General features: G+C 38.9%; 40 protein-coding genes and 1 tRNA gene (1 of these 41 running past the window's edge). 36 read left to right on the top strand and 5 right to left on the bottom strand.

The genetic code is table 11. From position 1 onward, the window contains the following. Nucleotides 1-69 precede the first annotated feature (69 nt). The 17 genes from I1J71_RS03140 to I1J71_RS03060 all read left to right on the top strand — a co-directional run bounded on the left by I1J71_RS03140 (nt 70) and on the right by I1J71_RS03060 (nt 18,794). Nucleotides 70-2,028, top strand: a complete 1,959-nt coding sequence (locus I1J71_RS03140) for a peptide ABC transporter substrate-binding protein (RefSeq protein WP_195183685.1) — start codon at nt 70-72, stop codon at nt 2,026-2,028. A 142-nt stretch (nt 2,029-2,170) separates the two neighbouring features. Beyond that, nucleotides 2,171-3,265 carry a cystathionine gamma-synthase gene (locus I1J71_RS03135; protein WP_195183684.1) on the top strand — a complete coding sequence of 365 codons (1,095 nt, stop codon included), beginning with the start codon at nt 2,171-2,173 and terminating at the stop codon, nt 3,263-3,265. A gap of 4 nt (nt 3,266-3,269) precedes the next feature. Next, nucleotides 3,270-4,436: a MalY/PatB family protein gene (locus I1J71_RS03130; RefSeq protein ID WP_195183683.1), complete on the top strand. Its 1,167-nt coding sequence runs from the start codon at nt 3,270-3,272 to the stop codon at nt 4,434-4,436. Between the two features lie 92 nt (nt 4,437-4,528). After that, nucleotides 4,529-7,627 (top strand): DEAD/DEAH box helicase, encoded by a 3,099-nt coding sequence (locus tag I1J71_RS03125; protein ID WP_195183682.1) that lies wholly within the window; start codon nt 4,529-4,531, stop codon nt 7,625-7,627. Nucleotides 7,628-7,673: 46 nt separating this feature from the next. After that, nucleotides 7,674-8,267: a cystathionine gamma-synthase gene (locus I1J71_RS03120; protein ID WP_195183681.1), complete on the top strand. Its 594-nt coding sequence runs from the start codon at nt 7,674-7,676 to the stop codon at nt 8,265-8,267. Nucleotides 8,268-8,278: 11 nt separating this feature from the next. Beyond that, the gene (gene murC / locus I1J71_RS03115) at nt 8,279-9,613 is read left to right on the top strand and encodes a UDP-N-acetylmuramate--L-alanine ligase (protein WP_195183680.1); all 1,335 of its coding nucleotides are present in this window, start codon (nt 8,279-8,281) and stop codon (nt 9,611-9,613) included. 8 nt (nt 9,614-9,621) lie between these two features. Beyond that, the gene (locus I1J71_RS03110) at nt 9,622-10,137 is read left to right on the top strand and encodes a GNAT family N-acetyltransferase (RefSeq protein WP_195183679.1); all 516 of its coding nucleotides are present in this window, start codon (nt 9,622-9,624) and stop codon (nt 10,135-10,137) included. Next, nucleotides 10,134-10,628: a GNAT family N-acetyltransferase gene (locus I1J71_RS03105; protein ID WP_195183678.1), complete on the top strand. Its 495-nt coding sequence runs from the start codon at nt 10,134-10,136 to the stop codon at nt 10,626-10,628. Before I1J71_RS03110 ends, I1J71_RS03105 begins: the two co-directional genes overlap by 4 nt. 82 nt (nt 10,629-10,710) lie before the next feature. Continuing rightward, nucleotides 10,711-12,357 (top strand): endolytic transglycosylase MltG, encoded by a 1,647-nt coding sequence (gene mltG / locus I1J71_RS03100; protein ID WP_195183677.1) that lies wholly within the window; start codon nt 10,711-10,713, stop codon nt 12,355-12,357. A 74-nt stretch (nt 12,358-12,431) separates the two neighbouring features. Beyond that, nucleotides 12,432-12,914, top strand: coding sequence for a transcription elongation factor GreA (greA, locus tag I1J71_RS03095; protein ID WP_195183676.1), 483 nt, complete (start codon nt 12,432-12,434; stop codon nt 12,912-12,914). Between the two features lie 83 nt (nt 12,915-12,997). Next, nucleotides 12,998-14,371, top strand: coding sequence for an amino acid permease (locus I1J71_RS03090; protein ID WP_195183675.1), 1,374 nt, complete (start codon nt 12,998-13,000; stop codon nt 14,369-14,371). 98 nt (nt 14,372-14,469) lie between these two features. Beyond that, nucleotides 14,470-14,880, top strand: coding sequence for a GNAT family N-acetyltransferase (locus tag I1J71_RS03085; RefSeq protein WP_195183674.1), 411 nt, complete (start codon nt 14,470-14,472; stop codon nt 14,878-14,880). Between the two features lie 149 nt (nt 14,881-15,029). Beyond that, entirely contained in the window at nt 15,030-15,239 is a 210-nt protein-coding gene (locus I1J71_RS03080) for a helix-turn-helix transcriptional regulator (protein WP_001107501.1), read from the top strand. Then, nucleotides 15,229-15,717, top strand: a complete 489-nt coding sequence (locus tag I1J71_RS03075) for a DUF6773 family protein (protein WP_195183673.1) — start codon at nt 15,229-15,231, stop codon at nt 15,715-15,717. Before I1J71_RS03080 ends, I1J71_RS03075 begins: the two co-directional genes overlap by 11 nt. Nucleotides 15,718-15,824: 107 nt before the next feature. Beyond that, entirely contained in the window at nt 15,825-17,285 is a 1,461-nt protein-coding gene (locus tag I1J71_RS03070) for a nicotinate phosphoribosyltransferase (RefSeq protein WP_195183672.1), read from the top strand. After that, nucleotides 17,282-18,106, top strand: a complete 825-nt coding sequence (gene nadE, locus I1J71_RS03065) for an ammonia-dependent NAD(+) synthetase (RefSeq protein WP_195183671.1) — start codon at nt 17,282-17,284, stop codon at nt 18,104-18,106. The genes I1J71_RS03070 and nadE overlap by 4 nt, the downstream gene beginning before the upstream one ends. A gap of 145 nt (nt 18,107-18,251) precedes the next feature. After that, nucleotides 18,252-18,794 (top strand): GNAT family N-acetyltransferase, encoded by a 543-nt coding sequence (locus I1J71_RS03060; RefSeq protein ID WP_070677932.1) that lies wholly within the window; start codon nt 18,252-18,254, stop codon nt 18,792-18,794. A 46-nt stretch (nt 18,795-18,840) separates the two neighbouring features. On the opposite strand, the gene I1J71_RS03055 is transcribed toward I1J71_RS03060, so the two are convergent. The 4 genes from I1J71_RS03055 to I1J71_RS03040 all read right to left on the bottom strand — a co-directional run bounded on the left by I1J71_RS03055 (nt 18,841) and on the right by I1J71_RS03040 (nt 23,578). Next, the gene (locus tag I1J71_RS03055) at nt 18,841-19,923 is read right to left on the bottom strand and encodes a M24 family metallopeptidase (protein WP_195183670.1); all 1,083 of its coding nucleotides are present in this window, start codon (nt 19,921-19,923) and stop codon (nt 18,841-18,843) included. Between the two features lie 115 nt (nt 19,924-20,038). Beyond that, on the bottom strand, nt 20,039-20,821 hold the full coding sequence (gene gatD / locus I1J71_RS03050; protein ID WP_195183669.1) for a lipid II isoglutaminyl synthase subunit GatD: 783 nt from the start codon (nt 20,819-20,821) through the stop codon (nt 20,039-20,041). Further along, nucleotides 20,821-22,164 carry a lipid II isoglutaminyl synthase subunit MurT gene (gene murT, locus I1J71_RS03045; RefSeq protein WP_195183668.1) on the bottom strand — a complete coding sequence of 448 codons (1,344 nt, stop codon included), beginning with the start codon at nt 22,162-22,164 and terminating at the stop codon, nt 20,821-20,823. The genes gatD and murT overlap by 1 nt, the downstream gene beginning before the upstream one ends. 97 nt (nt 22,165-22,261) lie before the next feature. Beyond that, nucleotides 22,262-23,578, bottom strand: coding sequence for an FAD-containing oxidoreductase (locus I1J71_RS03040; protein WP_195183667.1), 1,317 nt, complete (start codon nt 23,576-23,578; stop codon nt 22,262-22,264). Nucleotides 23,579-23,920: 342 nt separating this feature from the next. Between I1J71_RS03040 and I1J71_RS03035 the strand changes: the two genes are divergently transcribed. The 19 genes from I1J71_RS03035 (at nt 23,921) to I1J71_RS02945 (ending at nt 40,434) form a co-directional block, all read left to right on the top strand. Continuing rightward, nucleotides 23,921-25,495: a DEAD/DEAH box helicase gene (locus I1J71_RS03035; protein ID WP_074324622.1), complete on the top strand. Its 1,575-nt coding sequence runs from the start codon at nt 23,921-23,923 to the stop codon at nt 25,493-25,495. Between the two features lie 272 nt (nt 25,496-25,767). Then, a complete protein-coding gene (gene codY / locus I1J71_RS03030; RefSeq protein ID WP_195183666.1) occupies nt 25,768-26,556 on the top strand; it encodes a GTP-sensing pleiotropic transcriptional regulator CodY in 789 nt (262 codons plus the stop codon). Continuing rightward, entirely contained in the window at nt 26,556-27,131 is a 576-nt protein-coding gene (locus I1J71_RS03025; protein ID WP_075566978.1) for a cysteine hydrolase family protein, read from the top strand. The genes codY and I1J71_RS03025 overlap by 1 nt, the downstream gene beginning before the upstream one ends. Before the next feature lie 77 nt (nt 27,132-27,208). Continuing rightward, nucleotides 27,209-27,294 (top strand) — tRNA-Leu (locus tag I1J71_RS03020). Nucleotides 27,295-27,428: 134 nt separating this feature from the next. Then, entirely contained in the window at nt 27,429-28,706 is a 1,278-nt protein-coding gene (locus tag I1J71_RS03015; RefSeq protein ID WP_075566980.1) for an ABC transporter permease, read from the top strand. Between the two features lie 13 nt (nt 28,707-28,719). Beyond that, a complete protein-coding gene (vex2, locus tag I1J71_RS03010) occupies nt 28,720-29,352 on the top strand; it encodes an ABC transporter ATP-binding subunit Vex2 (protein ID WP_195183665.1) in 633 nt (210 codons plus the stop codon). 258 nt (nt 29,353-29,610) lie between these two features. Next, nucleotides 29,611-30,990 carry an ABC transporter permease subunit Vex3 gene (gene vex3, locus I1J71_RS03005; protein WP_195183664.1) on the top strand — a complete coding sequence of 460 codons (1,380 nt, stop codon included), beginning with the start codon at nt 29,611-29,613 and terminating at the stop codon, nt 30,988-30,990. A gap of 70 nt (nt 30,991-31,060) precedes the next feature. After that, nucleotides 31,061-31,717: a response regulator transcription factor gene (locus tag I1J71_RS03000; protein ID WP_195183663.1), complete on the top strand. Its 657-nt coding sequence runs from the start codon at nt 31,061-31,063 to the stop codon at nt 31,715-31,717. Continuing rightward, the gene (gene vncS, locus I1J71_RS02995) at nt 31,714-33,045 is read left to right on the top strand and encodes a sensor histidine kinase VncS (protein WP_195183662.1); all 1,332 of its coding nucleotides are present in this window, start codon (nt 31,714-31,716) and stop codon (nt 33,043-33,045) included. Before I1J71_RS03000 ends, vncS begins: the two co-directional genes overlap by 4 nt. Before the next feature lie 135 nt (nt 33,046-33,180). Then, nucleotides 33,181-34,062, top strand: coding sequence for a class II fructose-bisphosphate aldolase (locus I1J71_RS02990; RefSeq protein WP_001019005.1), 882 nt, complete (start codon nt 33,181-33,183; stop codon nt 34,060-34,062). Between the two features lie 131 nt (nt 34,063-34,193). After that, on the top strand, nt 34,194-35,123 hold the full coding sequence (locus I1J71_RS02985) for an alpha/beta fold hydrolase (RefSeq protein WP_195183661.1): 930 nt from the start codon (nt 34,194-34,196) through the stop codon (nt 35,121-35,123). A 55-nt stretch (nt 35,124-35,178) separates the two neighbouring features. Then, nucleotides 35,179-35,733: a histidine phosphatase family protein gene (locus I1J71_RS02980; protein WP_006150570.1), complete on the top strand. Its 555-nt coding sequence runs from the start codon at nt 35,179-35,181 to the stop codon at nt 35,731-35,733. A gap of 66 nt (nt 35,734-35,799) precedes the next feature. Beyond that, a complete protein-coding gene (locus tag I1J71_RS02975; protein WP_195183660.1) occupies nt 35,800-36,147 on the top strand; it encodes a hypothetical protein in 348 nt (115 codons plus the stop codon). Between the two features lie 37 nt (nt 36,148-36,184). Further along, nucleotides 36,185-36,583 (top strand): hypothetical protein, encoded by a 399-nt coding sequence (locus I1J71_RS02970; protein ID WP_195183659.1) that lies wholly within the window; start codon nt 36,185-36,187, stop codon nt 36,581-36,583. Between the two features lie 53 nt (nt 36,584-36,636). Beyond that, nucleotides 36,637-37,044 carry a hypothetical protein gene (locus tag I1J71_RS02965; protein ID WP_195183658.1) on the top strand — a complete coding sequence of 136 codons (408 nt, stop codon included), beginning with the start codon at nt 36,637-36,639 and terminating at the stop codon, nt 37,042-37,044. Nucleotides 37,045-37,337: 293 nt separating this feature from the next. Further along, nucleotides 37,338-38,330: an ABC transporter ATP-binding protein gene (locus tag I1J71_RS02960; RefSeq protein ID WP_195183657.1), complete on the top strand. Its 993-nt coding sequence runs from the start codon at nt 37,338-37,340 to the stop codon at nt 38,328-38,330. A gap of 1 nt (nt 38,331) precedes the next feature. Further along, nucleotides 38,332-39,150, top strand: a complete 819-nt coding sequence (locus I1J71_RS02955; RefSeq protein WP_195183656.1) for an ABC transporter permease — start codon at nt 38,332-38,334, stop codon at nt 39,148-39,150. Nucleotide 39,151: 1 nt separating this feature from the next. After that, nucleotides 39,152-39,937, top strand: coding sequence for an ABC transporter permease (locus tag I1J71_RS02950; RefSeq protein ID WP_195183655.1), 786 nt, complete (start codon nt 39,152-39,154; stop codon nt 39,935-39,937). Between the two features lie 182 nt (nt 39,938-40,119). After that, a complete protein-coding gene (locus I1J71_RS02945) occupies nt 40,120-40,434 on the top strand; it encodes a hypothetical protein (RefSeq protein ID WP_195183654.1) in 315 nt (104 codons plus the stop codon). A gap of 36 nt (nt 40,435-40,470) precedes the next feature. On the opposite strand, the gene I1J71_RS02940 is transcribed toward I1J71_RS02945, so the two are convergent. Continuing rightward, nucleotides 40,471-40,648, bottom strand: the end of a protein-coding gene (locus I1J71_RS02940) for an N-acetylmuramoyl-L-alanine amidase (protein WP_195183653.1). 1,505 nt of this gene lie beyond the right edge of the window; 178 of the gene's 1,683 nt are visible here — the last part of the coding sequence; its start codon lies beyond the right edge, outside the window; it ends in the stop codon at nt 40,471-40,473.

The following is a 40,648-nucleotide window of genomic DNA, read 5'->3' as shown; positions in this document are numbered from 1 at the left end:
CATAAGACTTGACTAAAAAAAACAATAGCTGTATAATGATACAAAAATTTAAATTTGGAGGTTCTGTTTATGAAAAAGTCTAAGGCAAAATATCTGACGCTAGCAGGCGTTGCCCTAAGTGCCGGTCTGCTATTGGTGGCTTGTAGCAACTCAGCTAGTTCTACAAAGACATATAATTATGTATATGGTAATGATCCCTCAAGTCTTAACTATCTCCTAGAAAACCGTGCAACAACAGGTGATGTTGTGACAAACTTGGTTGATGGTTTGATGGAAAATGATCAATACGGGAACTACATTCCTTCATTGGCAGAAGATTGGACTGTTTCCAAAGATGGTTTGACTTATACTTACAAACTTCGTAAGGACGCCAAATGGTATACAGCAGATGGTGAAGAGTATGCACCTGTAACAGCACAAGATTTTGTGACAGGATTGAAGTATGCTGCGGATAAAAATTCAGAAGCCTTGTATTTAGTGCAAGATTCTGTTGCTGGTCTGGCTGACTACGTTAGCGGGAAAACAACAGATTTTTCAACAGTTGGAGTTAAGGCTATTGATGACCAGACTGTTCAATATACTTTGACTCAACCAGAACCTTATTGGAATTCAAAAACAACTGCAACTATTCTGTTCCCTGTAAATGCAGACTTCTTGAACTCAAAAGGGGATGATTTTGGTAAGGTGGATCCAGCAAATATCTTGTATAATGGTCCATTCATCCTCAAATCATTCACATCTAAATCTGTACTTGAATACAAGAAAAATCCAAACTATTGGGATGCAAAAAATGTATTTGTAGATGATGTCAAGTTGGCTTACTATGATGGAAGCGACCAAGATGCGCTTGTTCGTAACTTTAGCGAAGGTGTCTATAGTTTTGCCCGTCTCTATCCAAATAGTTCAAGTTTTGCAGGTGTGCAAGAGAAATACAAGGATAATATTATCTACAGTATGCAAACTGCGACTTCTTTCTACTTTAACTTTAACTTAGATAGAAAATCTTATAACCACACATCAAAAACGACAGACGCTGAAAAGACAGCTCAACAAGAAGCAGTTTTAAACAAATCATTCCGTCAAGCCATTAACTTTGCCTATGACCGTAAAGCTTATGGGGCTCAGTCACAAGGGGAAGAGGGAGCAACTAAGATTATCAGAAACTTGCTCGTTCCACCTTCATTTGTAACTCTTGATGGTAAAGATTTTGGTGATGTTGTCGCTTCTAAGATGGTTAACTACGGCCAAGTATGGCAAAATGTGAACTTTGCGGATGCACAAGATGCCTATTATAATGCTGATAAGGCCAAAGAAGCTTTTGCACAAGCCAAGAAAGAATTGGAAGCTAAAGGCGTACAATTCCCTATTCATCTAGACTTGCCAGTAGACCAATCATATAAGAAGGGTGTCCAAGAGGCAAGTTCCTTCAAACAATCTATCGAGTCTGTCTTGGGTGCAGATAATGTCGTCATCGATATTCAAATGCTGACTACAGAAGAAATGGATAGCATTGGTTATCTTGCTAACACAGCTGCCCAAAAAGATTATGACCTCTACAATGGTGGTTGGAGCCCTGACTACCAGGATCCATCAACTTATCTTGATACACTTAACCTAACAAATGGTGGTTCATTGCAAAACCTTGGCTTAGAACCTGGTGAAAGTAATGCTAAAGCAACTGCGGTTGGCTTGGATACCTACACTAAGATGCTAGAAGAAGCCAATGCTGAACAAGATTTGACAAAACGTTATGACAAATACGCTGAAGCACAAGCTTGGTTGGTGGATAGCTCTCTCACGCTTCCAAACGTATCTCTTGGTGGAACACCAGGAATCAGAAAAACAGTTCCATTCTCTGCTGCCTTCTCTCAAGCTGGTAATAAGGGTGTTGAATCCTACAAATACGTTAAACTGCAAGATAAGATTGTGACTACATCTGAATATGAAGAAGCTAGACAAAAATGGCTAAAAGAAAAAGAAGAATCTAACAAGAAAGCTCAAGAAGAATTAGCTAAACACGTTAAATAATGACTCTAAATTTAAAAACGGTAACCTTTGATGAGGTTATCGTTTTTCATATAGTTTTAAACTATAACTAGCTCTTGAAAACAAGAAAACGAAGGATCCAAAATAAGTGGTACAATAGTTACTATAGATTTGGAGGTAAAGTATGAGCAAATTATTTCATATCAACACAATTTTAGCCCAAGCAGGGATCAAGTCAGATAAAGCGACAGGTGCTTTGGTAACACCAATTCACTTTTCAACGACTTATCAGCATCCAGAATTTGGTCAATCAACTGGATTTGACTACACCCGCACCAAAAACCCAACTCGTAGCAAGGCAGAGGAAGTTTTGGCAGCTATTGAATCAGCCAAGTATGCTTTGGCGACTAGTTCAGGTATGTCTGCGATTGTGTTAGCCTTTAGCGTTTTTCCAGTAGGAAGCAAGATTTTGGCTGTCCGTGACCTTTACGGTGGTTCTTTCCGCTGGTTCAATCAAGTGGAGCAGGAAGGACGATTCCACTTTACCTATGCAAACACAGAAGAAGAGCTAATTGCCGAGCTAGAAAAGGATGTGGATGTACTTTATATCGAAACACCAACCAACCCTTTGATGTTGGAATTTGATATTGAAAAATTGTCAAAATTAGCTCATGCTAAGGGTGCTAAAGTTGTCGTCGACAATACCTTCTATAGCCCGATTTACCAACGTCCAATTGAAGATGGAGCAGATATTGTCCTTCATTCAGCGACAAAATACCTTGCAGGCCATAATGATGTTCTAGCTGGTGTAGTTGTGACAGATAATGCTGATTTGTACGAAAAACTCTTTTACAATCTCAACACGACAGGGGCTGTTTTGTCACCATTTGATAGTTATCAATTGATTCGTGGTCTTAAAACATTGTCACTTCGTATGGAGCGCTCAACAGCTAATGCTCAAGAAATCGTAGCCTTTTTGGAACAATCACCTGCAGTCAAAGAAGTTTTGTATACAGGTCGTGGGGGAATGATTTCCTTTAAAGTGGCAGATGAAAAACGTATCCCTCATATCTTAAATACTTTGAAAGTATTCTCTTTTGCTGAAAGTCTGGGTGGTGTTGAAAGTCTAATTACCTACCCAACCACTCAAACGCATGCAGACATTCCTGCAGAGGTTCGTCATTCTTATGGACTGACCGATGACCTTTTACGCTTGTCTATTGGTATTGAGGATGCTAGAGACTTGATTGAAGATTTGCGTCAAGCTTTGGAAGGATAAGACTATGGGGAAATATGATTTTACGACTTTGCCCAATCGTTTTGGACATCATACCTACAAATGGAAAGAAGCAGAGACTGACCGTCAAGTATTGCCGGCCTGGATTGCTGACATGGACTTTGAAGTCTTACCTGAGATTCGTCAGACTGTCCATGACTATGCTGAGCAATTAGTCTATGGCTATACCTATGCTAGTGATGGCTTGATTGAAGCTGTTCAAAATTGGGAGGAAAAACATCATGGATATCGCTTTGATAAGGATGCTCTAGTCTTTATCGAAGGAGTAGTACCTGCCATTTCAACAGCTATTCAAGCCTTCACCAAGGAAGGTGAAGCAGTCCTCATTAACACACCGGTTTATCCTCCTTTTGCTCGCAGTATTAAGCTCAATAATCGTAGACTAATCACCAACTCTCTAGTAGAAAAAGACGGACTTTTTGAGATTGACTTTGAACAATTAGAGAAAGATTTTGTCGAAGAGGAAGTGAAACTCTATGTTCTCTGCAACCCTCATAATCCTGGTGGACGTGTTTGGGAGAAGGAAGTCTTAGAGAAGATTGGACAACTTTGTCAACAACATGGAGTCTTGCTAGTTTCAGATGAGATTCACCAAGACTTGGCCTTGTTTGGAAACAAGCATCAGTCATTCAATACGGTAAATGAAGATTTTAAAGAATTTTCACTAATTTTAAGCAGTGCTACCAAGACCTTTAACATTGCGGGAACGAAAAACTCTTACGCTATCATCGAGAATCCTAAGTTGAGACTTGCTTTCCAAAAATGCCAGCTTGCTAATAATCAACATGAAATTTCAGGATTAGGATACTTAGCAACAGAAGCTGCCTATCGCTATGGGGAAGATTGGTTGACAGAACTCAAAGAACTAATCGAGAAGCACATCAATTATGTAGTGGATGTATTTGGCAAAGAAACCAAAATCAAGGTCATGAAACCTCAAGGGACCTATCTCATTTGGCTAGATTTTTCTGCCTATGATATTAGCGATGAAGAGTTAAGAAAGCTTTTACGTGACGAAGCCAAAGTTATCCTGAATAGGGGCTTGGACTTTGGTGAAGAAGGAGCCCTCCACGCTCGTCTCAATGTAGCCATGCCGACATCTGTCTTGGAAGAAGTTTGTCAACGAATCATTGCCACTTTTTCAAATTATTAAAAACCTAGCCTTTTAGGAGAAAAGTACTCCTAGAAGGCTATTTTCATAGACAGAAATGTGGTATAATTAAGAGATAAAGTAAAGGGGACACTATGGCTAAATTGATTCCAGGAAAGCTTCGAATGGAGGGAGTAGAACTCTACGAAACTGGTCAGATTGAAATCATTAAAGAACAGGACCATCGCATTTATGCGCGTGTAGCGGAGGAAGAAATCCGTTATAGCTTAGATGATGATTTGATTTTTTGTACCTGTGATTTTTTCAAAAAAAGAGGCTACTGTGTTCATTTGGCAGCTCTAGAATATTACTTAAAGAATGATCAGCTAGGACAGGAAATCTTACTCAATTTGGAGGCTAATCAGGAAGAGAAGGAGACTGTTGAGACACAGGTGACTTTCGGAGGAGAATTCTTGAAGTCTATCCAAGTTCCGCGGCAATCCAACATCTATCGGCTTTCTGCTCAAGGTCAGGTGGAAGCAGGAACCAATCGCATTATCTGGACTTTAAGAATTGGCCTTGCTCAGCAAGACAAGTTTTATGTGATTAGGGATATCCCTCTTTTCTTAAAAATCATAGAGTTTGCCAAACCCTACATGATAGGAAAATATTACGAGTCTTCATTAAGACTTGAACAGTTTGATAAAGCCAGTCAAGAAGTTTTGAATTTTTTACTTGGATTAGTTGAGGAGAAAACAGACAATTCTATTTTTTTCCCAAATCAAGGACGACATCTCTATTTCCCTAAAACCTTTTTTGAGCAGGGGGCTAGTCTGTTGATGGGATTAGATGTCTTTCAGTTTGACCATCAACTTTCGAGTTATCATCATCTTCTCTTCCAAGACTTTGATGGCCAAGCAAGTTTGTTTTTATTTAGAATTGAAGAAAAATCCAACTATTTTGAAATGGAAATTTTCGAACAGACAGGGCTTAATTTCTTTTACAGGGGACAAGTATTATTCTACAAGGGGAATTTTTTCCTGATGACGAAAAAACAGGCTAGTTTATTAGATGCGCTTAGAAAAGTTCCTTTAGACAATGGTGGCAGAAAGATCTTACAGTTTGATACTCGTGATCGAGATCTTTTAGCTTCGACCTTGTCACAGTTTAAATGCATAGGAAAAGTAGAGGCTCCTGATTCACTACAAATCCAATCCTTCCGTCCGTCTTTTTATATGGAACGAGAAGAGGATGGTTCTATTCGATTAGATATGCAATTTCAATATGAAACTTGCCTAGTAACCAATCGTAATGAACTAGAGAAACTTCCTTTTGCTAGTGACATTCAACTAGAGAAACAGATTTTTCAGTTGGCCTTATCTGCTGGGTTTGAAGCGGATTTTCGTTCGTGGCGTCAAAGCTTGAAAACTGAAGCTGTCCATTCTTTCTTTCAGGAAGTTTTACCAGCCTTTGCAGCACTTGGAGAATTAAAGATTTCAGAGAGCATGCAAGACCTTTATCAGATTCAAAAACCTCAAGTTCAGATATCATCAAAGGGAAGTCTTTTAGAAATTCAATTTGATTTTCAGGATATTGATCAAGAAGAAATCAATCGAGCAATGAAAGCTCTCGTTGCCAAGCAGGACTATTATATTTCTTCCTCTAGCCAGGTTTATTATTTTGATGAACAGACAAAACGTATTCGTCAGGATCTAGAGGATTTGGGAATTGAAGAGATAGAGAGTGACTCTTTTCACGCTCGCAAGTCTTTAGCGTATACCTTATCTCATCTGTTTAAGGATCAGGATCAAGTTACTTTTACTGATGAATTTCGTCATTTGTCGCATCATTTAACGCATCCTGAGGATTTTCCGATGAAGTCCCTAGATATTCGAGCCCAACTCAGGGATTATCAGAAAAAAGGGATTCAATGGCTTCAGATGTTGGACCATTATGGATTTGGTGGGATTTTAGCTGATGATATGGGACTTGGAAAAACCTTACAAGCCATCGCCTTTTTAAGTAGCCAACTTCAGGAGAATAGCCGTGTCTTGATTCTTGCTCCATCTGGTCTCATCTATAATTGGGCTGATGAATTTAAAAAATTTGCACCGAATTTGGATGTGGCTGTCGTACATGGATTGAAACCTTATCGCGAGACTATATTAGCAGAAAAACATCAGGTCTATGTGACCAGTTATGCCACTTTCCGTCAGGATAGTGAAATCTATCGAAATTTATCTTTTGATTTTCTATTTCTAGATGAAGCCCAAGTGATGAAAAATGCCCAAACCAAAATTGCTAAGATTTTGAGAAAGTTTGTGGTTCCATCAGTCTTTGCTCTTTCCGGAACACCAATTGAAAATAATCTAGGGGAATTATGGTCTATCTTTCAGATTGTATTGCCAGGACTTTTGCCAGCAAAAAAAGACTTTATGAAATTGCCTGCTGAGAGAGTGGCACAGTTTATCAAACCATTTGTCATGCGTCGAAAAAAAGAGGATGTTCTTACAGAGTTACCTGATCTAATAGAAGTCGTTTATAAAAATGAACTGGAGGACCAGCAAAAAGCTATCTATCTAGCTCAACTTCAACAGATGCAAGAGCGTTTGGGACAAGTGACCGATGCAGAATTTCAACGAAATCGTGTCGAAATTTTAGCAGGGCTCATGCGTCTCCGCCAGATTTGTGACACTCCTGACTTATTTATGGAGGATTACAAGGGAGATAGCGGGAAGCTAGATAGTTTACGAGATTTGCTGAGTCAGATTGCTGAGGGAAATCATCGTGTACTCATCTTCTCTCAATTTAGGGGAATGCTTGATCGTATCGAAAAGGAGTTGCCTCAGCTTGGCTTAACTTCCTTTAAGATTACTGGCTCTACACCATCACAGGAGCGTCAAGAAATGACCAAGGCTTTTAACCAAGGTGAGCGCGATGTGTTTTTGATTTCTCTTAAAGCTGGTGGAGTTGGTCTCAATCTTACTGGTGCGGATACAGTTATTCTGGTAGACTTATGGTGGAATCCGGCAGTTGAATCGCAGGCTATTGGCCGGGCCCACCGTATGGGACAAGACCAAGCAGTTGAGGTTTATCGTCTGGTAACTAGAGGTACAATCGAGGAGAAGATTCAAGAGTTGCAGGAAGAGAAAAAAAATCTGGTCTCAGAAGTATTGGATGGAACAGAGTCTCGTGGAAGTCTCACACTTACTGAAATTCAAGAAATATTAGGAATTTCTGAAGCCAAGACTTGAAAAATCAAGACTTTACGTTATAATGGAGTATTGAAAGGAAATAAAAATGAAGTTAGAACGATTTCCAATAGTGTCAGATGATGAGATCATGCTGACAGAGATGCCATTTATGAATTTATATGATGAGTCGGATCTCATTAGTAATATTAAGGGAGACTACCAAGATAAAAATTACTTGGAATGGTCACCAATTACTACTGAAAAAAAGTCACCGACTAAGGCGCCAGAGAAACTGCCTGAACACAAGGAAAAATCCTACGCTGAACTTGCTCGTGAAGAAGCAAGAGCTGATCTGAAACGAAAACGTTCAGCAAAGTATTTGACCCAAGATGTTAGTTTTACGAAACGTCATAAACCTTCAAATAATGTAGTAAGACAGGCAAATCAGCCAACAGCTCCTTTCCAAAAGGAAAATCCTGGTGAGCTTACCAAATATAGTGATAAACTAACTCAGAACCATTATATTTTGGCTGAAATGGCTCCACAGATGCAACAGACAACCAAAGAAGATCATCTTGGACCAAAGAAAAATAATTATGATTTTTTAAAGAAAAGCCAAATTTATAACAAAAAAGAGAATCAATCAGAAAAAGTACGTAAAATTGCTCAAGAGTTGAACTTGACAAATATGACAGAGTAAAGGGGAAAAAGATGGCAAAAACCTATCATTTTATCGGAATTAAAGGATCAGGGATGAGTGCTTTGGCCTTGATGTTGCACCAAATGGGGCATAAAGTCCAAGGATCTGATGTAGAGAAATACTACTTTACACAAAGAGGCTTAGAGCAAGCAGGAATCAAAATTTTGCCTTTTGATGAGAAGAATCTTCAAGGGGATATAGAAATCATCGCTGGGAATGCCTTTCGTCCAGATAACAACGTTGAAATTGCCTATGCAGACAAGAATGGTCTAAGTTATAAACGTTATCATGAATTTCTTGGCAGTTTTATGCGTGACTTTATCAGCATGGGAGTTGCTGGTGCACACGGTAAGACTTCAACAACCGGGATGCTTTCTCACGTTTTGTCACACATCACTGATACAAGCTATCTAATTGGAGATGGTACAGGTCGTGGTTCTGAAAATGCCAAGTATTTTGTCTTTGAATCAGACGAGTACGAACGTCATTTCATGCCATATCACCCAGAGTACTCTATTATTACTAATATCGACTTTGACCATCCTGACTATTTCACAAGCTTAGAGGATGTCTTTAACGCTTTCAATGATTATGCTAAACAAATCACCAAAGGTTTGTTTGTCTACGGTGAAGATGCTGAGTTGCGTAAGATTACGACAAATGCTCCAATCTATTATTACGGTTTTGAAGCAGAGGGCAATGACTTTGTAGCTAGCGAACTCCTACGTTCTACGACAGGTTCAACTTTTACAGTTCACTTCCGTGGTCAAGAATTGGGTCAATTCCACATTCCAACTTTTGGTCGCCACAATATCATGAATGCAACCGCTGTGATTGGTTTGCTTTATACTGCTGGTTTTGACTTGAATTTAGTGCGTGAACACTTGAATACTTTTGGAGGTGTTAAGCGTCGCTTTACAGAAAAGATTGTCAATGACACTGTTATCATCGATGATTTTGCTCACCATCCAACTGAAATCGTAGCGACTCTAGATGCTGCACGTCAAAAATATCCAAGCAAGGAAATCGTTGCTATTTTCCAACCGCATACCTTTACTCGTACAATTGCTTTGTTGGATGATTTTGCACAAGCCTTGAATCAGGCTGATGCAGTTTACTTAGCACAAATCTATGGTTCTGCTCGTGAAGTTGACCATGGTGATGTGAAAGTTGAAGATTTAGCAGCCAAGATTGATAAAAAACATCAAGTTATCACTGTTGAAAATGTGTCCCCTCTCTTAGACCACAACAATGCTGTTTATGTCTTTATGGGAGCAGGTGATATTCAGTCATATGAATACTCATTAGAACGTCTCTTGTCTAATTTGACAAGTAATGTTCAGTAAGGAACACCATGGAATTTCCAATTAAAATAAGGGAAGTTCAGCAATCTGATATCGAGCAGGTTTGCTTGATACAGGAGAGTACTCAAAACTTCCAAGAAACATTTAATAGAGAAATAATAGAAGAACGTATCCGTAATTTTGCGGATACGTTTCTCTTAGCTAGTTTGGATGATCAGGTTATTGCTTATATTTCAGCGACAGATTTTGCTACATCCTCAGTAAGTAGATGGATAGTAGAGATGGCAGATGGAGAAGCTATTAGTAATGAAAATCTTGTGATTGATGCTTTATCTGTTCATCCGAATTATCAAGGGCAAGGATTTGGAACCTTGTTGCTCGCAGCCATGAAACAAGTTGCTCTTCAACAAAATAGTCCAGCTATTTATCTGGTCTGTAAAGATGAATTGCTATCTTATTTTGAGATGAATGAATTTATAGAGCAAGGAATAGTAGATCTGGGAGTCGGAAATAAAGTTGATTTTCTCATGTGTTGGATGAATCCCTTTTATCAGGAGGAACTATGATTATTCGACAAGCTAGACTGAGTGATTTAGATCGTATTTTAGAGATTGAATTAGAGAATTTCTCAATTGAAGAAGCCATACCTAGGTCTGTTTTTGAAGCTCACTTAAAAGAGATTAAAACTAGTTTCCTTGTGGCTGAAAAAGATGGAGAGATACTCGGTTATATCGAAGGACCAGTAGTCCCTCATCGTTATTTACAAGACCAGTCTTTCACTAAAGAAATAAAAGACCATAGTCATCAAAAAGGCGGATATATATCTGTGACTTGTCTTTCTATAGCCAAAAAAGCTCAATCTCTAGGGCTGGGGAAAAAACTACTGACCGCTCTTAAAGAAGTGGCTCTTAGGCATGAACGAGAGGGGATCAATCTGACCTGTCATGACTACCTTATTGAATACTATGAGAAGCATGGTTTTGTCAATGAAGGAAAGTCTAAGTCCCAATTTGCGGGAGAAGAATGGTATGATATGGTCTGGGAAAATAGGAATTAGCGAGTAGAAAGGCTTCCAAGGTTGCTTTTCTCTGGTTTTTAAGATATAATATTAAGGATTATTAACAAGGAGGTAAATACCTTTGAGCGAAAATTCAAATGAAAAAAAGTTGAGTTTTAAAGAGCAGATCTTGCGAGACTTAGAACGATTAAAGAATGAGGAAAATTTAACAGAACAAACAGATGACCTCTTATCAAATTTGATGAACTCTTCTGATGCAGAAACGGAAGAACGAGTAATAACTCCTGAAGAAGAACTGATTGCTAATTCTGTTTCAAATGTTGAACAATTGATTGAGAATGCACCTGTGGTTCCTCCTCGTCCAGACCTTAAAGAGGAAGTTGCAGAAGAAGCTGCGAAAGAAGTATCCGTTGAGTCACCTCAATCAATCTCAGATAACGATGAAATTAATTCGATACCAACTAAGGTTTCAGTTTCCTACCGTACTCATGAAAAATCACTTGAAGATAAAGGAACTGTAAGTTTTGCCACTAACCAAGAAGAATTAACATCTGGAAATGCTCATCCGGAGAATACTGAGGCAGATGAACTTCCTAAAAGAAGTCGTAGAGAGTCTACGAAACCAGCAAAGAAAAAGAAAAAATCCCACTTGAAAGGATTTTTAGTCACAGTATTAATTTTACTGATTCTATTAGGTGCTGGTGGTTTCTTTGGACTTCGCTATGCTGAATCAGCCTTGCAACCAGTGGATCCAAGTTCTAAACAATATATGACTGTTCAGATTCCAGATGGATCTAATGCTCAAGAAATTGGTTCAACTTTGGAAAAATCTGGTGTCATTAAAAACGGTTTGGTCTTTACACTTTATGTCAAATATAAAAACTATAATGAATTAAAATCTGGCTATTATAACCTACAAAAGAGCATGAGTGTTGAAGATGTCATTAAAGAGTTGCAAAAAGGTGGCACACCTGAACCTCAAGAGGTTACACTTGCAAACTTGACTATTCCAGAGGGATATACTTTAGAGCAAATTGCTCAGACTGTAGGCCAACTTCAAGGGGACTTTAAGGAACCTTTGACAGCGGAAGCATTTTTGGCTAAAGTTCAAGATGAGACCTTTATTGCTCAAGAGGTTGCCAAATATCCAAACCTGCTTGCAAGCTTGCCAGCCAAAGATAGTGGTGTTCGTTACCGTTTAGAAGGTTATCTTTTCCCTGCGACTTTTACAATCAAAGAAAGTACAACTGTTGAAAGTTTAATTGATGAAATGCTAGCTGCAATGGATAAAAACCTATCTAGTCACTATGCTACAATCAAAGAAAAGAACTTAACAGTGAATGAACTCTTAACAATTGCCTCTCTTGTTGAGAAAGAAGGAGCAAAAACAGAGGATCGTAAGTTGATTGCTGGTGTATTCTATAATCGTTTGAACCAGGGTATGCCACTTCAAAGTAATATCGCTATCCTTTACGCAGAAGGGAAACTTGGTCAAAACATCAGTCTTTCTGATGATGCAGCTATTGATACTTCAATTGATTCACCATACAATGTCTATACAAAAGTAGGTCTAATGCCTGGACCAGTTGACAGCCCTAGCTTGGATGCTATCGAATCAAGTATCAATCAAACAAAGAGTGACTATCTCTACTTTGTGGCCAATGTTCAAGATGGTAAGGTTTACTATTCAACAACACTGGAAGAACATGATCGAAATGTTCAAGAACATATTAATAGTAAACTAAACCAATCAAATAGCACAAACTAAAATTATGTGGTTTTCCACATAATTTTGCTTTAAAGCATATATTTATTAATTCAATCAAAAGAAAGTTGAGAAAAATGGTAGAAAAAACATATCCAATGACATTGAAAGAAAAGGAAAAACTCGAAAAAGAATTAGAAGAATTGAAACTAGTACGTCGTCCAGAAGTTGTAGAACGTATCAAGATTGCTCGTTCATATGGTGATTTGTCAGAGAACAGTGAGTATGAAGCAGCGAAAGACGAGCAAGCCTTCGTTGAGGGACAAATCTCAAGTCTGGAGACTAAAATTCGTTATGCAGAAATCGTGAACAGTGATGCAGTTGCTAAAAATGAAGTTGCTATCGGAAAAACTGTAACAATCCAAGAAGTTGGAGAAGACGAAAAGGAAGTATACATTATCGTTGGTTCAGCTGGTGCAGACGCTTTTGCAGGTAAAGTATCAAATGAAAGCCCAATTGGTCAAGCTTTGATTGGTAAGAAAAAAGGTGATGTTGTTACAATCGAAACACCTGCTGGAAGCTATGATGTTAAGATCTTAAAGGTTGAAAAAACCGCTTAATAGGATAAAAAGAAGGAGTGGGATTCAGGGAAAGCGTTTTCTATCACTCCTTTTCTTATTTTTTAAAAACTTAAGGAGACTAGATGAATTCAGAAAAAAAGCACAAAAAGAAAAGTAAAATGGAGCGTGGCCTAACCAATCGCCATGTTCAGGTTATGGCTATTGCAGGTACAATCGGGACAGGATTATTTCTCGGGGCAGGTCGGTCTATCAGTTTAACTGGACCTTCGATTGTCTTGGTATATATGATTACGGGTGGCTTCATGTATCTCATGATGCGTGCTATCGGTGAAATGTTGTACCAGGACCCAGAGCAACACACCTTTATCAATTTTATTACTCGCTATCTTGGAAAGGGCTGGGGATATTTCTCGGTTTGGTCCTACTGGTTATCAGTGGTCTTTATCGGTATGGCTGAAATTACTGCAATCGCTCACTATGTTCAATTTTGGTTTCCGTCTTGGCCATCTTGGTTGATTCAGGTTGTCTTTTTAACAATTTTAGGATTGGTCAATCTGATTGCAGTTAAAATATTTGGTGAAGTGGAATTTTGGTTTGCCATGATTAAAATCGTTGCTATTCTTGCCATGATTGCGACGGGTATTTTTATGGTCTTGACTGGCTTTGAAACTCCTTATGGATCAGCAAGTCTCACCAATATTAGTGAGCAATTCTCCCTTTTCCCAAATGGAGGAATGAACTTTGTCATGGCCTTTCAAATGGTTTTCTTTGCTTACTTGATGATTGAATTTATCGGTGTAACCACATCTGAAACTAAGGATCCTCGGAAAGTATTGCCCAAGGCGGTTAAGGAAATTCCTTTGCGAATTATCTTCTTCTACGGTGGGGCTTTGCTTGCAATCATGTCTATTATTCCTTGGCGTGAGCTTTCTGCGACGGATTCACCATTTGTAACGGTATTTGAACTTGTTGGTCTTAAGTGGGCGGCGGCCTTGATTAACTTTGTTGTCTTGACTTCCGCTGCGTCAGCCTTGAATTCAACTCTTTACTCAACAGGTCGTCACTTGTACCAAATTGCCCATGATTCACCAAATCGTTTCTTGAAAGCTATTAAGGCAGATACACTTTCACGCCACAACGTTCCTCAGAATGCTATCATTGCTTCTGCGGTATTGATTGGTCTAGCAGCCTTCATCAATGTACTTCCTGGCGTATCAGATGCCTTTGCTTTGATTACAGCTTCTTCATCAGGTGTTTATATCGCCATCTACATCTTGATCATGGTGGCCCATCTTAAGTATCGCAAGTCAAAGGACTTTATGGCAGATGGCTATCTCATGCCCCAATATCGCTTGCTAAATCCTCTGACTATGCTCTTCTTCATCTTTGTATTCGGAACTCTCTTTTTACAAGAATCAACTGTAATGGGAGCCAGAGGTTCAGCTATCTGGATTGTTGCTTTTGGTATTTATAGCCAATGGAAATTTAGAAAATAAGTTATAAGCTCATCAACTCTGGTTGATGAGCTTTCTAGTTTGACAGCTCTTGGTAATAAGACTATAATCAAGCTATAAGTATCTTCGAGGAGGTTTGGATGCAGGTAAGATTGGAAAATACAGAGTCTCAGAAATCGCAAATTATAGGAGACTTGATTCGCTCCTATAATCGTTCCAAAAGAGAAGTTGCTGAAAGTGAGCCACTAAACCTTTATGTCGAAGATGAATATGGTGAAATCATGGCTGGCTTAGTAGCAGAGACTTTCGGGAATTGGTTAGAAATTGAGTATTTGTTTGTGAAGGAGGACTTGCGAGGACAAGGAATCGGTTCCCAACTATTGCAGCAAGCAGAAAGTGAAGCTAAAATGAGAAACTGTCGCTTTGCTTTTGTGAATACCTATCAGTTTCAAGCGCCAGCCTTTTATCAAAAGCAGGGCTACAAGGAAGTCTTAACCTTAAAAGATTATCCCTGCACTGGACAAAGGCACTATTATCAAAAAGATTTGTAAGTATAGAACTCTCTATCATTTCGGTGGTAGAGAGTTTTTTATAAATAAATATCACAAAATGACAGATATATATTGCATAATGTAAAATATATGATATAATAAAGTTGAAAAAAGAAGCGCGACTTTTAAAATTAAGGAGGAGGTAACAAGTGGCTAAGAATTTAAAATTAAAGTTAGCTCGAGTGGAGCTTGATATGACACAAGGTGATTTGGCAGAAGCTGTGGGTGTCACTAGGCAGACTATCGGTTTGATAGAAGCTGGAAAGTACAATCCTTCGCTTTCACTTTGTCAATCCATTTGTAGATGCTTAGGGAAAACGTTGGATCAATTATTTTGGGAGGAAGAAGATGAAAAATAGATTTTTTTATTATCAATTACTAGACGAAAGAGAAGAACAACTGATGAATAAAGCGGGGGCTGAAAGTTTCTATATCTCTATAGCTTTCTTGCTTTTATCTTATATGATTGCAGTATTAGCACCAAGTCTTTTTAATCCGAGAATGATTCTCATCATTATCATTATTGGAACTTTTTACTTTTTCGGCCGTGCTCGAAGTCTAGGTGTAACCTATTATAGTCGTTTTCATTTTACAATTTTAGGATGCCTATTATTAACTCTAGTGATTACAGCTAGCTTGATGCTACAAAACTACCAGTTTAATATCGAAATTTATCAGCACAACCCTCTACATATTAAGTACATTTATGCATGGGTATTTACTTATATCTTTTATCTTCCTTGGGTATTTATTGGCAACTTAGGCTTAAAAAGTTATGGTGAATGGGCTCAGAAAAAGTTTGAGCAGGATATGGATGAACTTGAGAGTATGGAATAGCTTGTTAGCTTTTTCTCCATCTTGGTAAAATGTGTTATAATAGTACTAATTTATGAGAAAAGAAGAAATATTTTCTTCTTTTTACAAATAAGGAAGAAGGACAGTATATGTACCCAGATGACAGTTTAACATTGCACACAGATTTGTATCAGATTAACATGATGCAGGTTTACTTCGACCAAGGAATTCATAACAAGAAAGCAGTTTTTGAAGTTTATTTCCGCCAACAACCGTTTAAAAATGGTTATGCTGTTTTTGCAGGTTTGGAACGAATTGTGAACTACCTTGAAAACTTGCGTTTCTCAGATAGCGATATAGCTTATTTGGAATCACTTGGTTATCATGGTGCCTTTCTGGAATATCTCCGTAATCTAAAGTTAGAGTTGACTGTACGTTCTGCTCAAGAAGGGGACTTAGTATTTGCTAATGAACCGATTGTTCAAGTGGAAGGACCTTTGGCGCAGTGTCAATTGGTTGAAACAGCTCTTTTAAATATTGTTAATTTTCAAACCTTGATTGCGACCAAGGCTGCTCGTATTCGCTCGGTCATTGAAGATGAGCCTTTGATGGAGTTCGGTACACGTCGTGCGCAAGAGATGGATGCAGCTATCTGGGGAACTCGTGCCGCTGTCATTGGTGGTGCCAATGGAACTAGTAATGTACGTGCAGGTAAGCTCTTTGGAATTCCGGTTTTAGGGACTCACGCCCATGCCTTGGTTCAAGTCTATGGGAATGACTATCAGGCTTTCAAGGCTTATGCCTCAACTCACAAAAACTGTGTCTTCCTAGTGGATACCTATGACACCCTTCGCATCGGTGTTCCAGCAGCCATTCAGGTTGCGCGTGAACTCGGTGACAAGATTAATTTCCTTGGTGTTCGTATTGACTCTGGTGATATCGCCTATATTTCTAAAAAAGTTCGTCAACAACTGGACGAGGCAGGATTTACTGATGCTAAGATTTATGCATCCAATGACCTTGATGAAAATACCATCCTTAACCTCAAGATGCAAAAAGCTAAGATTGATGTTTGGGGTGTCGGGACTAAGCTCATTACAGCCTATGACCAACCAGCTCTAGGAGCAGTTTATAAGGTTGTTGCCATTGAAGATGAAAATGGTCAGATGCGCAATACTATCAAACTCTCTAGCAATGCTGAAAAAGTTTCAACTCCAGGTAAGAAACAAGTTTGGCGCATTACCAGTCGTGAAAAAGGAAAATCTGAAGGTGATTATATTACCTATGACGGCGTTGATGTGTCAAGTATGACTGAACTCAAGATGTTCCACCCAACCTATACTTACATCAAGAAAACTGTCCGCAATTTTGATGCAGTTCCTCTCTTGGTGGATATTTTCAAGGATGGAAAACTAATCTATGATTTACCGAGTCTACCTGAAATTCAAGCTTATGCTCGCAAGGAATTTGATAAGCTTTGGGATGAATACAAACGTGTTCTTAACCCACAACATTATCCAGTAGACTTAGCGCATGATATTTGGCAAGATAAGATGGACTTGATTGACAAGATGCGTAAGGCAGCTCTAGGTGAAGGAGAAGAAGAATGAGTTTGCAAGAGACCATTATCCAGCAATTAGGGGTTAAACCTGTCATCGACCCTCAAGAAGAAATCCGTCGTTCCATTGACTTTCTAAAGAAATACCTAAGAAAACATCCCTTCCTTAAAAGTTATGTATTAGGAATTTCTGGTGGTCAAGACTCGACTTTAGCTGGTCGCCTTGCCCAACTAGCTATAGAAGAAATGCGAGCTGAAACCTGTGATGATTCTTATAAATTTATAGCAGTTCGCCTGCCTTATGGAGTGCAAGCTGATGAAGCAGATGCCCAAAAAGCCCTAGCTTTTATCCAACCAGATGTGAGTTTGGCCGTTAATATCAAGGACTCTGCAGATGCTATGACAGCAGCAGTTGAAGCAACAGGTAGTCCTGTTTCAGATTTCAACAAGGGGAATATCAAGGCTAGAAGCCGGATGATTGCCCAATATGCACTCGCTGGAGCTCATAGTGGAGCAGTTATTGGTACTGACCATGCTGCGGAAAATATCACAGGTTTCTTTACCAAGTTTGGTGACGGTGGTGCAGATATTCTTCCTCTCTATCGCCTCAATAAACGCCAAGGGAAACAACTCTTGAAGGAACTTGGAGCTGATCCAGCACTTTATGAAAAAGTTCCAACAGCAGATTTGGAAGAAGAAAAACCAGGTATTGCAGATGAAGTAGCCTTGGGAGTCACTTACAATGAAATCGATGATTACCTCGAAGGTAAGCAAGTAAGCCCAGAAGCGCAAGCAACCATTGAAAAATGGTGGTACAAAGGCCAACACAAACGCCACCTACCAATCACAGTATTTGATACGTTTTGGGAGTAAAAACCTCCGGGGGAGGTTTTTATCCCGAGTCTAGAAACAGGAGAACGAGGAAGGTCCGGGACCCTCTCACCTAGAAATAAGAAAGCGAAGAAGGTCCAGTGGACCTTTTTAGCTTGGGCATTCAAATAGAAAGCGAGTTACGATTATGAAACCACTAGGTACACAACCTATAGAAACTGAACGATTGATCTTGAGGAGATTTGTGGAAGGTGATGCTGAAGCCATGTTTGATAATTGGGCTTCACGCTCAGAAAATCTGACTTATGTGACTTGGAATCCACACCTGAATGTCGAACAGACTAGAAATTCTATTGGCAATTGGGTAGCATCCTACGACAATCCTAACTATTACAAATGGGCCATTTGTCTCAAAGATAATCCAGACTATGTCATTGGAGATATTAGTCTGGTCAGTGTGGATGAAGAAAAGTCTAGCTGTGAGATGGGATATATCTTAGGGATGGACTACTGGGGACGAGGACTCATGACAGAAGCCTTGAAGGCAGTTTTATCATACTGTCTAGATGAAATTGGATTTGAAGAGGTTGATGCTTGCTATGCAAGTTTAAATCCTGCCTCTGGTCGTGTGATGGAAAAGGCGGGTATGACTTTTTGGAAGACGATTCCTAATGCAGTTGAACGAAAAGGTTATATAGCTGATAAAATTTATTATCAAACCAAAAAATAAGATGGAAAAGAATAACTTTTCCATCTTATTTTTTATAATTTACTTTTTAATCAAAATAAAGCAAGTCTTTGCTGGTGCTTGTAAACAGATCGAAACCATCTTTGGTAACAACACCGCAGTCTTCGATACGGACACCGACTTTACCAGGAATATAGATACCAGGCTCAACTGAGAAGCACATGCCTTCTTCGATAACCATGTCGTTTCCTTCCATGATAGATGGGAACTCGTGAACATCCATACCGATACCGTGACCGAGACGGTGGTTGAAGTATTCACCGTAGCCAGCTTTTTCAATCACTTCACGAGCTGCACGGTCTACTTCATGAGCTGTCACACCAGGTTTGATAAAGTCAAGGGCAGCTTGTTGGGCTTCCAGAGTCAAGTTGTAAATATCTTTCTTGAATTGGTCAGGTTTACCAACAGCGACTGTACGAGTCATATCTGATGCATAACCATTCACCATTACACCGAGGTCAAAGAGGAGAAGGGCATTGTTTTCGACCTTGTTAGCTCCAGGGATACCATGCGGATTTGCAGCGTTATCTCCTGTTAAGACCATAGTATCAAAGCTCATTTCATAACCTTCACGTTTCATAGCAAAGTCGATCTGCGCAATAATATCTGTTTCAGTATTGTCAAGAGAGATATTGTCAAAACCAACTTTGACAGATTTGTCGGCGTAAACACCTGCAACCATCATTTTTTGCACTTCATCTGCTGATTTGATTAAGCGCATGCGTTGGATCAATGGAGTCAAGTTCTCAAACTCAGCACTTTCAAAGACAGTTTTCAAACCGTGGTATTTAGTCAAGATGAGATTGTCAAACTCAACTGCTACACGTTTGAAATCAAGCTGTGGCAAGGCGTTTTGGATTTTCTTCCAAGGGTTTTCAGAGTCCACGTAGCCAACTACTGGGAATGAGACAGTGCTAGTTGCACGCTCAACCTCAAGGGCTGGAACGAAGAGAAGTGTTTCCTGATCTGCAAGGACAAAGAGGAACATTTGACGTTCGTGTGGATCACTGTAAAAGCCAGTGAGGTAATTAATTGTGACGGGGTCAGATACGACAGCGACGTCTAGCTTTTCTGATTCAAGATAAGTTAAAATTTGTTGTAATTTAGACATATGCTACCTTCTTTCTACCCCTCTATTTTTGCAAAAATTAGGAGAAAATGCAAGGGAGAAGGGGAAAAGAACTTAAAAAAATTCCAACAGCTAATAGCATGTTGGAATCTAAGTATTAGTTGAAGTCTGCCTTGCTTTTAACATCGCTGTATTCTTCAGCAACTTCTTGGCTAAGGATATCCTCATAAGCTGGAAGTTCGATGTCCTGACCATATTTTTTCTTAAGAGCAGTAGTGACCAAGCGATAGGCTAAGTTGGCGTTACGGGATAAAATAGGCCCGTGGAAATAAGAACCAAAGACATTTTTATAGTGAACACCTTCACCGATTTTCTCTTCATTATTTCCGTTTCCGTAAACAACCTGCCCCAATGGTTTTTGGTCATCTGAGAGGAAGGTGCGGCCTTGGTGGTTTTCAAAACCATAGTAGGTTTCATCGAATTCTTCGTTATGAATTTTAATATCACCGATGAAGCGGTTATTGGTTTGGTTGAGTGTGTAATGTCCCATGACACCTAGACCTTCTATGCGTCTTCCGGAAGCTTCAATATAGTATTGGCCTAATAGCTGGAAGCCACCACAAATAGCAAGAACGACACCATCATTTTGGATAAAGTTGTCGATACTTTCTTTTTTGGCAGGTAGATCACCAGCAATGATACTCTGTTCAAAGTCTTGACCACCACCGAAAAAGGCAATATCGTAGTGATGTTCATCGAAATTATCATGAAGCGAAACGATATCAACTGTTACATGTGCACCCAGCTTTTCAGCGACGTACTTGAGCATGAGGATATTCCCATTATCTCCGTAGGTGTTCATGAGATTTCCATAGAGGTGGGCGATATTTAGTTGGTAAGGATAATTGCCGTCTTTTGAGGAAAGTGAAGTATAAACCATTAGTTCATCTCCTTTCTAACAAGCTGACGATTGGCTAGTAATTCTCGGAATTCTAGCATAGCCGTATAAGTCGCAAGGATATAGGCATGCTTGCAGTCTTGAGCTTCAATCGTTTTAAGAACTTGCTCCAGACTGCTTGTTTCAGTGATTTTATCAGCTGGATAACCAGTTACTCGAAGACGACGAGCAATTTCAGAATGACGAACGCCACCAGCGTTGATTTCTGGAATGTCCATATCCGTAATTTGCTCAAAGTCAGCATCCCAAATCCAACTAGTATCAATCCCGTCAGCATAGTTAGCATTGAGAAGAACAGATAAACTAAATGGGTAAGGAGCTAGTTTGATCATTTCGATGGCCTGGGTAGCACCGACAGGATTTTTGATGAGAACCAGTGTGCATTCCTTGTCACCGATATGGAAGGTTTCTTGTCGTCCAAAGACAGCACGACTCTTGTCAAATCCTTGTTTAATTAGTTGAGAATCAGCGCCTAGGTAACGGGCGATAGCAACTGCAGCCAGAGCATTGTAGATATTATAAAGCCCACCGATTTGAATACCATATTCCTGACCTTCAATAACAAAACGAGAACGATTGTTAGTCAACTCAACCAATTCTGTCAGACGGTAGTCCAAGTCAGGACGTTTACATCCACAATTTTCACAGATATAAGCTCCCAAGTTGGCATATGTATTTAGCTCATATTTTAAAATACTTTGACAGTCAGGGCAGAGAATACCTTCAGTATTGTAGTGAGGAAGTTGCGCTGGACCTTTTTCTAGATCAAAACCAAAATACTGAACAGGATTTGAAATTGCAGGCTTGTAGAAAAGCGGACTATCACCGTTTAGCAGAACAGTAGCAGTAGGAACTTTTCGAATAGCGTCCAAAATCATGTTGTAGGTCGTATAGATCTCACCGTATCGGTCCATCTGATCGCGGAAGATATTAGTGATAACGAAAAGACTAGGCTGGATATAGTCACAGATATGTGAGAGACTAGCTTCGTCGATTTCAAGTACTGCTATATTTTTTCCAGTTTTTGAAGATTTTGCAGTCAAGAAAGTAGTCGTGATTCCTGTTATCATGTTGGCACCACTAGGATTAGTTAACACTTGACCATAAATTTCCTTTAGGATACCGACAGTGAGGGCGGTTGTCAAGGTTTTTCCATTGGTACCAGTTACCACAACAATTTCGTAGTTTTTCGCTAAATTTTGTAGAATATCTTTATCAAATTGAAGGGCAAGTTTTCCAGGCAGCGTACTTCCACGTCCAAGACGACTCAAAATAAAATGAGAAGAACGCCCAGCAAGAAGGCCCAAAGTAGTTTTTAATTTCATGTTTCTATTATATCATAAAAGCCAGAAAAGATAGATTTGAGATTTTGGATAAAAAAACAACCCTAAGGAGGTTGTTTTTTCATAAGTGTATCTTAGGTTAAATCGCAAACAAGTCATTCAAGTTTTCAGCCAATGTTGGGTGAGTGAAGATTTGTTTTGTGAAGTAAGTGTATGGGATTTTGTTGTCCATAGCAACAGTAATAATGTTGATGATTTCTTGTGATCCTTCTGAAAAGATAGTTGCACCTAGAATTTCTTTAGTTTCAGTGTTGACAACAGCTTTGAAGGCTCCACGAAGGTCACCATTTACATGACCACGAGGCATAGCAGCAACAGGGATTTCCTTAACAGCGTATGGAAGTTTCAAATCAGCTGCTTGGCTTTCAGTCAAACCAACTTGTGAAAGTGCTGGTGTGATGAACATGGTGTTTGGAACATTGAGACGGTCTTCAAGCGTGTAACTGCCATCACCAGCAAGGTAGCTGTAAACAACACGGAAGTCATCTAGTGAAATGTAGGTAAATTGAAGTCCACCATTGACATCTCCAACCGCAAAGACACCAGGAACGTTTGTTTGACAATGTTTGTCCACCTTAATCGCACCACGTTCAGTTAGTTCAATGTCTGTATTTTGAAGTTGAAGTGGTTCTACATTTGGTTTACGTCCAGTTGCGTAGAGAAGGGCGTCAAAACGGTAGGTTTCATTCTCTGTCACGACAAGAACTTGGTCACCATCATTTTTGATTTCAGTAGTATGGATATTTTGAAGGAGTTCAATGCCGTCTTCTTCCATGTATTGTTTAGCAAGAGCAGCAATAGAAGGTTCTGCGCGAGGTAGGAAAGTATCTAGAGCATCTAAGACCGTTACCTTGCTTCCGAGTTTATTGTAGAGCCCAGCAAACTCAAGACCGATATTTCCACCACCAAGGATTCCAAGTTTCTCTGGTAATTTTTCCAAGTTTTGGATACCAGTTGAATCAAAGACATTCTTGCTAGTAGCTAGTCCTGGAATAGGCAAAACGTTTGAAACAGCACCAGTGTTGATGACGATTGTTTCAGCAGTTAGTTCTTGTTTTTCATCACCGGCTTGAATTTCGATGACCTTATTAGAAACAAAGTGGGCTTCGGCATCAATGATATCAACTCCAGTACCAGCAATCGTAGCATAGTTTTTACCATTGAGGCGTGTAGTAACAGTGTTTTTAGTAGCCATGACCTCGTCAAATGACAAGTCCTTTTCTGCAGCAACTAACAAGGTTTTAGTTGGAATACAACCGATGTTGATACAAGTTCCACCGTACATAGCTTTGTTGCGTTCGATAAGGGCAACTTTTTTACCAGCTGAAGCTAGTTTGGCAGCAAGCGTCTTACCTGCCTTACCAAATCCAATGACAATTAAATCGTATGTTAACATTTTTAAATCCTCCTGTTTGATTTTCATTCTAGCACAAGAAAAAAACTTTTGCACAAATCTGCTACGGGAAAAAAATTGGACTAATTTAGTCTCACGAAAGCTTTTGAGAATCAAGTTCAAAAAATAGAAAAATCGTTTACATGATTTAATCAAGTGGTTAGACTATCTTTTGGCCCTCTCTTGTGTTATACTAGATAAGTTGCAAAGAAAGCAGTACTTTTCTTTAGTGGAAAAGAAGCAACACGATCTTTCATATAAAGATATGAAAAACCGTCATGAAAAGAAAAGTATAAACTAAGCGCTATAGGATGGCTTCGCACCATCTTTAGAAAGAAGAATAACGTGAAATTTAATGAATTTAATCTTTCTGCTGATTTGTTAGCAGAAATTGAAAAAGCAGGATTTGTAGAAGCAAGTCCTATCCAAGAGCAAACTATTCCTTTGGCTCTTGAAGGAAAAGATGTTATCGGTCAAGCACAGACTGGTACAGGGAAAACTGCAGCCTTTGGCTTGCCAACCCTTGAAAAAATTCGTACAGAAGAAGCAACTATCCAAGCTTTGGTGATTGCCCCAACTCGTGAACTGGCTGTTCAAAGTCAGGAAGAACTCTTCCGCTTTGGCCGTAGTAAAGGTGTAAAAGTTCGTTCAGTCTACGGTGGTTCAAGTATTGAAAAACAAATCAAGGCTCTTAAATCAGGTGCTCACATCGTTGTAGGAACACCGGGACGTTTACTTGATTTGATTAAACGCAAGGCTTTGAAATTACATGATATTGAAACCTTGATTTTAGATGAAGCAGATGAAATGCTGAACATGGGATTCCTTGAAGATATTGAAGATATCATCTCTCGTGTACCGGAAAATCGTCAAACCTTGCTCTTTTCAGCGACTATGCCAGATGCTATCAAACGTATTGGTGTTCAGTTCATGAAAGAACCTGAGCATGTGAAGATTGCTGCCAAAGAATTAACTACAGAATTAGTAGACCAGTACTATATCCGTGTTAAAGAACAAGAAAAATTCGACACCATGACTCGTCTCATGGATGTTGATCAACCTGAGTTGTCTATTGTCTTCGGTCGTACCAAACGTCGTGTAGACGAGTTAACTCGTGGGCTTAAAATCCGTGGTTTCCGTGCAGAAGGAATCCATGGGGATTTGGACCAAAACAAACGTCTTCGTGTCCTTCGTGATTTTAAGAATGGCAATCTTGATGTCCTCGTTGCAACAGACGTTGCTGCTCGTGGTTTGGATATTTCAGGTGTGACTCATGTCTACAACTATGATATCCCACAAGACCCTGAGAGTTATGTTCACCGTATTGGTCGTACAGGACGTGCAGGTAAGTCAGGTCAGTCTATAACCTTCGTTTCACCTAATGAAATGGGTTATCTACAAATCATCGAAAACTTAACTAAGAAACGCATGAAAGGTCTCAAACCTGCAAGTGCAGAAGAAGCCTTCCAAGCTAAGAAGCAAGTTGCACTGAAGAAAATTGAACGTGATTTTGCGAATGAGGAGATTCGTAGCAACTTTGAGAAGTTTGGCAAGGATGCTCGTCAATTAGCCTCAGAATTCAGTCCTGAAGAATTGGCCATGTATATTCTCAGTCTAACTGTTCAAGACCCAGACAGTCTTCCTGAGGTTGAGATTGCACGTGAAAAACCTTTACCATTTAAACCATCTGGTGGTGGCTTCGGTGGCAAAGGCAAGGGTGGTCGAGGAGGCCGTCGTGGGGATGACCGTCGAGACCGTGATCGACGTGGCAATGGACGTCGTGATGACTATCGTAAAGGTGGACGTTCAAAGGATCGCTTTGATAAAGAAAAGCGTTACCGCAAGGACACTAAAAAACCACGCAATACTTCAAGCGAAAAGAAAACAGGCTTTGTTATTCGTAACAAAGGAGATAAATAACAAAAAAAGCGGTTCACTGAGGTGGATCGCTTTTATATATAAGGAGACCGAGAGTCATATGAAAAGTAATACGAGAAGTTTGTATTTATAAATTTGTTATCTTGTAATATTATTCTATCAAAAAATCAGGAAGCTGTCAATGAGAAAATAATAAAAAATAGGAAAAATTTTCGAATACACTTGAATTGCAATTCAATAAACAATTTTCAGATAATTGTTGAAGTAGTCAGAATTTTGTGATATAATGAAAGCGATTATATGCGAGGTAAAAAATGGTACACTTATTAGAAAAAACAAGAAAAATTACATCGATCCTAAAGCGTTCTGAGGAGAAATTACAAGATGATCTTCCCTACAACGCAATCACGCGTCAATTGGCTGATATCATTGATTGCAACGCCTGCATCTTAAATAGTAAAGGACGCCTCTTGGGATACTTTATGCGCTACAAGACCAATAATGACCGTGTAGAGCAATTTTTCCAATCAAAAATTTTCCCTGATGAATATATTCAAGCAGCAAACATGATTTATGATACGGAGTATAACCTTCCAGTTGAACATGATTTGACTATTTTTCCGACTGAAAGTCGTTCAGATTTTCCAGATGGTTTGACAACAATTGCTCCAATCCATGTCTCTGGTATTCGCTTGGGTTCTTTGATTATTTGGCGTAATGATAAAAAGTTCGAAGATGAAGATTTAATTCTTGTTGAAATTGCCAGTACAGTAGTAGGAATTCAACTCTTAAACTTTCAACGTGAAGAAGATGAGAAAAACATTCGTCGTCGTACGGCTGTAACTATGGCGGTCAATACACTTTCTTACTCTGAACTTAGAGCAGTATCGGCTATTCTAGCTGAATTAAATGGTAATGAAGGTCAATTAACAGCTTCAGTCATTGCAGACCGTATCGGTATCACTCGTTCTGTAATTGTTAATGCTCTTCGTAAACTCGAATCGGCAGGGATTATTGAGAGTCGTTCTCTTGGTATGAAAGGAACCTATCTCAAAGTTCTAATTCCAGATATTTTTGAAGAAGTGAAAAAGAGGGACTATTAATGAATAAGGCACTAATTTCCATTGATTATACAGAAGATTTTGTTGCTGATCATGGAAAATTAACTGCGGGAGCTCCAGCTCAAGCAATATCCGATGCTATTTATCGGGTGACCCAAAAGGTTTTTGAGCGTGGCGATTACATCTTTTTCACCATCGATGCTCATGAGGGAAATGATGTCTTTCATCCTGAAAGTAAACTATTCCCACCACATAATATTATTGGGACTAGTGGACGCAATCTGTATGGCAAGCTAGCCGAGTTTTATCAGGAACATGCTGATGATAGTCGTGTTTTCTGGATGGATAAACGTCACTATTCGGCTTTTTCTGGAACAGATTTGGATATCCGTCTCAGAGAGCGTAGAGTAGATACAGTCATTTTGACAGGAGTTCTTACAGATATCTGTGTCTTGCATACAGCCATTGATGCTTATAATCTTGGTTATCAGATAGAAGTTGTTAAACCAGCAGTTGCATCCATTTGGCCTGAAAATCATGCCTTTGCACTTGGACATTTCAAGAATACACTTGGTGCAAAATTGCTTGATGAAAATTTGCTTGAAATTACAGAATAATACATTTCAAGATGAAAAAATCTGAAAAAAGTGTTGACAATTTTTTTCAAAGTTGATATACTAGTAAAGTAATCGACGCGGGGATGGCGGAATTGGCAGACGCGCAGGACTAAGGATCCTGTGACCGCTTTAGGTCGTGAGGGTTCAAGTCCCTCTCTCCGCATAATAGTGAGCTAGCTTTGGCTAGCTTTTTATTTTTCATAAAAAAGAGCAAAAATATTTTTGCTCTTTTTTTGGTATTTCATAAACATTTCATATTTGAATATTATAATGGTTTTACAAATATGGAGGTGCTATATGAATCCCACTCAAAGAGCTTGGGCTTACGTCAGCAGAAAACGACTGAGAAGTCTCATATTATTCCTGATTCTATTTGTCTTATTGGCTGGAATATCGGCTTGTTTGACGCTCATGAAGTCCAACAAAATAGTAGAAAATAATCTCTATCGCTCATTGAACACGTCTTTTTCTATTAAAAGAATAGAAGCAGATCAGACATTTCAACTGTCTCAACTAGATAACCTTAAAAAGATAAAGGGTCTTGAGAAGATCTCACCTGAGCTAGAAACAATAGCTAAGTTAACTGACAAAGAAGTGGTAACTGGAGAACAAAGTATTCAACGGGATGATTTGACAGAGGCTGAAAAAAATCTTATCAGTTTAATTTCATTAGAAGACTCTTCCAAGGATGTTTCTTTTACAAGTTCCGCCTTTACCCTTAAAGAAGGAAGACATATCGAAAAAGGGGATCGTAAAAAAATCTTAGTTCATGAAGATTTGGCCAAGAAAAACAATCTAAAAGTAGGAGATAAGATCAACTTAAGTCCTGGACAAGTAGAAGCTAGTTCTGGACAAAATCTAGATTATGAAATCGTAGGTATTTTCTCAGGTCAAAAACAAGAGAAATTTACCGGTCTATCATCAGACTTTAGTGAAAATACGGTCTATACAGACTACGAAAGTAGCCAAACTCTTCTTGGAAATAAGGAAGCTCTAGTAACTGCCGCTCGTTTCTATTTAGAAAATCCAAAAGATATGGATAGTATCATTCAAGAGGTTGAAAAGTTATCCCTGGAAAACCAAGGGTTCCAAGTTGAAAAGGAAAATAAGGCTTTTGAACAAATCAAGGATTCAGTTTCGACCTTCCAAACTTTCCTACAGATTTTCCTCTATGGCATTATGATTGCTGGTGTAGGAGCGCTGATTTTGGTCTTGTCACTTTGGTTACGAGAACGAGTCTACGAGGTTGGTATTTTATTGGCACTAGGTAAAGGGAAAATAGCAATTTTTAGCCAATTCTGCCTGGAAGTCATCCTAGTTTCATTGGCATCTATTTTGCCGGCATTTGTAGCTGGCAATGCCATTACTTCCTATCTCTTGAAGACTGTATTAGTGAGTGGCGACCAAGCTGCCCTACAAGATACGCTAGCAAAAGCAACGAATCTTACAACAAGTCTTCTATCATTTGGAGAATCTTATATCTTCCTACTTATAATTAGCTGCTTGTCAGTTGCACTTTGTTTCCTATTTTTATTTAGAAAATCACCGAAAGAAATTTTATCATCCATCAGTTAATAAAGGAGAAATCATGACTTTACTACAATTACAAGATCTTACTTATCGTTATAAGAACACTGCAGAAGCAGTATTATATAAAATCAATTACGATTTTGAACCTGGTAAGTTTTATAGTATTATCGGAGAATCAGGAGCTGGGAAATCCACACTCTTATCTCTATTAGCAGGACTTGATAGCCCAGTCGAAGGAGCTATCTTATTCGAAGGCAAGGATATTCGTGAACAAGGTTATTCTTATCATCGCATGCACCATATCTCGCTAGTTTTCCAAAACTATAACTTGATTGATTATCTTTCTCCATTGGAAAATATCCGCTTGGTTAATAAAAAAGCTAGCAAGGACACCCTTCTTGAACTTGGTTTAGATGAAAGTCAAATCAAGCGGAATGTTCTCCAATTATCAGGTGGACAGCAACAACGTGTTGCCATTGCTCGTAGCCTTGTATCGGAAGCACCAGTGATTTTAGCAGATGAACCAACAGGAAACTTGGATCCTAAGACTGCTGGGGATATCATCGATTTGCTCAAATCTCTCGCTGAGAAAACAGGCAAGTGTGTGATCGTTGTAACCCACAGTAAGGAAGTGGCACAGGCGTCAGATATTACACTGGAATTGAAGAATAAGAAACTGACTGAAAAATAGAGTCTACTTCTTAAACTTTTGGAATTGATTTAGTAAACTATTAAGTAATTATAAACGAAGTGATTCTTAAACAGTTATTTCCCGCTAGAGTGGTATCCTAGATAATAACTTTGTTATTATCTAGGACGGGATTTTTGAGACAGATGGCTCAAAAATTAGGGATGAAATTCTAAAATGAAGTTGCTCCCGTCCGCACTATTTAAGGGAAATAAAGAAATATAAAAACATATAAGCGAAGTAAATCTAGAAAGGAATCTTATGTTACACAACGCATTTGCCTATGTCACAAGAAAATTTTTCAAGTCTATTGTGATCTTTCTTATCATTCTCTTGATGGCTAGTTTGAGTTTGGTCGGCTTGTCTATCAAGGGTGCGACAGCCAAGGCTTCTCAAGAAACCTTTAAAAATATCACCAATAGTTTCTCCATGCAAATCAACCGTAGGGTCAATCAAGGTACTCCACGTGGTGCTGGGAATATCAAGGGTGAAGATATCAAAAAAATTACCGAGAATAAGGCCATTGAATCCTACATCAAACGGATTAATGCTATCGGTGATTTGACAGGCTATGAACTGATTGAAACGCCTGAAACCAAGAAAAATCTAACTGCAGATCGAGCTCAACGTTTTGGAAGTAGCTTGATGATAACAGGAGTTAATGATTCGGCTAAAGAAGACAAGTTTGTGTCAGGCTCTTACAAACTGGTCGAAGGAGAACATTTAACAAACGATGACAAATACCAGATTCTCATGCACAAAGACTTGGCTGCTAAACATGGCTGGAAGGTTGGAGACAAGGTCAAACTGAACTCCAATATCTACGATGCAGATAACGAAAAAGGAGCCAAGGAAACAGTAGAAGTAACGATCAAAGGACTTTTTGATGGACACAACAAATCTGCTGTAACCTATTCACAAGAACTTTATGAGAATACAGCTATCACAGATATTCACACAGCTGCCCAACTCTATGGTTATACAGAAGATACAGCTATTTATGGAGATGCTACCTTCTTTGTGGCTGGAGATAAGAACCTAGATACTGTCATGCAAGAATTAGGATCGATCAACGGCATCAACTGGAAGATGTATAGCTTGATTAAGAGTTCATCTAACTATCCTGCCCTCGAACAATCTATCTCAGGCATGTACAAGATGGCTAATCTTCTCTTCTGGGGTAGCTTGAGCTTCTCTGTTCTTCTACTGGCTCTCTTACTGACACTATGGATTAACGCGCGTCGTAAAGAGGTTGGAATCCTCCTTTCAATTGGTCTAAAACAAGCAAGTATTCTAGGACAATTTATCACAGAAGCAGTTATGATTGCAATTCCAGCACTTATTTCAGCTTACTTCCTAGCCAACTATACTGCTCGTACCATTGGAAATACTGTTCTTGCAAATGTCACATCAGATGTGGCTAAGCAAGCTAGTAAGGCAGCCCAAGCCTCTAATCTTGGTGGTGGTGCAGAAGTTGACGGCTTTAGTAAGACTCTTTCAAGTTTGGATATATCCATTCAACCTTCTGACTTTGCTATCATCTTTGTACTTGGCTTGGTTCTAGTAGTACTAGTTATGGCACTTGCTTCAAGTAATCTCCTCTTTAAACAACCAAAAGAACTCTTGTTGGATAGTGAATAAAAAACTTGCTACCTATTCTCACTCAAATGAGATATAATATAGGTAGCATTTTTGATAGAAAAGGATTTATATGAAAATTCTAATTGTAGAAGATGAAGACATGATCCGCGAGGGAATCAGTGACTATTTGACGGATTGTGGCTATGAAACCATTCAGGCAGCAGATGGCCTTGAGGCCTTAGAACAATTTTCCAATCACCAAATAGCTCTGGTTCTCTTAGATATTCAAATGCCTAAACTCAATGGTTTAGAGGTTTTGTCAGAAATCCGTAAGACCAGCCAAGTTCCAGTCTTGATGTTGACAGCCTTTCAGGACGAAGAGTATAAAATGAGTGCCTTTGCCTCACTAGCAGATGGATATCTAGAAAAGCCTTTTTCCCTATCTTTGTTAAAGGTACGAGTAGATGCTATTTTCAAGCGTTATTATGATGCAAGTCGTACCTTTACCTATAAGGATACCAAGGTTGATTTTGACAGTTATAGAGCTAGTGTAGCGGGGAAAGATGTTCCTGTGAATGCAAAAGAACTGGAAATCTTAGATTATCTGGTCAAAAATGAAGGTAAAGCATTAACTCGAGCGCAAATCATCGATGCTGTATGGAAGTTGACAGATGAAGTTCCTTTTGACCGAGTGATCGATGTCTATATCAAGGAACTACGGAAAAAACTAGACTTAGACTGTATTCTTACCGTGCGGAATGTCGGCTATAAATTGGAGAGAACATGAAAAGACTGAGTTTATTTAAAAAGATTTTTATCTATACCTTCTCGGTATTCTGTACCTTAGTCATTTGTTTGCATTTGGCCATCTATTTCCTCTTTCCTACTACCTATCTCAGTCATCGTCAGGAGAGTATCGGACAGAAGGCAACAGAAATTGCTCAAACCCTCCAAGGAAAAGACAGTCAAACTATCCAGGAAGTACTTGAACTTTATTCTCAAAGTAGCGATATAAAGGGAACCATCAAGGGTGAAATGACTCAGGATAAGTTAGAAGTCAAGGACAATCTTCCAATTGATAGAGATCGACAGACGGCCTCCTTGGTCATTGAGGAAAGAGAGGTCCAATCTAAGGATGATCAGACCTTGACCATACAGTTTATTGCTTCTATGGATTTGCAGAAAGAAGCAGAAGATATGAGTCTGCAATTCCTACCCTATACTCTGTTAGCTTCCTTTCTGATTTCACTCCTGATTGCTTATATCTATGCGAGAACTATCGTAGCTCCGATATTGGAAATCAAGCGAGTAACTCGAAGGATGATGGACTTGGATGCAGAAGTGAGATTGCGCGTGGATTCCAAGGATGAGATTGGGGATCTCAAGGAGCAAATCAATAGTCTCTATCAGCATCTCTTGACCGTCATTGCGGACTTGCATGAGAAAAATGAATCCATCCTCCAGTTAGAAAAGATGAAGGTTGAGTTTTTGCGAGGAGCTTCCCATGAACTGAAAACACCTCTAGCTAGTCTGAAAATTCTTCTGGAAAATATGCAAGCAAACATTGGGCGCTATAAAGATAGAGACCATTATCTAGGAGTTTCTCTAGGAATTGTAGATGATTTGAGTCACCACGTTCAGCAAATCTTATCCCTTTCTTCAGTGCAAGAATTGCGAGATAAAAAGGAAAAAATCAACCTTCTTGAAATGACAGGTTTTCTCTTAAAGGATTATGATTTATTAGCCAAAGAGAGGGAAATCTCAGTTGTGAATCAACTCACAGACCAACAAACTTATCTAAATCCTTCTGTACTCAAGCTGATTCTTTCAAATCTTATCAGTAATGCCGTGAAGCATTCTATCCAAGGTGGCTATCTAAAAATTGGGACAGAAGATGACTGGTTTTTTATTGAAAATACCTGTACAACAGAAGAGCAAGATAAGTTTGAACAATCCTTTACAACTTCTAGTCGCCAAAGTAAGGGAGCTGGTTTGGGACTATTTGTGGTCAAGAGTTTATTAGAGAACGAAGAAATTGACTATTATTTTGAAAGAGATGAGAATCACTTAGTATTTTTCATGAAGCTACCACAGGTCAATCCGGAAAGTGATTAAGAAAGGGTTTACATCAATCTGATTGGAAGAAATTCAATCTAAAGTATGGGAAAAACTAGATTTTTTTATCAAAAAGTGATAAAATGAACAATGTAAATGGGATATCCCATAAAAATATACAGGAGGCCTGATAAAATGGCAATCGTTTCAGCAGAAAAATTTGTCCAAGCAGCTCGTGACAACGGTTATGCAGTTGGTGGATTTAACACAAACAACCTTGAGTGGACTCAAGCTATCTTGCGCGCAGCAGAAGCTAAAAAAGCTCCAGTTTTGATCCAAACTTCAATGGGTGCTGCTAAATACATGGGTGGTTACAAAGTTGCTCGCAACTTGATCGCTAACCTTGTAGAATCAATGGGTATCACTGTACCAGTAGCTATCCACCTTGACCACGGTCACTACGAAGATGCACTTGAGTGTATTCAAGTTGGTTATACTTCAGTAATGTTTGACGGTTCACACCTTCCAGTTGAAGAAAACCTTGAAAAAGCTCGTAAAGTTGTAGAATTTGCTCACGCAAATGGTGTATCAGTAGAAGCTGAAGTTGGAACTATTGGTGGTGAAGAAGACGGAATCATCGGTGATGGCGAATTGGCTCCAATCGAAGACGCTAAAGCAATGGTTGCAACTGGTATCGACTTCTTGGCAGCTGGTATCGGTAACATCCACGGTCCTTACCCTGCAAACTGGAAAGGTCTTCACCTTGACCACTTGCAAAAATTGACTGAAGCTGTACCAGGATTCCCAATCGTATTGCACGGTGGATCAGGTATTCCTGATGACCAAATCCAAGCAGCTATCAAACTTGGTGTTGCTAAAGTTAACGTTAACACTGAATGCCAAATCGCATTCGCTAACGCAACTCGTAAATTTGCTCGTGACTACGAAGCAAACGAAGCAGAATACGACAAGAAAAAACTCTTCGACCCACGTAAATTCTTGGCTGACGGTGTAAAAGCTATCCAAGCATCAGTTGAAGAACGTATCGACGTATTCGGTTCAGAAGGTAAAGCTTAATCTAGCTTAACCCTATAAAACAGAAACCTGCCCGTGAGGGTGGGTTTTTTGTTTCTGGATATAGACAGATTATACAGGAAAATTCTTAAACTTAAGTTGCTAAAAGAGTCTAATTTTTGTACAATAATGCTATGAAAAAACTGAAAAAATGGTGTCTAGGGCTTCTTAGTTTCCTTATCTTGTTTTTAGTAGGGACATTTATCTTTCATCGTATCAGCTTAGAAAAGGACCAAGCATCTCTAACTCCTATGGGTAAAACTGTTCTCGTTAATGGGCACAAAATCAATGTTTACGTTGAAGGGGATGGTCCAGAGACAATAGTGTTTCTATCTGGTGCTGGAATTGCCTCTCCAATATTGGACTTTAAGAATGTTTCGGATTCCTTATCAAAAAAATATAAGGTAGTCATCGTGGAGCGGGCTGGCTATGGTTACAGTGATGATAGCAATCAATCCAGAGATGTGATGGAAGTTTTGTCTGAGACACGTCAAGCTCTATCACAAGCAAATGTAACAGGTCCTTTTATCATTCTGTCTCATTCAATGGCTAGTCTTGAAAGTCTGGCTTGGCAGGAAAAGTATCCTGATGAAGTGAAAGCCTTGGTTGGTCTGGATTGGGCATTACCAGCAAGTTATGAGGATTTAAAGGATAATCAGACCTTGATTACTGTGGCCTATTGGAGCAGCAAGATTGGCTTATTACGCTATTTCCCTGAGTCCTTTTACATAAAAAATCTAACTTTGACTGAAAGTGAACGACAACAATATAAATTACTGGCTTATAAGCAGTTAATCTCACAAGCCATGCTTCATGAATCACGTTTGGTAAAGGAAAATGCCAAGAAAGTTCCCTCTAGCATTAATCCGAAAATTCCCACCTTATTACTGGTGTCTAACGGTGATGGTACTAGCTTTAGCCAATCAGAATGGCAGCATTATGCAGAGAGATTTGCTAGTGGTCAGTCTAATGTTCAAGTCATCTATATGGATGCGCCTCACGACCTCTATCATTATCAAAATAATGAACTCGTTTCTCGAATTGAAGAATTTTTAACAGAGTAACTGTGATTTAGAAAGTTATTTTGAACTGATGCCAATAATTGAGAGGTGACATTTTATGAAGAATACTTATATTGTACTTAGACATGCTCATTCAAGATTCTCGAGTGATGATTTTAATAGAACATTGTCGGAAAAAGGATTTTCTTCTCTTGAACAGTTGGAGTTTTTAAATGCTTGTAAAATAGATTACTTTATTTCAAGCCCTTATAAGCGAGCTTTTGAGACAGTTAATAGTTCTCCCGTTCAATTTGATAAGATAGTACTTGATAATCGTTTACGTGAAAGAAAATTATCCTCAAGATTTATTGAAGATACTGAGTTTGAAAAAACAATTCAATATTTATGGCAAAATCCAGATAAATCTCTTATTGGAGGCGAGTCCAATCGAGAAGCATTAAATAGAATTTTAGATTTATTTGCGGACTTGGAAGAAAGGTATTCAGGTAAAACCATTTTACTGAGTTCTCATGGAAATTTGCTAGGAATCTTAATCAATCATTTTGATTCAAGTTTTGATTATAAAAAATGGGAACAGATGACCTTTCCAGATTGCTTTCTAGTGGACAAAGATGAGAGTGTGAAAAGAATTATGCCAGATACTTTTAGGTAATCATTTAGCTCAATCTATGTGATTTTTATTTTCTGTTATTGTAAATAGAATAGAAGGGAAATAGCCATGATATTCGATCAGTCCTTGCAAGCCTACGTTCATGAAGTAGATGATGTTCTTGTAGCTTGGGAAGAAAGACCAAGTGGAAACTTTGAGATGGAAGCTCAGTTGCTTGCAGCCAATTACCATAAAAACAGATCTCGTATTCTTGCTTTTATACTGCCTCATTTACAAGAATTTTATGGGTATTTCACAGATGAAGAAGCTACTGAAAAATTGGGTAAACCCATCATCGAGCCAGAAAGACAAACCGTTACTTTCTGCGATCAAACTTTTGATGATATTCATATCTTTTCTTTTGACTATCAGGGGCAGGCATTTGAGAGTCTGGAGAATTTTGCCATTGATGGTTAAGGTCTGTTTTCAGTTTTAAAAAGAAGGAGAGAGACTGATGAGTACTGCTGATTTTGTCTTTATTGAGAGTAAAGATCCCATATTCCTAGATTTACAAGCCTTTTGTACTGCTTTGAGAGAAAAATTCCCGGGTATTTTGATCATAGAAAGGACGAATCCTGAAAAAGCTTACTCGCTTTCTTGGGATTATCAAAGTCCTCAGCTTACTTTGGAAAGTTCACTGAGTAGCAAGAAAAATGTTTTTGTGATTGATTACTTTGATTCAACGAACAGGTTACAAGATTATGCCTCCTATATCATCTGGCTTCGGAAATGGTTTCCACCTGAAGAGAAAGTTTCCTTTTGTGATGAAGGTTATGAGTATGTGTTTGAACTTCCTAGTGATTTATCCCAAAAGGAGTTGGAAAACTACTTACGAATAAGGTTTGATGAGTGAAGAAGAAGTTCAAAAACGAATAATGATATGGAAAAGTTGAAAAGGAGAATCAGATGCTTACTAAAGATGATATGTTAGTTGCTTTGCATGATGCAATTACTGAAGACCAAGAATTTGAGTTGGCTGACGAGATTGTAGATGCCATGGAGGCTTACCCTCAACCCTTTGATTTGGTTGACCCCGTCTTAGACTTTATTTCCAAGCATCCAGAAGTAGATTTTGGAGCTCCAGGTGAGTTGGTTCACTTTGTGGAGCGATTTTATCATCAAGGCTATGAGGAATTATTGATGGAGTCAGTTCTAAAAAGTCCAACTGTACATAACATCTGGATGCTTCATCGATGCTATAATGACAATGATCCAAATCTAGTCCAGCAGATTCAGGCTTTGGTTGGAGAACTCAAGAAGGATAAGACTCTTGACTCACAAGTAAGAAGCATGATTGAAGACTTAAATTGGTAGAGGGAGGTGATGAAGCATCACCTTTTTATCTTTTCTTATGTTGAAAAAGAAGGCAGTTTTTTTGGGTGTTTTAAGGAAACTAATAAACATAATTTTTGATTAAAAGTATTATTTTAAGAGAGAAATCTCTAATTTCATAATCAATAAGCAAACGCTTGCATTCCTTTTTTTATTAGATTATAATAGGTTGGTATAAATCCTTCTGTAATAATATTGAGAAGGTGTAGAAAGTAAGGATTTAGAATATTTGTAGTCAAAAATACAATGTTGTTTCTTACGGTAGGGAGATAGATATGGCAATGATAGAAGTGCAACATCTTCAGAAAAATTTTGTGAAGACAGTAAAGGAACCTGGTTTGAAGGGAGCTTTGCGCTCCTTTATTAATCCTGAAAAACAGACCTTTGAAGCGGTCAAGGATTTAACTTTTGAAGTTCCAAAAGGGCAGATTTTAGGATTTATCGGGGCAAATGGTGCTGGGAAGTCGACAACCATCAAAATGCTGACAGGGATTTTAAAACCGACATCTGGTTTTTGTCGGATTAACGGCAAGATTCCCCAGGATAATCGCCAAGATTATGTCAAGGATATTGGAGTCGTTTTCGGACAGCGCACCCAGCTATGGTGGGATTTGGCTCTACAAGAGACCTACACGGTCTTGAAAGAGATTTACGATGTGCCAGACTCGCTTTTCCATAAGCGCATGGACTTTTTGAATGAAGTTTTGGATTTGAAGGAATTTATCAAGGATCCTGTGCGGACTCTTTCACTAGGTCAACGGATGCGGGCGGATATTGCGGCTTCCTTGCTTCACAATCCCAAAGTTCTCTTTTTAGATGAACCGACTATTGGTTTGGATGTGTCGGTCAAGGATAACATTCGACGTGCTATCACCCAGATCAATCAGGAGGAAGAGACAACTATTCTCTTGACTACTCATGATTTGAGTGATATTGAGCAACTCTGTGATCGGATTTTTATGATTGATAAGGGGCAAGAGATTTTTGATGGAACGGTGAGTCAGCTCAAGGAAACCTTTGGCAAGATGAAGACTCTTTCCTTTGAACTGCTACCAGGTCAAAGTCATCTCCTTTCTCACTATGAAGGCCTACCTGATATGACCATTGATAGACAAGGAAATAACCTGACTATTGAATTCGATAGTACCCGCTACCAGTCGGCCGATATTATCAAGCAAACCTTATCTGATTTTGAAGTCCGTGATTTGAAGATGGTAGATACGGATATTGAGGATATTATCCGTCGCTTCTATCGAAAGGAGCTCTAAGATGGTCAAATTGTGGAGACGTTATAAACCCTTTATCAATGCAGGGATTCAGGAGTTGATCACCTATCGAGTCAACTTTATTCTCTATCGGATTGGTGATGTCATGGGTGCTTTTGTGGAATTTTATCTCTGGAAGGCGGTCTTTGATTCCTCGCAGGAGTCTTTGATTCAGGGCTTCAGCATGGCGGATATCACCCTTTACATCATCATGAGTTTTGTGACTAATTTATTAACTGAGTCAGATAGCTCCTTTATGATCGGTGATGAGGTCAAGGAAGGTTCCATTATCATGCGTTTGTTGCGACCAGTGCATTTTGCGGCTTCTTACCTCTTTACCGAGCTTGGTTCCAAGTGGTTGATTTTCATCAGCGTTGGACTACCATTTTTAAGTGTCATCATTTTGGTGAAAATCTTGTCTGGACAAGGGATTGTAGAAGTACTGGGATCGACGGTTCTATATCTCATTAGCTTAACGCTCGCCTATCTGATTAACTTTTTCTTTAATATCTGTTTTGGATTTTCAGCCTTTATATTTAAAAATCTATGGGGTTCTCAAGTATTTAAGGCTTCACTAGTATCCTTTATGTCTGGCAGTTTGATTCCTTTGGCTTTTTTTCCAAAGGTGGTTTCAGATATTCTCTCCTTCTTGCCTTTTTCATCCTTAATTTACACTCCGGTCATGATTATTCTTGGGAAATACGATGCTAGTCAGATTCTTCAAGCTCTTTTGCTTCAGTTTTTCTGGCTTATAGTGATGGTGGGCTTGTCTCAGTTGATTTGGAAACGAGTCCAGTCATTTATCACCATTCAGGGAGGTTAGGATGAAAAAATATCAACGCATGCATCTGATTTTTATTAGACAATACATCAAGCAAATCATGGAATACAAGGTGGATTTTGTGGTTGGTGTCTTGGGAGTCTTTCTGACTCAAGGCCTGAACCTCTTGTTTCTTAATGTACTCTTTCAACACATCCCCTCGCTAGAAGGTTGGACCTTTCAAGAGATTGCCTTTATCTATGGATTTTCCTTAATTCCAAAGGGATTAGATCATCTCTTTTTTGACAATCTCTGGGCTTTAGGTCAACGACTAGTTCGAAAAGGGGAGTTTGACAAGTATCTGACTCGTCCTATCAATCCTCTCTTTCACATCCTCGTTGAGACCTTTCAGATTGATGCCTTGGGTGAACTTTTGGTCGGTGGAATCTTACTAGCGACAACGGCGACTAGCATTGCTTGGACTCTTCCAAAATTCCTGCTTTTCCTAGTCTGTATTCCTTTTGCGACCTTGATTTATACTTCCTTGAAAATTGCGACAGCCAGCATCGCTTTTTGGACCAAGCAGTCAGGTGCCATGATTTACATTTTCTATATGTTTAATGACTTTGCCAAGTACCCGATTTCCATTTACAATTCGCTCCTTCGTTGGTTAATTAGCTTTATTGTGCCTTTCGCTTTTACCGCCTACTATCCTGCCAGCTATTTCTTGCAGGATAAGGATGTCTTCTTTAATATCGGTGGGTTGATTTTGGTTTCCCTTGTTTTCTTTGTTATTTCTTTAAAACTCTGGGATAGGGGATTAGACGCTTACGAAAGTGCGGGTTCTTAAAAATAAATCAAGCCTTGTCTCAGGACAGGCTTCTTTTTTCTTTTTTATAAAATTCTGACCACATAGTCTATCATGACTACCACATAGGCAAATCCTATTGTTTGCGATTTTTATTTCTGTTATAGTAGTAATTGTCAAGGGGAGATAAAGCTTCCTAACAAAATAGAAAATGAGGTTATATCATGAAAAAAGTAGTAGGTATCGGATTTTTAGTCGTTGCAGCAGCAGTTTTGTATTTTGGTTTAGTTGGATGGCCAAGTTTGGATGTTAACATCTGGGCACTCTTTCCAGTAGGTCTATTTCTATTCTTTACTCTTGAGAATCTAGTGAAAAAAGATTATAAAGCTAGTCTCATGTGCTTGATTATTGCTTTTATTATTGCAAATGCTATTCTTGATATTTTGCCACTTTCAAGTGGGTTGGTAATCGGTGCAGGTGTGCTAGCTTGTGTGGGGATTGGTTTCCTCTTTCCGGAAACTAACAAGAAAGAAGTATAAAACAAAAAAGTCTCGAGCTTTCTCGAGACTTTTGCTTTATTTGCCTGCGTAATATTTTTGAATACCTTTGACAATACCTGCCACCAATCTATTTTGGTAAGCATCGCTACGAATTTGTTGGTTTTCGTTGAAATTGTCAATGTAACCAAGCTCCAATAGAACTGCTGGTTTATCGGTTTCTCGAAGGACAGCAAAGCTACTTTGGAGAAGACCT

The sequence above is a fragment of the Streptococcus infantis genome (assembly GCF_015546995.1).
Classification (GTDB): Bacteria; Bacillota; Bacilli; order Lactobacillales; family Streptococcaceae; genus Streptococcus; species Streptococcus infantis_J.
Note: the sequence above shows the minus strand (reverse complement) of the source record. Positions and strands in the feature narration are given on the sequence as shown.

Excerpts from the sequence above, each read along its gene's own strand:
- I1J71_RS03140 (WP_195183685.1), top strand. The coding sequence starts at position 70 with ATGAAAAAGTCTAAGGCAAAATATCTGACGCTAGCAGGCGTTGCCCTA.
- I1J71_RS03135 (WP_195183684.1), top strand. The coding sequence starts at position 2,171 with ATGAGCAAATTATTTCATATCAACACAATTTTAGCCCAAGCAGGGATC.
- I1J71_RS03130 (WP_195183683.1), top strand. The coding sequence starts at position 3,270 with ATGGGGAAATATGATTTTACGACTTTGCCCAATCGTTTTGGACATCAT.
- I1J71_RS03125 (WP_195183682.1), top strand. The coding sequence starts at position 4,529 with ATGGCTAAATTGATTCCAGGAAAGCTTCGAATGGAGGGAGTAGAACTC.
- I1J71_RS03120 (WP_195183681.1), top strand. The coding sequence starts at position 7,674 with ATGAAGTTAGAACGATTTCCAATAGTGTCAGATGATGAGATCATGCTG.
- murC (WP_195183680.1), top strand. The coding sequence starts at position 8,279 with ATGGCAAAAACCTATCATTTTATCGGAATTAAAGGATCAGGGATGAGT.
- I1J71_RS03110 (WP_195183679.1), top strand. The coding sequence starts at position 9,622 with ATGGAATTTCCAATTAAAATAAGGGAAGTTCAGCAATCTGATATCGAG.
- I1J71_RS03105 (WP_195183678.1), top strand. The coding sequence starts at position 10,134 with ATGATTATTCGACAAGCTAGACTGAGTGATTTAGATCGTATTTTAGAG.
- greA (WP_195183676.1), top strand. The coding sequence starts at position 12,432 with ATGGTAGAAAAAACATATCCAATGACATTGAAAGAAAAGGAAAAACTC.
- I1J71_RS03090 (WP_195183675.1), top strand. The coding sequence starts at position 12,998 with ATGAATTCAGAAAAAAAGCACAAAAAGAAAAGTAAAATGGAGCGTGGC.
- I1J71_RS03085 (WP_195183674.1), top strand. The coding sequence starts at position 14,470 with ATGCAGGTAAGATTGGAAAATACAGAGTCTCAGAAATCGCAAATTATA.
- I1J71_RS03075 (WP_195183673.1), top strand. The coding sequence starts at position 15,229 with ATGAAAAATAGATTTTTTTATTATCAATTACTAGACGAAAGAGAAGAA.
- I1J71_RS03070 (WP_195183672.1), top strand. The coding sequence starts at position 15,825 with ATGTACCCAGATGACAGTTTAACATTGCACACAGATTTGTATCAGATT.
- nadE (WP_195183671.1), top strand. The coding sequence starts at position 17,282 with ATGAGTTTGCAAGAGACCATTATCCAGCAATTAGGGGTTAAACCTGTC.
- I1J71_RS03060 (WP_070677932.1), top strand. The coding sequence starts at position 18,252 with ATGAAACCACTAGGTACACAACCTATAGAAACTGAACGATTGATCTTG.
- I1J71_RS03055 (WP_195183670.1), bottom strand. The coding sequence starts at position 19,923 with ATGTCTAAATTACAACAAATTTTAACTTATCTTGAATCAGAAAAGCTA.
- gatD (WP_195183669.1), bottom strand. The coding sequence starts at position 20,821 with ATGGTTTATACTTCACTTTCCTCAAAAGACGGCAATTATCCTTACCAA.
- murT (WP_195183668.1), bottom strand. The coding sequence starts at position 22,164 with ATGAAATTAAAAACTACTTTGGGCCTTCTTGCTGGGCGTTCTTCTCAT.
- I1J71_RS03040 (WP_195183667.1), bottom strand. The coding sequence starts at position 23,578 with ATGTTAACATACGATTTAATTGTCATTGGATTTGGTAAGGCAGGTAAG.
- codY (WP_195183666.1), top strand. The coding sequence starts at position 25,768 with ATGGTACACTTATTAGAAAAAACAAGAAAAATTACATCGATCCTAAAG.
- I1J71_RS03025 (WP_075566978.1), top strand. The coding sequence starts at position 26,556 with ATGAATAAGGCACTAATTTCCATTGATTATACAGAAGATTTTGTTGCT.
- I1J71_RS03015 (WP_075566980.1), top strand. The coding sequence starts at position 27,429 with ATGAATCCCACTCAAAGAGCTTGGGCTTACGTCAGCAGAAAACGACTG.
- vex2 (WP_195183665.1), top strand. The coding sequence starts at position 28,720 with ATGACTTTACTACAATTACAAGATCTTACTTATCGTTATAAGAACACT.
- vex3 (WP_195183664.1), top strand. The coding sequence starts at position 29,611 with ATGTTACACAACGCATTTGCCTATGTCACAAGAAAATTTTTCAAGTCT.
- I1J71_RS03000 (WP_195183663.1), top strand. The coding sequence starts at position 31,061 with ATGAAAATTCTAATTGTAGAAGATGAAGACATGATCCGCGAGGGAATC.
- vncS (WP_195183662.1), top strand. The coding sequence starts at position 31,714 with ATGAAAAGACTGAGTTTATTTAAAAAGATTTTTATCTATACCTTCTCG.
- I1J71_RS02990 (WP_001019005.1), top strand. The coding sequence starts at position 33,181 with ATGGCAATCGTTTCAGCAGAAAAATTTGTCCAAGCAGCTCGTGACAAC.
- I1J71_RS02985 (WP_195183661.1), top strand. The coding sequence starts at position 34,194 with ATGAAAAAACTGAAAAAATGGTGTCTAGGGCTTCTTAGTTTCCTTATC.
- I1J71_RS02980 (WP_006150570.1), top strand. The coding sequence starts at position 35,179 with ATGAAGAATACTTATATTGTACTTAGACATGCTCATTCAAGATTCTCG.
- I1J71_RS02975 (WP_195183660.1), top strand. The coding sequence starts at position 35,800 with ATGATATTCGATCAGTCCTTGCAAGCCTACGTTCATGAAGTAGATGAT.
- I1J71_RS02970 (WP_195183659.1), top strand. The coding sequence starts at position 36,185 with ATGAGTACTGCTGATTTTGTCTTTATTGAGAGTAAAGATCCCATATTC.
- I1J71_RS02965 (WP_195183658.1), top strand. The coding sequence starts at position 36,637 with ATGCTTACTAAAGATGATATGTTAGTTGCTTTGCATGATGCAATTACT.
- I1J71_RS02960 (WP_195183657.1), top strand. The coding sequence starts at position 37,338 with ATGGCAATGATAGAAGTGCAACATCTTCAGAAAAATTTTGTGAAGACA.
- I1J71_RS02955 (WP_195183656.1), top strand. The coding sequence starts at position 38,332 with ATGGTCAAATTGTGGAGACGTTATAAACCCTTTATCAATGCAGGGATT.
- I1J71_RS02950 (WP_195183655.1), top strand. The coding sequence starts at position 39,152 with ATGAAAAAATATCAACGCATGCATCTGATTTTTATTAGACAATACATC.
- I1J71_RS02945 (WP_195183654.1), top strand. The coding sequence starts at position 40,120 with ATGAAAAAAGTAGTAGGTATCGGATTTTTAGTCGTTGCAGCAGCAGTT.